Source organism: Amycolatopsis sp. NPDC004368 (assembly GCF_053602515.1).
Genome location: NZ_JBSGDT010000006.1, coordinates 166,762 through 223,218 on the forward strand (window position 1 = coordinate 166,762; position 56,457 = coordinate 223,218).

Consider the following 56,457-nt stretch of genomic DNA (forward strand, 5'->3'; position numbering starts at 1 on the left):
ACCGGCGCGATCTCGCGGGTGGGTTGAGCGGAGTGGGTTGAGCGGAGTGGAGTCGGCCACAGCGACCAGTTCTGCGGGTCTGCCCGCGCGGTGGCCGCGTACGTGGGAGCATCACCGCGCAAGCCGTGTCTAGGGGGTAAGCAGTGCGGATCCTGTCGGTGGACCTCGGGACGTCCAACACCGTGGCGGTGCTCTCCGCGCACGGCCGGCCGCCGCGGGTCGTCGAGGTGGACGGGTCGGCCAACATGCCGTCGGCGATCTTCGCGGGCGAGGACGGCACGATCATGGTGGGGCGCGACGCCGAACGCCGCGCGCGCCTCGACCCGACGCGGTTCGAGCCCAACCCCAAGCGCCGCATCGACGAGCAGACGCTGCTGCTGGGCACCGACATCGTCCCCGTCAACGACGCGCTGGCCGCGATCCTGCGCCGCGTGCTCGACGAGACCACCCGGCAGCTCGGCGGCGAGCAGCCCGACGAGGTCCGCCTCACCCACCCCGCCCAGTGGGGTCCGGTGCGGCGCAACGTGCTGCTGTCGGCGGCGCGGCTCGCGGGCATCGGCGCGAGCGTGGTCCTGGTGCCCGAGCCCGTCGCCGCGGCGGCGCACTTCGCGTCGTTCCCCGGCAAGGGACTGGCGCCCGGCCAGGCGCTCGCGGTGTACGACCTCGGCGCGGGCACCTTCGACGTCGCCGTGGTCGGCGCGACCCAGAACGGCTACGTCGTGCTCGCCGAGGACGGCCTGCCCGACCTCGGTGGCCTCGACGTGGACCAAGCGCTGATGGTGCACGTCGGCCGCGAGGTGTCGCACTCGGATCCCCAGCGCTGGCAACGCCTTCTGCGGCCCGAGTCCACGGCGGACCGGCGCACGCGGCGCGCGTTGCAGGAGGATGTGAAGGCGGCCAAGGAGGCCCTGTCGCGGCACCCGCAGACCGAGGTGCCGATGCCGGAGCCGTTCAAGGACGTGCTTGTCACGCGTGGCGAACTCGAAGGTCTGGTGCGGCCGGCGATGCTGCGCAGTGTCGAGCTGCTCGCGCGCACGCTGCGGACGGCGGGGCTCACACCGGACCGGCTCGCGGGCATCTACCTGGTCGGCGGGTCGAGCCGGCTGCCGCTGGTCGGGTCGATGATCGCCGAGAAGCTCGGCGTGGTGCCGGCGAGCCTCGACCAGCCGGAGACAGCCGTGGCGCTGGGCGCGCAGCACGTGGCGCGCGATGGGTTGTCGATGCGCACGCAGAACGTGGAAGGGCAGGTCGCGGCCGGTGCGCCCGCGTACGCGCCGCCCGGCGGATACCCGCCGCCCCCGCAGCAGCCCCCGGCCGGCTACGCGCAGCCGTCGTTCCCCGCGGGGCCGGCGCCGTCGAACTTCCCGACGTACTCGCCGGCTCCGGCCACCGCCGCGCCGAAGAAGAAGAGCCGGGCGAAGCTGTGGATCGGCGTCGCCGTGGCGGTGGTCGTGCTGGTCGCGGCGGGGTTGACGGTCTTCCTCACGTCGTCCTCGTCGGTGCGGACCTACACCGCGGACCAGTGCCGCACGCCCGGGCAGGCCGACGCCCAGGGCCTCACCGGGTGCCTGCGCCAGCTCGCGGGGCAGATCGCCGACACCGGCGGCTGCCGTCCGGGCATGGGCAACGGGCCGGCCGCGCCCGCGCAGAGCCTCGGGGCCACGTCGACGTGCGCGGCGCCGGGCCGGGCGGGCACGCAGGTGACGTACGTACAGGGCACGTCCGCGGCCGTGCTGAAGCAGTACACGGACGGGTTGCTCGCGTCCGCGGGTGGTGATCGCGTCGAGGCCGCGTGGAAGGGCAACGGGCTGGAAGGCCACTACTCGTCGGCGGCCGGGCAGAACGCGGCCGTGCTGGTGTTCACGGTGTCCGACCGGCCCCTCGTCGGGTTCATCTACCAGGTGAACTCCGCAGGTCAGGGCGCCGCGCCGACTCCGGGGACGCTGGCGGACTACTTCGAACAGAGCGTGCAGCCCGGACAGTGACGTATTTTCGTCCGCTGCCGCGGCGCGAACGGGCCGTTCGCGCCGCGGGGAAGACCGCGAGCTAGCATTCGACCGATGCGTATCACGGTTTTCCGGCGGCTCATGGCGGACGAGTTCGGCCCCGGGCGGGCCGCGGTGCTGGCCCAGGACCACGTGCTCAGCGGGCTCGGCGGCAAGACCGTCGACCAGGCTCTGGCGGCGGGAATCCCGGCGAAGCAGATCTGGCGTGAAGTGTGTGAAGCCTTCGACATCCCGGCGGAACGGCGCTGACCTGCGGATTCACGACAGAACCCTGGGGAGGGGGACCCGGAAGGGCGAAAAACTCTAGCGGACGGGCGTGTCGCCGCAATCCTCGAACACTTGTTCGTCTACAGTGTTGTGCACACCGGGGGCAGGCGATCCACAGATCGGTCGCCGTGCCGGGAATTGTCGGTCCCTCCCCGTAGCGTCGGACCGGACAGCGCTTGATCCGGACAGAGCTTGATCTGGACAACCGAACAAGCCACACAGGCCAACCAGCGAGGTGGACCGCAATGCCAGCAGCACCCGACAAGGACAAGGCGCTCGAGCTCGCCCTTGCGCAGATCGACAAGCAGTACGGCAAGGGGTCGGTGATGCGCCTCGGTGAAGAGGGTCGCGCGCCCATCGCCGTGATCCCCACCGGCGCGATCGCTCTTGACGTCGCGCTCGGGATCGGCGGGCTGCCGCGGGGTCGTGTCATCGAGGTCTACGGGCCGGAATCCTCCGGTAAGACCACGGTCGCCCTCCACGCGGTGGCCAACGCGCAGAAGGCCGGCGGCATCGCGGCGTTCATCGACGCGGAGCACGCGCTGGACCCGGAGTACGCCAAGAAGCTCGGCGTGGACACCGACGCGCTGCTGGTCTCCCAGCCCGACACCGGTGAGCAGGCGCTCGAGATCGCGGACATGCTGATCCGCTCCGGCGCGCTCGACATCCTGGTCATCGACTCCGTCGCCGCGCTCGTGCCACGCGCCGAGATCGAGGGCGAGATGGGTGACTCGCACGTGGGTCTCCAGGCCCGCCTGATGAGCCAGGCCCTGCGCAAGATGACCGGTGCCATGAACAACTCCGGCACCACCGCCATCTTCATCAACCAGCTGCGCGAGAAGATCGGTGTCATGTTCGGCTCGCCGGAGACCACGACCGGTGGCAAGGCGCTGAAGTTCTACGCCTCCATCCGGCTCGACGTGCGCCGCATCGAAACCCTCAAGGACGGCGGCGAACCGGTCGGCAACCGCACCCGGGTCAAGGTCGTGAAGAACAAGATGGCCCCGCCCTTCAAGCAGGCCGAGTTCGACATCCTCTACGGCGTCGGCGTCTCCCGCGAGGGCTCGCTCATCGACATGGGCGTCGACCAGGGCATCCTGCGCAAGTCGGGCGCCTGGTACACCTACGAGGGCGACCAGCTCGGCCAGGGCAAGGAAAACGCCCGCAAGTTCCTGCGCGACAACCCGGACATCGCCAACGAGATCGAGAAGCGCATCAAGGAAAAGCTCGGCATCGGCGCCCAGGTCGACGCCGAGGTCACCGAAGCTGCGGTTCCGGCACCGGTCGACTTCTGAGTCGATCGTTGGGGTGGAGTGTGCTCGCGGAGTGCGCTCGCCGGAGGATCGACTCAGGTGTCTTTTGGGGGTCGAACCCCCACACCCCGCCAGGGGGCAAGCCCCCTGGACCCCCGGCGGGGTTGGGTTGGTGAGTGACCTCGCCGGGTGAGGTGGCCGGGTTTGTGGCCGTGGCCCGGTCGGTGAGGGCCTTGCAGGGGCGAGGTGGCCGGGTTGGGCTGTCTCGTTGGCTGGCGGGTCGGTGAGTGGGCTCGACGGGTGAGGTGGTCGGCGTCGCGACGGTCGCTTCGTCTGGCGGGGTGGGCGAGTGGCTCGCCTGGTGAGGCGGGTCGGGCCGCGTAGGCGTTTGTTCGGCGCGAGTGTGAGTGGGCTCGCTGGGCGGCGGCCGGATTGTTCGGTCCGGGTTGCTCGGCGGGGTTGCTGAGGTGATCGCGTCGCGGGGAGAAGCGGCCGGGCTGCCTGCCGAGGGACACGTGGCGGCGGTCGCGGAGTGTGTGAGGGAGGAAGGGTGTAGTGGCGAGGGCGCCGAAGGTGGAGCCGGCGGAGATGGCGCCGGAGGAGCGGGCCAAGAAGGCCAAGGAGATCTGCTTCGATCTGCTGGCCGCGCGCCCGCGGACCGTCCAGGAGCTGCGGCAGACCCTGCAGCGCAAGGGCTTCGACGACGAGACCACCGAAACCCTGCTCGGCAAACTCGACCGCGCCGGCCTCGTCAACGACGCCGAGTTCGCCGAGATGTGGGTCAAAGCCCGCCACGCCGGCCAGGGCCTCTCGCGCACCGCGCTGGTCGCCGAGCTGCGCCGCAAGGGCGTCGACGACGAGATCGCCACGCAGGCCGCCGGCGAGGTCGACCGTGAGGCCGAAGAGCAGCGGGCCCGCGAGCTCGTGCGGAAACGCCTGGCCTCCCTGGGCAACGTCGACGAGCAGACCGCCATCCGCCGCCTGCTCGGCTTCCTCGCCCGCAAGGGCTACCCCCAGGGCCTGGCCTACACCGTGATCCGCGACGAACTCCGCGAGTACGGCGCCGAAGCCACCCTCCTCGACGACGCCACCCTCGACTGAGCCGCAGCCACCGCGACCGACCCGGCCAGGCGAGTGAGAATGCTTGCCGATCCACGGTTTCCGTCGACGGTCGGCGGTCTGCCCGTGGTCGGCCGACGACGAGGGCCGGCCTCACCACCTCGGTGGCCTCCCGGATCCCTGCCGGCGGTGACTCCGACGCACACCAGGTCATGCCCTGCCGCACAACGTCGTGCAGGCGAACAGCCCAAACGCGCCGGCCTGCGAAAAACGGCGTCGAAGCCGGTACCGAGGCCGGTCGACCGACCGGCAGCACGCCGCCACCAGACCTGGGGAACGGCCACACCGGCGGGGGCGGGGTATCCGCCGGTGTGGCCGCGGCTCACGCCACTACGCCGACGGCCGAGCCAGCTCCGACCTGGCAATCAGCTCCAAATGGACTTCCTCGGGCCCGTCGCCGATGTTGAGGGAGCGGGCGTGTGTCCACCATTCGGCGAGGGGGACGTCGTCGGTCATGCCGAGGGCGCCGTGGACCTGGATGGCGCGGTCGAGCGTGAGCATGGCGGCCCGCACGACCACGACTTTGATGGCCGACACCTGCGTCCGGGCAGCGCGGAGGCCGATCTCGTCGATCAGCTTCGCCGTGTGCAGCACGAGCAGGCGCGCCTGGTCCAGGGCCAGGCGGCACTCGGCGATCTGGGCGCGCAGCAAACCCTTGTCACCGATGGGGCCGCCGAAGGCGTGGCGCGTGCGGGCGCGCTCCTTCAGCAGGTCGAAGCCGCGTTCGGCGAGGCCCAGCAGGCGCATGCAGTGCTGGACGCGGGCCGAGCCGAGGCGCACCTGCCCGATGGCGAAGCCCTCGCCCTCCCGGCCCAGCAGTTCGCGCGCCGGCACCCGCACGCCGTCGAGGACGACCTCGGCGTTGATGCTGTCGCGGCCCATCACCTTCAGCGTGCGCACGATCTTCACCCCGGGCAGGCGAGTCGGCACCGCGATCACCGAGTGCCGCCGGTGGCGGTCGGCGGACGGGTCGGAACAGCCGACCACGAACAGCACCTCACACCGCGGATCGGCCGCTCCGGCGGCGAACCACTTGCGCCCGGTCACCACGTACTCCTCGCCTTGGCGTTCGATCCGGGTGGCGATGTTGCTTGCGTCACTGCTCGCGACGGCCGGCTCGGTCATGGCGAACGCGGACCGGATCTCGTCGTTCATCAACGGCCGCAGCCAGCGCTCGCGCTGCCCCTCGTCGGCGACGGCGTGGAGCATGAGCATGCTGACCGAGTCGGGCGGCGAGCCGTTGATGGCCTGCGGCGCGAGATCCGGGCTGCGGCCGCTGAGCTCGGCCACAAACGCGTAGTCCACAGTGGACAGATCCACCTCCCGGCCGGGCAGCCCCAGGTTCCACAGGTCCCGGCGCCGCGCTTCGGCCTTCAGCTCGGGCAGCACCGCCGCCACACCGAGCACGGCCGCATCCTGCTCGGCCGGGTGGACGCGCTCGGCCATGAATGCCCGCATCCGCGCGATCGCCTGCTCGCCCACCGCCGACGGGCTCAGATCCCAAGCGCCGGTCACCGCGATTGCTCCAGGACGACGAGGGCGTCGACCGCCACGAGTGAACCGTCGGGCCGGACGAGCACGGGGTTGATGTCGACTTCGCGCACGTCACCCCGTGCGGCCATCAACGCGGCGAGTGCGGACACGAGATCAGCCAGCGCCGCACCGTCCACCCGCCCGAACCGCGCCTGCACCCGCGCGACGGCGTCGGCCACCGCCTCGGGCCTGGCCGGCGCGAACAACGCGAACCGGAACGCTGCGGGATCCTCGACGTTCATGCCGCCCTCGCCGATCACCACCACCGGCCCGTACTGCGGATCCCGCACAGCGCCCACCACGAGCTCGACGCGGTGCGGCAGCATCGGCTGCACGATCAGGCGCACGTTGCCGTGTCCCGCGTCGGCCGCCTTGCGGGCGAGGGCCGCCACGGTGGTCCGCAGCTCGTCCGCCCCCACGCCGAGCCGGACCAACCCCGAAGCGGCTCGGTGCACGACGTCCGGCGAATCGACCTTCACGGCGAAAAAATCACCCAGCAGCGCGGGAAACAGCGCGGCGCCGGGTTCGATCACCATCGTCGGGGCGTACGCGCACCCGAGGCCCACCACGACATCACGGGCGTCGGCTTCGGTCAGCACGGCCTTTCCCTGGTGCCGGTCGAGCGCCCGAAGCGCGGCGGCGGGCACGGCCGTGTCAGGCGGCAAACCGAACGGATACCGTCGGATCGCAGCCGGAAAGCCCCGCACGAAGCTCTCCATCGTGTCGAACACGACCCCGGGCGGCACGGTGGCCCGGTGCTGCGGCGCCGCGGCTGCCCACACCAGCCACCCGGGCTTGGACAGCGCCGCGAGATCACCGGCGAGCTCCCGGTACCGGCGCGGATTCTGGTCGCCGAACGTGAACAGCGCGACAACACCGTCCACTTCGGAATCGTCCGCCAGCACGGAGAACAGTGCCGGCAGCTTTTCGTCGTCCCGCACGAACACGCCGCCGACGTCGACGGGGTTCGTGTCCGACGCGAGCGTCGACACGCCGAGCGCGGAGATCGCCGCGCGAGTTCCCTCGCCCAGCACGGGGACGGACGCGCCCGCGTCCGCGAGCCGGTCGGCGAGGATGGCGCCGCCGCCTCCGGTCATCGTCACGACCGCCAGCCGCGGAGCGCCCGGTACGAGCACGCGGCGTTGCGCGGTGTGGAGCAGGTCCGCGAACGCCTCGTCCGAGCGGGCGAGCACGATGCCCTCGTCGTCGCAGAGCCGCTCGAACAACAGCGCGTCACCCGTGACCGCCGCGGTGTGTGACAGCGCGGCCCGCCGCCCGGCCTCGCTCATGCCCGCCTTCAACGCGACCACGTGCTTGCCGAGCTCCTGCGCGCGGCGGGCCACCGCGCGCAGCCCGGGTACATCCCGGACGGACTCGACGTACAGGCCCAGCGTCGCCACGTCCTCCCGCTCGATCAGGTAACCCCCGATCTCGCCGAGTCCGAGGCACGCCTCGTTGCCCACGCTCGCGTAGTAGCCGACCGACACGCCGTGGCGTTCCAGCAGACTCGTCACGACCAGGCCCAGCGCGCCGCTCTGGCTCACCACCGCGATCGGCCCGGCCGGGGGCGGACTCGGCCGGTCGGCGTACCCGCTCACCGTCGCGACCGTGCCACCCGGCCGGCTCAGCAGCCCGACGCAGTTGGGTCCGACCACCGGCACCGTCGCGGCGGCCCGCACCAGCTCCTGCTCGAGCCGCGCGCCGACCGGACCGCTTTCGCGGAAGCCCGAGGAAAACACCAGCGCCGAACGCACCGCTGCGGTCTCCTCCGCCCGCGCGATCAACGCCGGCACCACGGCCGCGGGCAGCGCCACGAGCAGCAGATCCAGCGGCGCGTCGAGCTCGGCCAGATCGGCGACGGACGGCACCTCGACGGCACTGCGCGGCGCCACGGCGACGAGCTCCCCGCTGAAGCCGCCACGCCGCAGATTTCGCACCGTCATGCGCCCCCACGAATCCTTGCGGGGTGACAGGCCGGCGATGCCGATCCGCTTGGGGAAGAACAGGGGGTCGAGATCGGGGATCACTCTGCGGTCTCCTTGGAATCGCACGGTGTTTGCTCGACAGGCCGGGCCACAGCGGCCGGCCGCACGGTGTTCGTCGGCTGACTCGGCGAGCGACGGAACGCGGGTGAGCAGCGTTTGCTCGGCCGGGTCGGGAGCGATGGCGGTTGGCCACGCGGTTTGTCAGTGAGGCAGAACGAGGCTGCGGCTGTGCGGTGTCTGTCGGTGAGCCAGGTGGCGATGGCGGCTTGCCGAGTGCATTTGTCGGCAAAGTTCTTCCAGCGGCGGTTGACTGCAACAGCCGGAGGCGTCAGGCAGCCGCCGCCCGCGCATCGCGCCGCGGATCGATCGTCAACGCGGCCACCAGGCCACCCACGATCATCAACCCACCAGCCAAGACCCACGCCAGCGTGAAGCCCTGGTGCCGCGTCGGTGCGGAGTCGATCAGCACGCCGGTCAACGTCGGCGCCAGCAGCCCGGCACTCGTCGCGATGCCGACCGCCCAGCCGAGCACCGCCGCGCGCTGGCGGGGCGGCGAGATCTCCGCCGCGGCGACCTGGCCCAGCGGGAACGCGGCCCACGGCAGGCCGAGCCCGATCGTCAGCAGCGCCACCGTCACCCACGGCGTGCTCGCCACCGGGAACAGCGCCACGCACACCCCGGAAACGACCCCGACGCCGGCGAGCGGCACACCGCGGGCGATCCGGGGCGCGACCCCTCGGCGCACGAGCCGGTCGCTCAGCATCGTGACGCCCAGTTGCGACGCGACCCCGACGAGCGGTGGGATCACCAGCAGCGAACCCGCGGCCGTGACGGTGTAGCCGAGATCCTTTTCGAGGAACGCCGGCAGCCAGGCCGAGATGAGGGTGAGCGTCCAGTACGCGGTGAAGTTGAGCGTCGCGGTGCCCCACCACGTGCGTTTGACCATGATCCGCCACACCGGCACCCGCTCGGTCTCCACCGAAGCGCTTTCGGAACGCTTTGGCGCGACGGCCGCGTGCGGCCCCTCCCGCGAGGTCAGGCTCCACCCGATCGCCCACAGAACCCCGACGATCGCCAGCGCGAGGAACGCCGAGCGCCAGCCGAAGTGCACGATGAGGAACGTCAGCGTCGGCGCCGCAACCGCGAGGCCGAGGCCGCCGCCGATCTGCGTGAGGGCCGTCGGCATGCCGCGGCGCATCGGTGGGAACCAGTCGTGCACGGTGTGGACGACGAGTGACGACGTCGGGCCCTCGAACGCGCCGAGCGCGATCCGGCCCGCCGTCAGCCCCACCACGCCGAGGCCCAGCACGATCGGCAGCTGGCACACCGCCCACAGCACGGCGATCGCCGCGAGGATCCACCGAGCGCGGACGCGCAGCGCGAGGATCCCGACCACCACGGAAGAAAGGCTGAACAGGAAGAAGAAACTGCTGGAGATGAACCCGTACTGCGTCGCGCTCAGGCCGAACTCCTTCGAGATCGGCACCGCGGCCAGCCCGAGCACCGACTTGTCGGCCCAGTTGACCAGCATCAGGACCACGAGCATCACGGCGATGAACCAGGCGCGGCGGCTCGCTCTCCGCCCGGTTCCCGCCAGGGACGAGACGTCCACGGCCCGGCGATCGGTTGTCGTCATCGACACTCCCAGCGCTCCAGGTGCCGTCCTGGCCGGACGGTCACCTCATGGAATGTCGAAAGGTCCGCGGAGTCCAAGACCGAGCGTCGGTCGCACCGATCGGGTTCGCTTATCCGTCCAGGTCATGACCACCTTCCCGGTGATTCTCGTCCACAGTGGATCATTCGGTCGCCGCGGCCACGAACGCGCGCGCTGCCGGCGACAGGGAACCAGGCCGTGAGAGCAGCGCCGTCTCCCGCACGACAGCGGGCACCGTTGCGCACACCCGGCCGCCGAGCCGCCGCCAGCTCGACGCCATCGACCGCGGGAAAAACGTCGACCCGGCACCCGCCAGGACCATGTTGGCCATCGCCTCGACGTTGCCGCACTCGACCGCGACGGCGGGCCGTGCGCCGACCACCGCGAACGCTTCTTCGATCGCCGCGCGGTCCGGCAACCCTTGCGGCGGCAAGAGAAGCGGCTCCGTCAGCTCGGCCAGCGCCACCGCCCGGCCCCGATCCTCTCCGGGAGGTTCGAACAGCAGCAGCTCGCGCGACCCGATCGGCTCCACCCGCAGGTGCGCGGCGGCGACCGGCAGTCCGACGATACCCAGCTCGCACACCCCGCGCCGCACGGAGTCGACGAGGTCGGGGCCGTCGTCGGGCACACGCACGTTGATCACGATTCCCGGGTGCCGCTCGTGCAGCCGTCCCGCGATCCGCGTCAGCGGGTCGAGCGTGTGCGCCGCGTCCGCGACGATGTCCAGCCGACCGGTCCGCAGCTGGACGACCGCGCGCACGGCCTCGTCCGCGTCCGCCAGATCGCCGACGAGCCGGCGTGCCGGTTCGACGAGGGCCGCGCCCTCGGCGGTGAGGTCGAGGCCGCGCGTCGTGCGGTGGAACAGGGCGACGCCCAGCTGCGCTTCGAACGCGCGCAACGTCTGCGAAACGGCGGGCTGCGAAACGTAAAGCGCCTCCGCGGCCTTCGTCACGCCGCCGTGCTCAACCACCGCGAGGAACACCTTCAGCTGCCGGGCTTCCATCACTCACCACCAGGTTCGAGCACGAGGTCCACGAACGCGCGACCCGCCGGCGAAAGCCCGTCGCGCCGGTGCAGGAGCGCGTAGTCGCGCGTGATGGGCGGGTCCAGCTTGCGGACGGTGAGCCCGAGCTGCGCGGCGCGGCGGGCGCGGTGATCGGACACCACCGACGCGCCGAGGCCGGCCAGCACCATCGGCACGAGCGCTTCGCGGTGCCCGGTCACGGCCGCTTCACGCCACCTGGCACCGCTGGCGGCGAACGACTGCTCCACCCGCAGCCGCATCGTGCTGGCGGCGGGGACGGTGACCATGGGCATGCCGTCGAGCAGGCTCGAGGGCAGCGGATCCGGCAGGTCCTCGTGGTCGCCGGGCGGGAACACCACGTACATCCAGTGGCGGCCGAGCCCGTGCACCGTCACCGCCGTGGTGTCCACGGGCAGGTACGCCATGGCGATCTCATAGCGGCCGTCCGCGAGCAGCCCAGCCGGGTCCTCGAGGTCACCGAGCTGCGCGATCTCCACCGTGACCTGCGGAAACCGGCGCCGGTAGGTGGCGATGAACCCGGCCAGCGGATGGCTGGCCATGCCGGACCACGCGACGATCTCCAACCGTCCACCGGACAGCCCGGCGAGGTCCTCGACCACGGAACGGGCGGCCGCGCGGTCACGCAACGCGCGGCGGGCGGGACCCAGCAGGGCTTCACCGGCCGCAGTCGTGACGACGCCGCGGCCGAGCCGGTGCAGCAGTTCGCCGCCCAGCTCGTGCTCGAGCGCCCGCACGGCGTCGGAAACCGAGGGCTGCGGCAGCCCGAGCGCGCGCGCCGCGCGACCGAAGCCGCCGTGATCGATCACGGCGACGAAGTACTCCAGCTGCCGAAGCTCCATCGGCGGAGTCTGACACCGGCGGGCGCGGCGCGCATGCGCCCCCGGTCAGGCTCCCAGCGCGGCGGCCTCCGCGGCCAGCTTCTCCACCGTCGCGAAGTCCTTGGCCGCCAACAGCTTCGCGGGCGTCAGCCACGAACCGCCGATGCAGCCGACGTTCGGCAGTGCCAGGTACGTCGGCGCCGAGTCCACCGTGATCCCGCCAGTCGGGCAGAACCGCAGGTCGGGCAGCGGGCCGCCGAGCGACTTCAGGAAAGCCGCGCCGCCGCTGGCCTCCGCCGGGAAGAACTTCAGCGCCGTCAGACCGCGTTCGGCCAGCCGCATGGCTTCGGACACTGTCGCCGCGCCGGGCAGGAAGGGCAGGTTCGTGGCGAAGCAGGCGTCCAGGATCGCGTCGGTGCACCCCGGCGTGACCAGGAACTTCGCGCCCATGTCGGCGGCCTGCGCGGCCTGCGCCGGCGACGTGACGGTGCCCGCGCCCACGACGATGCCGGGCACCTGTTCGGCCACGCGCTCGATGGCGGCCAGTGCGACCGGCGTGCGCAGCGTCAGCTCGATCACCCCGATTCCGCCGGCGAGCAACGCGCGCGCGGTGGGCACGGCGTCGTCGACGTCGTCGATCACGACGACGGGCATGACGGGGGACAGGGCGAGCAGGTCCGAGCCCGTGGTCACTGACCGACCTCCAAGGTGTGCGAAGTGTTCACTGCGGCTTCGAGTGTGCCCCGCCCGGCGGACGTGGCGCGGAGCAGGTCCAGCTCGGCCGTGAAGACGCTCGCGCCCTGGTCCGCGGGACCGACCGCGCGCCGCAGCGCGCCGAACAGCTCCCGGCCGGTGCCCTCGGGCTCGCCCGTCGGCGCGTCGAGCAGCTCGCGGCGCGCGAACTCGTCGGCGTCGACCAGCACGTCGAGCGTGCCGGTGCGGGCGTCGAAGCGCACGACGTCACCGTCGTGGATCCGCGCGATCGGCCCGCCGACCGCGGCTTCCGGCGTGACCTGGATGGCCGCGGGGATCTTGCCCGACGCGCCCGACATGCGTCCGTCGGTGAGCAGCGCGACCTGGAACCCGCGGTCCATCAGCACCCCGAGCGCCGGCGTGAGGCCGTGCAGCTCCGGCATCCCGTTGGCCTGCGGGCCCTGCTGACGCAGCACCACCACGACGTCCCGGTCGAGCTCACCGGCCTCGAACGCGATCTTGAACGCTTCCTGCGACGTGAACACCCGCGCCGGCGCCTGCACCACGCGGTGCTCCGGCGCCACCGCCGACACCTTCGTCACGGCCCGGCCCAGGTTGCCGGCCACCATGCGCAGCCCGCCGTCCGGCGCGAACGGCCGCCAGACCGGCCGCAGCACGTCTTCGTCGAGGCTGCGCGTGGGCACGTCACGCCACACCAGCTCGCCGTCGGACAGGATCGGCTCCTGCGTGTAGCGGCGCAGCCCGAACCCGGCGACGGTGTGCACGTCCTCGTGCAGCAACCCGGCGTCGAGCAGCGTGCCGACGAGGAACTGGATGCCGCCGGCGGCGTGGAAGTGGTTGATGTCCGCGCTGCCGTTCGGGTACACGCGCGCCAGCAGCGGCACGACGGCCGAGAGGTCCGAGAAGTCGTCCCAGGTCAGCTGGATGCCCGCCGCCGCGGCGATCGCGACGAGGTGCATCGTGTGGTTGGTCGAACCGCCCGTGGCGAGCAGCGCGACGATGCCGTTCACGAACGCTTTTTCGTCCAGCACCCGGGAAATCGGCGTGTACTCGGCCCCACGCGACAGCTCGACGACGCGCCGGCCGGCCTCTTCGGTCAGCGCCTGGCGCAGCGGCGTGTTCGGCGGCACGAAGCTCGCACCCGGCAGGTGCAGGCCCATCACCTCCACGACCATCTGGTTCGAGTTGGCGGTGCCGTAGAACGTGCACGTGCCCGCCGAGTGGTACGACGCCGCCTCGGCGTCCAGCAGATCCTCGCGCGTGGCGCGGCCCTCGGCGTAGAGCTGGCGCACTCGGGCTTTTTCCTTGTTGGGCAAGCCGGAGTTCATCGGCCCGGCCGGCACCAGGATCGCCGGCAGGTGCCCGAACGACAGGGCGCCGATCAGCAGGCCGGGCACGATCTTGTCGCACACGCCCAGCAGCAGGGAGGCGTCGAACAGGTCGTGGGACAGCGCGATCGCCGTCGCCATCGCGATCACCTCGCGGCTGAACAGCGAGAGCTCCATGCCCGCCCGGCCCTGCGTGATGCCGTCGCACATCGCGGGCACGCCGCCCGCGAACTGCGCGACGCCGCCCGCCGCGCGCACGGACTTCTTGAGCCACGCCGGGTACTCCTGCATCGGCTGGTGCGCCGAGAGCAGATCGTTGTACGACGACACGATCGCGACCCCGGGCGCCCGCAGTTCGCGCAGCGCCGCCTTGTCCACGCCGTCCATGGCGGCGAACCCGTGTGCGAGGTTGCTGCACGCGAGGCCGCGGCGCACCGGGCCCTCTTCGTGCGCCGCGGCGCTGCGCGCGAGGTGCGCCGCCCGCGTCCGCGCACTGCGCGCCGCGACGCGGGCGGTGACCTCGGCGACGACCGGATGTGTGCTGCCCATGGCCGGCTCCCTGCTGTGGTGGGGGGTCCGCTGGACGGCAGCTCTGGCGTCTCGGGAACGTGACGGCCACCACGGTAGCCGGTGTGGGCCGGGTTATCAAAATCGATTCAGAAAAAGTTCACGTCGTCCAGGTGACGGGCAGCGAGTGGACTCCGTAGATGTTCATGTCCGTGCGCAGCGGCACCTCGCCGGCGGGGACGGCCAGCTCGAGCGTCGGGAACCGGCGGAACAGCGCCGCGAACCCGGCGCGCATCTCGATGCGGGCGAGCTGCTGGCCGAGGCACTGGTGCACCCCGTGGCCGAACCCCAGCTGCCCCCGCGCGCCGCGGCGGATGTCGAGGGCGTCGGCGTTCTCGAACTTCCGCGGGTCGCGGTTGGCGGCCAGCGTGGAGACCACGACGGTCGAGCCCGCCGGGATCGTCTCGCCGCCGAGCTCGAGGTCCTCGGTGGCGTAGCGGAAGTTGATGTCCACCACGGACAGGTACCGCATCAGCTCCTCGACGGCCCCGGGCAGCAGCTCCGGGTCGGCGCGCAGCTCGGCCAGCTGGTCCGGGTGCTCCAGCAGCGCGAACGTGCCGAGCGCCAGCATGTTCGCCGTCGTCTCGTGCCCGGCGAGCAGCAGCAGGAACGCGATGCCGGTGAGCTCCTCGATGCTGAGGTCGTCCTGGCGCGCGAGGTCCGAGAGGATGTCTTCGCCCGGCTCCGCGCGCTTGCCCGCGACCAGGCCGCCCAGGTACGTGGTGAGCGCACCGTAGGCCGCCATCTTCTCTTCCAGTTCCTGCTCCTTGACCAGGAACTTCGCCGAGTTGGCCTGGAACTCGGCCCGGTCCTCGTACGGCACGCCCAGCAGCTCGCAGATCACCAGCGAGGGCACCGGCAACGCGAACTCCTTGACGAGGTCCACGGTCGGTCCCTGCTGGGCCATCGCGTCCAGCTGCCGCTCCACCACCTCGGCGATGTGGTCCTCCAGCTGCTTCATCCGCCTCACCGTGAACGCCCCCGTCAGCTTCCGCCGCAGCCGCGTGTGATCCGGTGGATCCATCGCGATGAACAACCCGGGCACCTGCGGCGACGGCTCCGTGGCGACCGGCATCCCGGGCGTCTCGTAGGGCACGTGCATCACCCCGAGGTCCTGCCGCGAACTGAATCGCGTGTCGGCCAGCAGCTGCCGCACCTCGTCGTACCCGGTGACCAGCCACCCCTCGTGCCCGTCCGGGAAGAGCATCGGGCTCACCGGTCGCGCGTCGCGCAACCGCGAGATGTCCCGGGGTGGATCGAAGGGCCCCGCGTCGCGCTCCATGGGCAACCCCTGCGGGACGGACACCGTGTGGCTCATGGGATTTCCTTTCGTGGTGGCTCGTTGCGAACCACTGTGGCGGGGGTGCCTGACACGGGGCTGATACCGCTCTGACACCGATTTCCTCGGCCACGAAGACGGCTCGACGCCGGGTCTTCACGACGCTGGGTACCTGCTGAAGGACCCACGGGTTCGCCTCGCGCTTCCGACCCGTCGTCTTTCCCCTGACCAGGCCTCTCACCGCGCACCGGCGGCCCGCTCGTCACGACACCGCTTCCCAGGGCTCGACTCCCATGGTCAACAGGCCATACGCTGTGGAATGTGCTACTTGTCACATAGCACAACGCGAGGCAGAGTCATCCGTGACGAACTGATCGTCACCCCGGCTCCTGTCAGCCCCACCGAACAGGGAGGCTCCCGATGTCCACCACAGAGCTCGCCGAACTGCGGCGCACCATCGGCCAGTTGCGGCAGTGCGTGGGCGCCCTGCGCTCTCGGTACGGCGACGCGTCCGCCGTGCGCCGGCTGGCCAACGATGTCGAGCGCCTCGACATCGACACCGCGGAGCTGGACGGCCACCCGCAGGCCGTGCCGGCGCAGGCGAAACCCGTGGACCGCGTGCCCGTCCCGGACACCCCCTACGATCCGGCGCTCTGGCACGGCGCCGACGACGAGGGTGTTGGCGGCTACAAGCGCGACCAGCGGTGAGCGCCCCCGCTGACAACGACGTCAGCCGGGCCGCCACCGGCGTCCGCTCTCCGGGGCGGGCGCTGTTGGCCGACCGGACGTTGCGCACCGACCGGTGGTGGCTGCAACCCCTGCTCACGGTGCTGGGGCTGGCCACGTTCATCGTCTACGCGACCGTTCGGGCCTTCGTGCGCACTGCGTACTGGGTGCCCGACTACCACTACCTGACGCCGTTCTACTCGCCCTGCGTCTCCACGTCCTGCGTCGAAGGCTCGAGCCACTTCGGGCACTGGTTCGGCGACTTCCCGAGCTGGATCCCGCTCGGGGCGCTGGTGCTGCCGTTCCTGCTCGGCTTCCGCCTGACCTGCTACTACTACCGCAAGGCGTACTACCGCTCGGTCTGGTTCTCGCCCCCCGCCTGCGCGGTGGCCGAGCCGCACGCGAAGTACAGCGGCGAGACGAAACTGCCGCTGATCATCCAGAACGTGCACCGCTACTTCTTCTACGTCGCGGTGATCGTCTCGCTCGTCAACACCTACGACGCCGTGGTCGCGTTCCAGAGCCCCAGCGGGTTCGGGTTCGGGCTGGGCAACATCATCATCGTCGTGAACGTGGTGCTGCTCTGGGCGTACACGCTCTCCTGCCACTCGTGCCGGCACGTCACCGGCGGCAGGCTGAAGCACTTCTCGAAACACCCGGTGCGCTACTGGGTGTGGACGCAGGTCTCGAAGCTCAACACCCGGCACATGGCCCTCGCGTGGACCACGCTCGGCACGCTCGTGCTGACCGACCTCTACGTGATGCTCGTGGCGAGCGGTGCCATCGCGGATCTGCGTTTCGTCGGCTAGCGTCGGCACCCTCATCTCCGGCAGTACTTCAAGACAACGGCGTCCCAGCTGGCGAGGTGGCTCTTTTCATGACCGAGGTCGAACGGCACAGCTACGACGTGGTGGTGATCGGTGCCGGAGGCGCCGGTCTGCGCGCGGTGATCGAGGCCCGCGAACGCGGTTTCAGCGTCGCGGTGGTGTGCAAGTCCCTGTTCGGCAAGGCCCACACCGTGATGGCCGAAGGCGGCTGCGCGGCGTCGATGGGCAACGCGAACCCGAACGACAACTGGCAGGTGCACTTCCGCGACACCATGCGCGGCGGCAAGTTCCTCAACAACTGGCGCATGGCCGAACTGCACGCCAAGGAAGCCCCCGACCGCGTGTGGGAGCTGGAAACCTACGGCGCGCTGTTCGACCGCACGGCCGACGGCCGCATCAGCCAGCGCAACTTCGGCGGCCACACCTACCCGCGGCTCGCGCACGTCGGCGACCGCACGGGGCTCGAGCTGATCCGCACGATGCAGCAGAAGATCGTTTCGCTGCAACAGGAAGACTTCGCGGAGTACGGCGACTACGAGGCACGGATCAAGGTCTTCGCCGAGTGTACCGTCACGGAACTGCTGCTGTCGGAGGGAAAGATCGCCGGCGCGTTCGGCTACTGGCGCGAGAGCGGGCGGTTCATCCTGTTCGACGCGCCCGCCGTGGTGCTCGCGACGGGCGGCATCGGCAAGTCGTTCAAGGTCACGTCGAACTCGTGGGAGTACACGGGCGACGGCCACGCGCTGGCCCTGCGCGCGGGCGCGAAGCTGATCAACATGGAGTTCGTGCAGTTCCACCCGACGGGCATGGTGTGGCCGCCGAGTGTGAAGGGCATCCTCGTCACCGAGGGCGTTCGTGGTGACGGCGGTGTGCTCAAGAACTCCGAGGACAAGCGCTTCATGTTCGAGTACGTGCCCGACGTGTTCAAGGGCCAGTACGCGGACAGCGAGGACGAGGCCGACCGCTGGTACGCCGACGCGGACAACAACCGCCGCACGCCCGATCTGCTGCCGCGCGACGAGGTGGCGCGCGCCATCAACTCCGAGGTCAAGGACGGCCGCGGCTCGCCGCACGGCGGCGTGTACCTCGACATCGCGAGCCGCCTACCCGCCGAGGAGATCCGGCGCCGGCTGCCGTCGATGTACCACCAGTTCAAGGAACTGGCCGACGTCGACATCACCAAGGAGGCCATGGAGGTCGGCCCGACCTGCCACTACGTGATGGGCGGCATCGAGGTCGACCCCGACACGGGCGCGGCGAGCGTGCCCGGCCTGTTCGCGGCGGGGGAGTGCTCCGGCGGCATGCACGGCTCCAACCGGCTCGGCGGCAACTCGCTGTCCGATCTGCTGGTGTTCGGCCGCCGCGCGGGCCTGGGCGCCGCGTCCTATGTGGATGGGCTGGGCGACTCGCGGCCCGCCGTCGCCGAGTCCGATGTGGACGCCGCGGCGAAGATGGCGCTGGCGCCCTTCGACCCGCCGGCCCAGGGCGTGGCGGAGAACCCGTACACGCTGCACACGGAGCTGCAGCAGTCGATGAACGACCTCGTGGGCATCATCCGCAAGGCCGACGAGATCCGGCAGGCACTCGAGAAGCTCGGCGAGATCCGGCAGCGGATGGCGCAGGTGACCGTGGAGGGCCACCGGCAGTTCAACCCCGGCTGGCACCTCGCCGTGGACCTGCGCAACATGCTGCTGGTCAGTGAATGCGTCGCCCAGGCCGCGCTGCTGCGCACCGAAAGCCGCGGCGGCCACACGCGCGACGACTACCCCAGCATGGACGCCGACTGGCGGCACAAACTCCTGGTGTGCTCGGCCAAGGCGGGGGACAATCCCGTGGTACCGGATGTCGACGTCGTGGAGAAGGAGCAGATCCCGCTCCGGGAGGACCTGCTCGAGCTGTTCGAGCTCGACGAGCTCGGCAAGTACTTCACCGACTCCGAGCTGGAGCACCACTCCGGGAGGAACGCGTGAGCTACAAAGCCAGTTTCCGGGTGTGGCGCGGCGACGAGACCGGCGGCGAGCTGCAGGACTTCAAGGTCGAGGTCAACGAGGGTGAGGTCGTCCTCGACATCATCCACCGCCTGCAGGCCACGCAGGCCTCGGACCTCGCCGTGCGCTGGAACTGCAAAGCGGGCAAGTGCGGCTCCTGCTCGGCCGAGGTCAACGGCAAGCCGCGCCTGATGTGCATGACGCGCATGTCCACCTTCACCGAGGACGAGGTCATCACGGTCACGCCGATGCGCACGTTCCCCGTGATCCGCGACCTCGTCACCGACGTGTCCTTCAACTACACGAAGGCCCGCGAGATCCGGTCGTTCACCCCGCCCGCGGACCTGAAGCCGGGCGAGTACCGCATGAAGCAGGTCGACGTCGAGCGCTCGCAGGAGTTCCGCAAGTGCATCGAGTGCTTCCTGTGCCAGAACACCTGCCACGTGGTGCGCGACCACGAGGAGAACAAGGAGTCCTTCGCCGGTCCGCGGTACCTGATGCGGATCGCGGAGCTGGAAATGCACCCGCTGGACGTGGCCGATCGCCGGGATGCCGCGCAGGAGGAGCACGGGCTCGGGTACTGCAACATCACGAAGTGCTGCAGTGAGGTGTGCCCGGAAGGCATCCACATCACCGACAACGCGCTGATTCCGATGAAGGAACGGGTTGCCGATCGAAAGTACGATCCGATCGTGTGGCTGGGAAACAAACTTTTCCGTAGGTGACGAACTGCGCCTGCGCCTTCAATGCCGTGGCGGAGGCGCAGTGCGTTCGCCGGCGTGCCGGCCGCGGTGGAACTCGGCGCCTGAGCACCGAGTCCCGCCGCACGCCGGTCAGATCGAGTACGTGACGTTCGCGACCGGGCTGTTGCGGGCCTGCACGCGAACCTCCACGTTGGACGCCGTGTTGGCCGGCCACTTGATGGTGCCCGTGCCCATGGTGCCGCAGCTCACGGACTGCCACGGGTCGGGGTTGCGGGCCTTGCCCATGCGGGCCTGGACGCATGCCGTCTGGTTCGTGCTCGCCTGCACGTTCCAGGTGATGCGCAGCTTGCCGCTCCAGCCGCCGGCCGGGCTGGTGTAGGAGCATTCCTTCGAGACCGGGCCCCACTTCATCAGGAAGCCCGAGCTGCGGCTCTTGCACGACGCCAGCACGCTCGCCGAATCCGGAGCGGCGGAGGCCGGCGCCGTCGCGAAGGTGGCGGTGGCCAGGCTCGCCGCGGCGAAAGCGGCGACGACGGCCGTGATGCGGGCGCGTTTGGGCGCACGGATTTCACTCATGTACTTCACTCTTTCCCCAGTTCTTTTCAGTTCTCACCAGTTCTCCCCAGTCGCCGTTCATGATCAACGGCTTGGCTCGAGTATTGCAGCGAATCGTCGGAAATGCACGTCCTGCCTGAAAAAAGCGCGTGACCAGGCAAGATGTGGATCTTCCGAAAATGGTTCGGATTCTCTTGATGATTCGTTAAGGTCAGTGGCGTGCTCATCAAAAACGTCCGGGTTTTCCACCCCGATTCCGGTGCCACCGAAGCTGCGAACGTGCTCGTCGAGGATCGGCGAATCACTGCGGTGGGGTCTGATGTGGACGGTCCGGATCCGTTGGATGGCAACGGCGGACTGCTCCTTCCCGGCCTGATCGACTGCCACGTCCACGTCGCTTTCCCCGGCGGCGAAGGACTTTCTCGCAGCGCGAGGATCCTCGAAGCCGTCGCCACACTCAGCCGCTTGTCGGCGAGAGGCATCACGACCGTCCGCGACGCCTGGGGTGCCGACGCCGGGTTCAAACACGCCCTCGCCGAGGGCTGGATCACCGGCCCCGACCTGCTCGTCAGCCTGCGCCAGCTCTCGCCCACGGGTGGACTCGGCGACTGGTGGGACGCGGACACCGGCCGCTTCGATCGCCTCGCCGACCCCGCCCTGCCCGATGCCGTGTTCGACGGCCCGGGCCAGGCCCGCGCGGCCGTGCGGCCGTGCGGCGGATGGTGCGCGCGGGCGCCGACTGGGTCAAGCTCGGCGCGAGCGGTGCTCTCGCCCACCTCGGCGAGCGCCGGGACATCCGTCCGACCGACGACGAGCTCGGCGCCGTCACCGACGAGGCCCGCCGCGCCGGCCGCGATGTGATGGCCCACGCCCACACCGCCGAAGCCGCCGCAGCCGCCGCGCGCGCCGGCGTGCGCAGCATCGAACACGGCGTGTTCCTCGACGAACACTCGGTGTCCGCGATGGTGGCACGTGGCTGCTGGTATGTCCCCACGCTCGCACCCATCCCCGCGGAACACCGCGAGTCACATCGCCGCTCGCTGGCCCTGGCGCGCGAAGCCGGCGTCCCGATCGCCGCCGGCTCGGACCTCGCGCCGCGGCCCCATGTCGATTTACTGACCGAGCTACGCCTGGTCGCCACGGCGGGCCTCGGTGCCGCCGGCGCCCTGCGCGCCGCCACGAGCGAAGCCGCCCGCCTGCTGCGCCTCGACGACCGCGGCCGGATCGCGCCGGGGCTGCGGGCGGATCTGGTGCCGCTGCAGGGGTCCGAGGTCGACGTCACCGACCTGGAGGGCCGCATCCGTGCCGTCTGGCAGGCCGGACGTCGAGTCCGCCGCTGAAACCCCTCGCCGCCCGGCCGTCGCACGCGACACACTCGCCGCTGTGGACTTCCTGCCCGGCCTCGACCTCGCCCGCCGCTTCCACGACGAAGCCGTGCGCCCGATCCTCGAACGGCGCGGCGTCACCTACTCCGCCGCACTCCTCGGGCGGGGCTCCGATGTCCTCGGCTTCGACACCGAACGCTCCACCGACCACGACTGGGGTCCCCGCCTGCAAGTCTTCGTCACCGAGCCGGACGGGCTCGACGAACTGCTCTCCCACGAGTTGCCGCGCGAGTTCCTCGGCCACTCCGCGAACTTCGCCGACAACGAAGGCGATCCGACAACCCGCATGGTGCCCACGGACGGCCCCGTCCGGCACGCGGTCGAGATCGCCGACGTCGATCGCTTCTTCGGGGCGTACCTCGGCTTCGTGCCGCTGCCGCCGATCTCCCGCGCCGACTGGCTCGCGACCCCGACCCAGACCCTCGCGGAGCTGACCGGCGGCGCCGTTTTCCACGACGGACTCGGACGGCTGGAACCGGTGCGCGCCGGGCTGTCCTTGGGACAACGTCCATGGACATCACAACTAGGGACGGCGCGCGGTCAGCATCGGAGACGGCCCGCCGACCTCCAGACCGGCGTCCGAGAGAGCCGCTTCCCACGACGAAGAACTGCCCTCGAACCGCGAAAGAACGAGCAACCCGCCGCTGCGCAAGTTCGCCGCCAGACGGGAGACCAGCGGGTCGGGCGGACCCGTGACACCCAAGGCGATCACCACGTCGAAGTCACCGATCACCGGCAGCTTCAGCGGCTCGTGCACCTCGTAGGAGATGCCCAGCGGGTCGCGTTCCTCCTGACGCTGGGCCGACGCGATCAACGCGCGGTCCGCATCGACGCCGACCACGCGGGAAGCGCCGGCCGAGCGGACCAGCCGGGTGTGCACACCGGTGCCGCTGCCCACCACCAGGACCCAGCGGCCGGCCAGGGGACCGACGGCCGCGAGCACGGCGTCGGTCTCGGCCGGTTCGGAAGGTTCGGACACGAGCGGGCTCCTGCCGGGCGGCGGCTGCCCTTCGACGCTAATCCGCGGCCCGGCACTTCGACAGGTGCATCCGGAGCAGCGCACGAAAAAGGCCCCCGCCCAGCTGGGCGAGGGCCTTTCCGAAAGCGCCCGTCAGCGGACGAACGGCCCGGGCTGGCCCATGGCGTTGCCGAGCATGACCTGTTCCGCCTTGTTGTCGACGGGTTCGATGTGCTTCTTGCTCCGCCGGTTGCGCTTTTCGACCCACGTCGCGAGCAGTGTCAGCAGCAGGCACATCACGATGTAGATGCCGGCCGCCACGATGGTCGAGGGCACGATCGGCCGCCCGAACGCACCCTGCGAGCCGATGTAGCGCGCGTAGTACAGCAGTTCGGGGTACGTCACGAGGAACCCGAGCGCGGTGTCCTTCAGCAGCACCACGAGCTGGCTGATGATCGTCGGCAGCATCGCCCGGATCGCCTGCGGCAGCAGCACCGTGAACATGACCTGCGTCTTGCGCATGCCCAGCGCGTACGCCGCTTCGGACTGGCCCTTGGGCAGGGCGTTGATGCCGGCGCGGAAGATCTCCGCGAGCACGGAACCGTTGTACAGCGTCAGGCCCAGCACCACGGCGAACAGCGGCGAGGTGTCGATGCCGAGCGTCGGCAGGCCGTAGTAGAAGAGGAACATCAGGATCAGCAGCGGGATCGCGCGGAAGAACTCCACGATGAACGCCGAGATCCCGCGGACCCACGTGTGCTCGGACAGCCGCCCGGCGGCGAAGACGGCGCCGAAGATCAGTGCGAACACCGCACCGAGCGCGAAGGCCTCCAGCGTGGCGACCACGGCGTCGGCGAGGTCCGACTGCACCTGCGAGTACTCGAGCCAAGCCCACTTCTGCGGCGCGAACTGACCGCTCTGGGCGAAGCTGTACACGACGAACGCGATCAGCGCGACGATCACGAGGACGCCGATCACGGCGTAGACCCGGTGCCGCACCCGCGACTTGGGGCCGGGAAGGTCGAACAGGACGCTGCTCATCGGGCCACGCTCCAGCGCTTCTCCAGGCTGCGCTGCAGGAACGACAGCACGGCGACGAGGATGATGAACCCGAGCGCCACCCACAGGAGGGCGATCAGCTGGTCGTCGCCGCGCTCGGAGATGTACTGGCGGATCGCGCCGGCCTCGGCGACGGAGAACCCGCCGGCGATCGTGCTGTTCTTGAGCAGCGCGATGAGGGTGCTGATCAGGGGCGGGACCACGGACCGCAGCGCTTGCGGCAGCACGACCTGGCCGAGGATCTGGCCGAAGGTGAGGCCAAGCGCGCGACCGGCCTCGGCCTGGCCGACCGGCACGGTGTTGATGCCCGAGCGCACGACCTCGCAGATGAACGCCGAGGTGTAGACCGTCAGCGCCACGACCGCGGCCGTGAAGTAGTCGATCCGGACGATGTCGAGCAGCGGGTAGGCGAACACGAAGAACGCGAACACCAGCGTGAGCGGCGTGTTGCGCACGATGGTGACGTAGACCGTGCCGATCGCGCGGAACACCGGAACCGGGCTCACCCGCAGCATCGCCAGGATCGTGCCGAACACGAGGCTGCCGACGGCCGAGATGAGGAACAGTTCGATCGTGCGCAGGAAGAACGGACCGTAGAGGTCCAGATTGTCGAGCAGGACGTCCATGGAGCCTTCCCCGCGTCCGTGGGCCGGAAGATTTCGTGGAACGGCCGGTGGACGGGATTCCCGTCCACCGGCCGTGGAGTCACATCAGTAGCGCTGGATGGTCGGCTTCGTCGCGGTCGCGCCGGACTGGCCGAGGGTGGCGTCGTAGATCTTCTGCCAGGTGCCGTCGTCGAGGCTGGCCTGCAGGAGGTCGTCCATCTTCGTGCGCAGCACCTTGTCGTCCTTGTTCAGGCCGATGCCGTAGGGCTCCTGCGAGAACGGCTTGCCGACGACCTTCAGGTTGTCCTTGTCCTGCGAGGCGTAGCCCTTGAGGATCGCGTCGTCCGTGGTGACGGCGTCGACCTCCTTGGTCAGCAGCTTGTCCACGCACTGCGAGTACTTCTGGAACTCGACGATGTTGCCCGGCTCGGTCAGGCCCTGGTCGCGCACGCGCTGGATCGGGGTCGACCCGGTCACGGAGCAGACCTTCTTGCCCTTCAGCGTTTCCGGCCCGGTGATCGAGTTGTCGTCCGCGCGCACCAGCAGGTCCTGGCCGGCCTGGAAGTACGGCCCGGCGAAGGAGACCAGCTGCTTGCGCTTGTCGGTGATCGTGTAGGTGCCGACGTAGTAGTCGACCTGGCCGTTGGCGATGGCCTGCTCACGCGCGGCCGAGTCGACCGTGGTGAACTTGATCTTGTCCGGGGCGATGCCGAGACCGGCCGCCACCATCCGGGCGATCTCGATGTCGAAGCCCTCGAACTTGCCCGTCGTCGGGTCCTTCTGGCCGAGGCCCGGCTGGTCGTCCTTGACGCCGACGGTGACCGTCCCGGCCGACTTGATCTTCGTGAAGACCGGCGAGCCGGCCAGGTCGACGTTCTGCGCCACGGTGTAGGTCGGCAGGGCCGCCGTATTCGCGCCGCTGGCTTCGCCACCGGGGCTCGCGGGCGTGCCTTCCTTGCCGCAGGCCGTGAGCAGCAGGCCGCCGGCGAGCAGGCCCACCGCGAGGGTGCGGATCCTCATTGACTTCTCCTGTATCTGTCGTCGGATGGCTCGTCGGAAGCCACCGGGTACGGCAGGGGTGCCGAGGGAAACTGGGTCGTGCTCAGTGCGTCAGGATCTTGCCGAGGAAGTCCTTCGCCCGGTCGCTCTTCGGCTTGGTGAAGAACTCGTCCGGCGTCGTGTCCTCGACGATCTCGCCGTCGGACATGAAGATCACCCGATCGGCTGCCCGGCGGGCGAAGCCCATTTCGTGGGTGACGACGAGCATGGTCATGCCGTCCTTGGCGAGGCCGGTCATCACGTCGAGCACCTCCTGGACCATTTCCGGGTCCAGTGCCGAGGTCGGCTCGTCGAACAGCATCACCTTGGGGCGCATCGCGAGTGCCCGGGCGATGGCGACGCGTTGCTGCTGTCCGCCCGAGAGCTGGGCGGGGTACTTTTCCGCCTGGTTCGCGATGCCGACGCGGTCGAGCAGTTCCATCGCGGTCTTGCGCGCGTCGGCCGAGGAGGCCTTGCGGACCTTCACCGGCGCGAGCATCACGTTCTCGAGGATCGTTTTGTGCGCGAACAGGTTGAACGACTGGAAGACCATGCCGACGTCCGCGCGCAGTGCCGCGAGCGCCTTTCCCTCGGCGGGCAGCGGCACGCCGTCCACGGCGATCTCGCCCGAGTTGATCGGCTCCAGCCGGTTGATGGCGCGGCACAGCGTCGACTTGCCCGAACCCGACGGCCCGAGCACCACCACGACCTGGCCGCGGGGCACCTCGAGGGTGATCTCCTTCAGCACGTGCAGGTCGCCGAAGAACTTGTTCACGGCGGTCGCCTCGATCATCGGCGCCGCCACCTCCGCGGTCATCTGGCCTCCAGAGCTCCTTCACCACCGGGATCCGGGGGACCGGGTCCCCGTCGATGGCGGAAACCTACTCCGGTCGGACCCTTTGTAAAGGCGGCTTGAGCAATACTTAGGGTTTCAAAAACGTATCGGCTTTCGGGGCCTCCCGAGCAGCTCGGCGCCCTTCGCTGCTGCTCAGCCTAGCCGCGGACGGCCATCGGATTCACCTCACACTGCCCGATGGGGTCACCGACGGTGATTGAACGTGTCCTGTCGTGGTTGCGGATGGGTGCCCCTTGGAGTTCCCCGCTACCGTGGGCGGGATCACCGGGGGAGGCGAGCGGTGCGGGTGCTGCTGGTTGAGGACGACGACCGGGTCGCGGGCGCCCTCGTGCCCGCGCTGACGCGGCGTGGTCTGGAGATGCAACGGCTGCCGTCGGGCGCCGGCGTGCTGGATCGCGTGCACGACGTGGACGTGGTGCTGCTCGACCTCGGGCTGCCCGACATCGACGGCGTGGTGCTGTGCCGCCGGATCCGGGCCGTCAGCGACGTCGCCGTGATCGTGGTGTCGGCGCGGGGCGAGGTGGACGACCGCGTGCAGGGCCTGCGCGCCGGCGCCGACGACTACCTCGTGAAGCCCTACGACGTCGAGGAGCTGCTGGCGCGCGTCGAAGCCGTGCGGCGCCGCCGCGGCGAACGCACCGACGGGCACGTGCCGAAGATCGAGGTCGGCGACGTGACCATCGACCTCGCACGCCACGAGGTGCTCGTGGCCGGCGAGCCGATTGCCTTGTCCCGCAAGGAGTTCCAGGTGCTCGCGCTCGTCGCGGGTGCGCGTGGTTCGGTGTGCTCGCGCGAGCACGTGCTCACCGAGGTGTGGGGGCACCGCGGGGCGGCGGAGAGCCGGTCGCTCGACGTGCACGTGGCCACGCTGCGCACGAAGCTGGGGCGCCCCGCGCTGATCGAGACCGTCCGCGGCGTCGGGTACCGCCTCGGCGGCGGGCGGGGCTGAGCGGTGCGCGTCCGCCTCCAGGGGATCGTGGTCACGCTCGTCGCGCTGCTCGTGTTCGGGCTCGGCATCCCCCTGGCGCTGACGATGGCCAACAGCCTTCAGCAGAACCTCTTCCTCGACCGGTTGACGGACACCGCGCGGTTCGCCTCGCTCGCGCAGCGGCCGCTGATCGACAACCGCCCCCCGCTGCTGGAACCGGAGCTGCGCCGCTACACCGAGGTGTACGGCGTGAAGGTCGTGGTGGTGAACCAGGACGGCGTCGCGGTGCTCAGCTCGCTCGGCGGCACCGACGCGGCGCGCATCGACCGCACGGCCATCGCGGCACCGGTCAACGAGGCACTCGCCGGGCGCCACCCGGAACCGGGCCCGCTGCTCATGCCGTGGTCGACGGCGCCGTTGGTGCTGGCCGAGCCGATCCTCATCGACGGCGAGGTGCGCGGAGTCGTCATCACGGAGTCCTCGACCGACCACGTGCGCACGCGGCTGCTGTGGCAGTGGCTGGTGCTCGCCGCGGGCGCGGTGATCGCGTTCGGGCTGGCGCTGCTCGTCGCGATCCCGGTGGTGCGCTGGACGCTGCGGCCCGTGCGCCGGCTCGACGAGGCCACGGGCGCGCTGGTGGCGGCCGTGGTCAGCGGCCGCGAGGCCGAGCCGGTGGGGGAGAGCGGCGGGCCGCCGGAGCTGCGCAAGCTGGGGCGCTCGTTCGACCGCATGGCGGCGAGCGTGTCGGAGGCGCTGGCGGCGCAGCGTGCGTTCGTCGCCGACGCGTCGCACCAGCTGCGCAACCCGCTCACGGCGTTGAAGCTGCGGCTGGGCAACCTCGAAGGACACGTGGACGACGAGACCGCGGCCGCCGACCTCGACGCCGCGCGCGTGGACGCGAGCCGGCTCAACCAGATCCTCGACGAGCTGCTGTCGATGGCCCGCGCCGAGTCGGCGGGTGGCGAGCTCGTGGCCGAAGACCTCGGCGCGGTGGTGGCCGACCGCGTCACCGACTGGAGCGTGGTGGGCGCCGCGCGTGACGTCGCCCTGGAAACCGACACCGACGTCGACGGCGCCCGCGTGCTGCTGCCGCCGCGCGGGCTCGAGGTGATCCTCGACGCGCTGATCGACAACGCCCTGAAGTTCACCGGCGCGGGCACCTCCGTGCACGTCTCGGCCGCGCGCGACGGGGACGGCGTCGTCACCCTCGCCGTCCGCGACCACGGCCCCGGCCTGCGCGAGGACGAGCTGGAACGCGCTGTGGACCGCTTCTGGCGCAGCAGCGCGCACCAGAACGTGCCCGGTTCGGGCCTGGGCCTGGCGATCGTGCGCGAGATCGTCCGCCACTCCGGCGGCGACATGCGCCTTTCGCTGCCCGACGGTGGCGGGCTGCGGATCGAGCTGGACCTGCGGGTCGCTAGATCTTGAGGCTCCGGTAGTAGTTCAGTGCCCCGGCGTGCAGCGGCAGGGGCTCGGTCTCGATGCCCGGGTGGACGTCGATCGACAGCGCCGCGCGGTTGGCTCTCGCGAGGGCGGGGCGGGCGTCGTAGAGGCCACGGGTGAGGGCTTCGGCGACCTCGGGGCTCATCTTCGCGGGGACGACGAGGAAGTTGGGCACCACGAGGGTGGTGACCGGCCCGGCCTGGTTGTAGGTGCTGCCCGGGATGGTGGCCGTGCCGTAGACGGGGCTGTACTCCTGCATGCCGTCCATCAGGCTGGCCATGTCGAGCAGCCGCAGGCCGACCTTCTCCGTGTACTGCGTGATCAGCGGCGTCGGCAGGCCGCCGGACCAGAACAGGGCGTCGACCTGGTGGTTCTCGAGGGCTTTGAGGGAGTCTTCGAGGCCCAGCTGCCGCACGCTCACCTCGTTGCTCAACCCGGCGACGGTCAGCACCCGGTTGGCGATGTACTCCACGCCCGACTCCGGCGACCCGATCGCGATGCGGCCGCCCTTCAGCATCGACACCGACGTGTAGGGCGAGTCGGCGCGCACGACGATGTGCAGGTAGTCGTCGTGGATGCGCGCCAGCGCCGAGAGCTGCCCGGGGTGCTGCGCGCCGGCCTCAGCCGCGAGGTCGGCGGCGACGAACGCGACGTCGGCGCCCCCGGCGAGCACGCGGTTGAGGTTGTCGCGCGACCCCTGCGTCGCCATGACCTCCGGCTTGTCGATCTCCAGGTCGCCCGCCCACGCGGTGGCCAGCGGCTGCGCGAGGTTGTTGTAGACCCCACCGACGGCGCCCGCCGCGATCCGCAGGTGCAGGCCTTCGAAGCTCGGTCCGCACGCGGCGGCCAGCCCCGCCACGAGCACCGCGGCGAACACCGCCGCCTTCCGCCGCCACTTCATGGGGCCAGATCGTGCCAGAGTCACGTGCACTGCATCGTGAACCGGGCCGCTTCGAACCTCCCCGCCGCCAGATCGTCGGATCGGATGGCCCAGTAGATCGTGCCGACGTCGCCCCACATCATGTCCACGTCGTCGTCGCTGTCGAACTGGGCGAGCAGCACCCAGCGCGCCCCTTCCTCGGCCAGCGCGGGGTCGCGGTACCGGCCTTCGAGCGTCTCCACGGCGATCTCGGTCTCCGGTGCGTCCTGGATCGCGGCGCCGTAACCGCCGATCTGGTGCCGGACGGTCTGCTCGGTCTCGGCCCAGGCCAGCTCGCCGAACAGCCCTGGCCGGGCCGCTTTGATCAACGACAGGCCGTCGGGCGTGGTCGTGCTGTCCAGCAGCACGTGCCCGACGTCCGACGCCGACCCGACCAGGCGGGCGTACAGGTCGCGACGTGGGTACGCGAGGTGCTCGACGGGCGCCTTCCGCTCGGTGACCGGCGTGCCGGCCAGGACGAAGATCACCTGGTTGCTTTGGGGTTCGTCGTCGAATGCGGGCACGTCGTCGGCCTCGTCATACCGGCCGTCGACGTAGAAGAACAGCAGCGTGCCTTCTCCGGGCAGCGTGTCGAGCTCGCGGGGCAACCGCGCCAGGTCGACGGACGCGATGAACGTGAGCGGCCCCGTTCGTCCGACGTCGGCCACGGCACGTCCTCCGGCAGCGCCGGGTCACCACCCAGCTGCCCCACCGGCGTCCCGTCGCCTTCCCGGACGAGGTGCACGGCGGGGCGCACCAGCCCCAGCCACGGGTCGAGGGCCTCGGCGGGCAGGTGCTCCCGCGCGATGGCCGTCAGTCGTTCTCTCCATGCGCTTTCTCTCCACGCGGTCACGAGAGCATCATCGCAGCGCGCACCGACAAAAACCGCGTCCCGGACGAGGGGCGCGAGATCCGGCCGGGCCCGCGAACAACCAGGTGGGCGGCGGCTTCACCCAGGTCGCCCGGGGTTACCCTGATGAACAATGACCGAGAATCGCAAGACCTTCCAGATCCGCACCTTCGGCTGCCAGATGAACGTGCACGACTCGGAACGGCTCGCCGGTCAGCTCGAGGAGGCCGGGTACGTCCCCGCGAGCGCGGAGGCGAAGCCGGACCTGGTCGTGTTCAACACCTGTGCCGTGAGGGAGAACGCGGACAACAAGCTGTACGGCACCCTCGGCCACCTGCGCCCCGACAAGGTGGCCAACCCGGACATGCAGATCGCCGTCGGCGGGTGCCTCGCGCAGAAGGACCGCGGGGAGATCGTGAAGCGCGCGCCGTGGGTCGACGTGGTGTTCGGGACGCACAACATCGGCTCGCTGCCGACGCTGCTGGAGCGCGCGCGGCACAACGCCGAGGCCGAGGTCGAGATCCTCGAGTCGCTCGAGACGTTTCCCTCGACGCTGCCCGCGCGACGCGAGTCGTCGTACGCGAGCTGGGTGTCGGTTTCGGTGGGGTGCAACAACACCTGCACGTTCTGCATCGTGCCGTCGTTGCGGGGCAAGGAACGCGACCGCCGCCCGGGCGAGATCCTCGCGGAGGTCGAGGCGCTCGTGGCCGAGGGCGTGCTGGAAGTGACGCTGCTGGGGCAGAACGTGAACTCCTACGGTGTCGAGTTCGGCGACAAGCTGGCGTTCGGCAAGCTGCTGCGCGCGACCGGCGGCATCAGCGGCCTGGAGCGCGTGCGGTTCACCTCGCCGCACCCCGCGGCGTTCACGTCCGACGTGATCGAGGCGATGGCCGAGACGCCGAACGTCTGCCACCAGCTGCACATGCCGCTGCAGTCCGGTTCGGACCGCGTGCTGCGCGAGATGCGGCGCTCGTACCGCTCCGCGCGGTACCTGAAGATCCTCGACGAGGTGCGCGCGGCGATGCCCGACGCGGCGATCACCACCGACATCATCGTCGGCTTCCCGGGCGAGACCGAGGAAGACTTCCAGGCCACGCTCGACGTGGTGCGCGAGGCGCGGTTCTCCAGCGCCTTCACGTTCCAGTACTCGAAGCGCCCCGGCACACCGGCCGCGACCATGGCCGACCAGCTGCCGAAGGAGGTCGTGCAGGAGCGCTACGACCGGCTCGTCGAGCTGCAGAACGAGATTTCCTGGGTGGAGAACAAGAACCTGGTCGGGACCAAGGTCGAGTTGCTGGTGGCCGCGGGCGAGGGCCGCAAGGACGCCGAGACGCACCGCATGAGCGGCCGCGCCCGCGACGGGCGGCTCGTGCACTTCACGCCGTCGGGGTCCGTTGTGGACCGCGCGGTGCGCCCGGGCGACGTCGTCGAGACGGTGATCACCTACGGCGCCCCCCACCACCTGGTCGCCGACGGCGACCTCCTGACGCACCGCCGCACCACGGCGGGCGACAACGCCGAAGCCGGTCTTCGGCCCAAGACGAGCGGGGTCACGCTCGGCCTGCCGGGCTTCGGAGCCCCGGCCGTCCAGCCGGCCCCGGTGAGTGGGTGTGCGCTGTGAGCGAGCCAGGATCGCCGGCCGAGGTCGACGAGAAGTTGACCGAACAGATCGACCAGGCGGGTTCCCACGCGGCCCGCACGGTGGAACTCGGCCGCCGCGGGTTTTACCTCGCCGTGTTCATCGTCGTGCTGCTCGTCGCGCAGTTCCTGCCCTGGGTGGGCGACCACGCGGGCTACCAGGTCCTGCAGGGCCAGGGCGGCGGCATCCCCCAGCTCTTCGCCGCCACCTCCACCGGCGTCGGCGTGCTGGCCGGCGCACTGGCCCTCGCGACGCGCCGCTGGTGGCTCGCCTGGTGCTGCGCCGCCGGCGGCTGGTTCGCCTCGGTCGACGGCCTGCTGTCCGTGTGGTCGCAGCAGTCGTCCCACGCCAACGGCGCCGTCGGCGGCGGGCCGGGGATCGGGATGATCGTGGCGTGGATCTGCACGATCATCCTGGCGACGATGTGGATGAGGACGGCTTTCTCGCGGGCTTGAGCACGGCGTCCCGGGCGCCGTCGGCTCTCGTCGGCTCGGCCTGCGGGCTGGTTCGTGGCGGCGCGATCTCGTTCCGCCGTGCGCGACCGCTGACCGACTCGGTGCCGAACGGGAAGAAGTGAATCCAGGGGTCCCCCCGGGCGGGTGTGAAGGGACCGTTCATTCCTTCAGCGCACACCGGCCGATCGCCGCACTGCCTGACCGCGCCGGCCGTGTGCTCGACCGGGTTGATCACCCATCGCGACCACCCACCACCCGACCGATCGAAAAGGGCCGCTCCCCGGGCGAAAACCCGAACAGCGGCCCTCTCCGAAACGACAACCGGTCAGCGATCCGCCACCGCGGCCTCCGCCGCCTCCATCCACTCGCGCCACTGCGCCGCCTGCTCGTCGGCCTTCTTCGCGCGGCGTTCGTCGCCCGCGGCGCGGGCCTTGGCGGCCTGGGACTCGAACTGCTCCACCCGCTCGCGGAACTGGGCGGCGCGGGCCTGGGCCTCCGGGTCGGTGCGGCGCCAGCGGCTGTCCTCGGCGGACTTCACCGCGTCCTGGACGGCCTTGAGCCGGCCGTCGAGCTCGCGGATGCGTTCGCGGGGGACCTTGCCGATCTCGTCCCACTGCTCCTGAATGCGGCGCAGGGCCGACTTGGCGGCGTCGAGGTTCGCCGCGACGTCGATCTTCTCCGCCTCGACCAGCAGTTCTTCCTTGCGGGACGCGTTGCCGGCGAACTCGGTGTCGCGCTCGGTGAAGACGGCGGAGCGGCGCGCGAAGAACGCGTCCTGGGCCGCGCGGAAACGCTGCCACAGGGCTTCGTCGCTGTCCTTGGGCGCACGGCCCGCCGCGCGCCACTCGGCCATGAGCTCCTTGTAGCGGCCGGCGGTGGCGCCCCAGTCGTCGGACTCGGCCAGGGACTCGGCCTCGGCGATGAGCTCTTCCTTGCGGTGCTTGGCGCTCGCGCGCTGCTTGTCCAGCTCCGCGAAGTGCGAGCCGCGGCGGCGGTTGAACGCCTCGCGGGCCTTCGAGAACCGCTTCCACAGCTCGTCGTCGGTCTTGCGGTCGACGCCCTTGACCGTCTTCCACTCGTCGAGGATCGTGCGCAGCCGGTCGCCCGCGACCTTCCACTGCGTCGACTCGGCGGCGATCTTCTCCGCCTCCTCGGCCAGCGCCTGCTTGCGCGTGACGGCGGCCGCGCGGGCCTCCTCGCGCTCCTGCTTGACGTTGGCCAGCGCCTTCTCGGCGGCGGCGATCACGTATTCGACGCGCGCGGCCAGCGCCGCGAGGTCGCCGACCACCGCCGCCTCGGCCAGGCCATCGCGGATCTGCGTGGCGTTCGACAGCGCGTGCTTCGGGTCGCCGACGCCCGAGCTCAGCCGGGTCTCCAGCAGCTCGACCTCGGTGCGCACGTCGTCGAAGCGGCGGGCGTAGTGCACCAGCCCCTCGTCGGGGGAACCGGCCTGCCAGACCCCGACCGCGCGTTCGCCGTCGGCGGTGAAGACGAAGACGGTGCCCTCGGCGTCGACCCGGCCCCAGGTGGACGGGCTGGGCTCGGCGTGCGGCACCGGCGGCGCGGCCTGCGCGCTGCCGGGAGCGTGCGGCACGGGGTGGGGTGCCGGGGTGCCGCTGGACGTGTTCTCCTGGGCCATCGCAGGCTCCTTATCGCCTGTACGCCCGCTGGTGCGGGCGCCCCGCGTGCTGCGGGGCCGGGTTACGCGGTGGTGCTTCCGGGGGCATGGGGCCCCAGCGGCATTCAAGCAGCTCAGCGCCTGCCGTGGTACTGGATGAGCCACCTGAAGCCAGTGATCCTACTTCTCCTTGACGCTCCGTGTCGGCGGTCCTCCCCGTCCAGGTACCCTCAGCCAGCGTGATCAGCCCTGCTCAGCCGCCTCGTCCGGTCGCCGTCGTCGGTCCCACGGCCACCGGGAAGACGGCGCTGGCCGTGGAACTCGCCCTCGCCCTCGGCGGCGAGGTCGTGAACGCCGATGCCCTGCAGCTCTACCGCGGCATGGACCTGGGCACGGCCAAGGCCACCGAAGCCGAGCGGCGCGGTGTGCCCCACCACCTGCTCGACGTCCTCGACGTCACCGAGACCGCGTCCGTCGCCGCCTACCAGCGCGACGCCCGCCGCGTGGTCGAAGACCTCCTCGCGGCCGGCCGCGTGCCGGTGCTCACCGGCGGTTCGGGCCTCTACGTGCAGGCCGTGCTCGACGACCTGAAGTTCCCCGGCACCGATCCCGCCGCCCGGGCCCGGCTCGAAGCCGAGGCCACCGAACGCGGCACCGCCGTCCTCTACGCGCGCCTCGGCGAGCAGGACCCCGCCGCGGCCGCCGCGATCCTGCCCACGAACACCCGCCGCATCGTGCGCGCGCTGGAGGTCATCGAGCTCACCGGCGAGCCGTTCTCCGCGAACCTGCCCAAGCCCGGCCCGGCGCGGTACGGCACGGTGCTCATCGGCGTCGACCGCGCAGCCGCCGAGCTCGACGAGCGCGTCGACCTGCGCGTGGAGCGGATGTTCGCGGCCGGGCTCGTCGACGAGGTCCGCGCCCTCGAAGCACGCGGCCTGCGTGAGGGAAAAACGGCGTCGCGGGCGCTGGGCTACCAGCAGGTGCTGGCCGAGATCGACGGCGAAGGCGACTTCGCGGCCGCCGCCGCGGCGACCGCGCAGGCCACCCGCCGCTTCGTCCGCAGGCAACGCTCCTGGTTCCGCCGCGACAAGCGGATCCAGTGGTTCGACGGCGCTTCCCCGGACCTGGCCGCGCGCGTGCTCACCGCCGTGGCCCAGTAATCTTGTCCCATGGGCGGCATCGAATTCCTGAAGGGCCACGGCACGCAGAACGACTTCGTGCTGCTGCCCGACGCGTCCGGCCGCCTCGACCTCACGGCGGAGCGCGTGGCGGCCCTGTGCGACCGCCGCCGCGGCCTGGGCGCCGACGGTGTGCTGCGCGTGGTCCGCGCCGGTGAGATCGGCGAAGCGTCCGGCGGCGAGTGGTTCATGGACTACCGCAACGCCGACGGCTCGATCGCCGAGATGTGCGGCAACGGCGTGCGCGTGTTCGCCCGCTACCTCGTCGACGCCGGCCTGGCGCGCGACGGCCGCTTCACCGTCGGCACCCGCGCCGGTGATCGGCCGGTGGTGGTGCACCCGGACCGCAGCGTCACGGTGGACATGGGACCGGCCACGATCACCGGCACCTCGGTCACGGTGGTGGCCGGCAGCCCCTTCTCCGGCGTCGCCGTGGACGTCGGCAACCCGCACCTCGTGTCGGTGCTGGAGGACGACGTGGCCGGCCTCGACCTGCGCGACCAGCCCGACTTCGACCACGACGTGTTCCCGACCGGCGTGAACCTCGAGTTCGTGAACCTGCTCGGTGCGGGCGCGCTGCGCATGCGCGTCCACGAGCGGGGCGTGGGGGAGACGCGCTCGTGCGGCACCGGCACGGTGGCCGCGGTCGCCGCCGCGCTGCACCTGGCCGGCACCGACACGGGTGAGTCCACAGTGGACATCCCGGGCGGGCGCGTGGTCGTGACCGTCGGACGCGGCGGCGCCACGCTCACGGGCCCGGCGGAGATCGTCGCGCGCGGTGAGCTCGACGAAGCCTGGTGGGCCGCCGCCGGGGCGTGAACCCCGGCAGCGGAAGACCTCAGCCCACCGTCACTTCCACGGCCAGCTCACCGTCACCCGGACGAGTGGTCACGGCGGAGATCACCCCCGCGGCTCGCACGTCGTCCGACACCGCGGCGAACCCGGTGAGCACGTCGTCGGACGCGCTCACCGTGAGCGTCTCCACGGTCGAGCGCATCGACACCTTCGCGTCCGTCTTGGCCCGACGCACGGCCGCGATCACCGAGCCGGCCAGCGGCAGCAGTGCGGCGTCGCCGTCGACGGAAGGCGCCGTGGGCCACGGCGCGCGGTGCACCGAACCCTCTTGCCACCACGACCAGACCTCCTCGGCCGTGTAAGGCAGCACCGGCGCGAACAGCCGCACCAGCACCGAGAGCGCGGTCGTCAGCGCGGCGCGCGCCGAGTCGGCTGCCGCCTCGCCGCGGTCGCCGTACGCGCGGGCCTTGACCAGCTCGACGTAGTCGTCGCAGAAGGTCCAGAAGAACGTCTCCGTCACCTGCAGCGCCCGCGCCTGGTCCGAGCTGTCGAACGCGGCCGTCGCCTCGGCGACCACGCGCCCGAGCGCGGCGAGCACCGACCGGTCCAGCGGCTCCGTCACGGCCGCGTCCGCCGACGGCAGACCGAGGCCGAGCACGAACCGGCTCACGTTGAGCAGCTTGGTCGCCAGCCGCCGGCCCACCTTCATCTGGCCCTGGTCCTCGGCCGTGTCGACGCCGGGGCGCGCGCTCGCGGCCCAGTAGCGCACGGCGTCGGGCCCGAACTGGTCCAGCAGCGCCGCCGGCGTGACGACGTTGTCCTTGGACTTCGACATCTTCTTGCGGTCCGGGTCGAGCACCCAGCCGGAGATCACGGCGTCGCGCCACGGCAGCACGTGCTCTTCCAGCTGCGAGCGCACGGCCGTGGAGAACAGCCAGGTGCGGATGATCTCGTGCGCCTGCGGCCGCAGCGAATACGGGTACACGCGGCGGAACAGGTCGTCGTCGAGACTCCAGCGCCCGGCGATCTGCGGCGTGAGCGACGACGTGGCCCACGTGTCCATCACGTCCACCTCACCGGTGAACCCGCCGGGCTTCCCGCGCTGGTCCTCGGTGTAGCCGGGCGGCACGTCGGTGGTCGGATCCACGGGCAGGGCCGCGTCCGAAGGCACCAGCACGGCTTCGTGGTCGGGCTCGCCGTGCTCGTCGAGCGGGTACCAGACGGGGATCGGCACGCCGAAGAACCGCTGGCGGCTCACCAGCCAGTCGCTGGTGAGACCCTCGGCCCAGGCGCGGTAGCGCACCTCCATGTGCGGTGGCACCCAGTTGAGCTCGCTGCCACGCTCGATCAGCTTCGCGCGCAGGTCTTCGTCACGGCCGCCGTTCGTCAGGTACCACTGGCGGCTCGTGACGATCTCGAGCGGCCGGTCGCCCTTCTCGTAGAACTTCACCGCGTGCGTGATCGAGCGCGGCTCGCCGCGCAGCGAGCCCTCGGCTCGCAGCGCCTCGACGAGCAGCTGGCGTCCCGTGTGGACGGTCTTGCCGGCCAGTGGCGCGTACGCCTCGGCGGGCACCCCGCGCGGCGGCTCGGGCAGGAACCGCCCGTCGCGCCCGAGCACGGGCCGGGTCTCCAGCCGCAGCGCGCGCCACCACGTGACGTCGGTGGTGTCGCCGAAGGTGCACACCATGGCGATGCCGGTGCCCTTCTCCGGATCGGCCAGGTGGTGCGCGTGCACGGGCACCTCGACGCCGAACACGGGCGTGCGCACCGTTTTCCCGACGAGGTCGCGGTAGCGCTCGTCGTCCGGGTGCGCCACGAGCGCGACGCACGCGGGCAGCAGCTCGGGCCGGGTGGTCGAGATGAGCACCTCGTCCTCGCCCGCGTGGAACACGAGGTCGTGGTACGCGCCGGGCCGCTCGCGGTCCTCCAGCTCGGCCTGCGCGACGGCGGTGCGGAACGTGGTGTCCCACAACGTCGGCGCCTCGGCTTGGTACGCCTCACCGCGCGAGAGGTTGCGCAGGAAGGCCCGCTGCGAGATCTCGGTGGTCGCGGGGTCGATGGTCTGGTACGCCAGGGTCCAGTCCACCGACAGGCCCACGCGCCGCCAGACGTCCTCGAAGACCTTCTCGTCCTCTTCGGACAGCGTGCGGCACAGCTCCACGAAGTTGCGCCGCGACACCGGCACCACGTCCTTGCCCGGCTTGGCCGGAGGCGTGAACGACGGGTCGTAGGGCAGCGCGGGTTCGCAGCGCACGCCGTAGTGGTTCTGCACGCGGCGCTCGGTGGGCAGGCCGTTGTCGTCCCAGCCGACCGGGTAGAACACCTCACGCCCGCGCATGCGCTGGTAGCGCGCGAGCACGTCGGTGTGGGTGTAGGAGAACACGTGGCCGATGTGCAGCGAACCGCTCGCGGTGAGCGGCGGCGTGTCGATCGAGTAGACGGCTTCGCGCGGCTTCGTGCGGTCGAAGCGGTGGACGCCGTCGCGCTCCCATACCGCTACCCACTTGTCCTCCAGACCGTCGACACCGACCTTGTCCGGGACACGAGGGCTGGGCTGCGGGGTGGCGTTCATGAACCAACTCTAGGCGGGCGCCGCCGCGCCTTTCTCGCCCACCGGCAGGTCGCGCATGTGCCGCAGCGGCGAGCAGACCACCCACAGCGCGCCGGCGAGCTGGCCGATCGCCGCCGTCCACAGCGCACCGGTCAGCCCGAGGCCCTCGCCGAGCGCGCCGCCCAGCAGGCCGCCGAGCGGCATCGTGCCCCACACGATGAACCGCACGCTCGCGTTCATCCGGCCCAGCAGCCGGTCGGGGGTGATCGCCTGGCGGTAGGAGACCTGCGCGACGTTGTAGAGGATCACGCCGAACCCGGCCAGCGCGAGGCCGAAGCCGGCGAGTGGCACGCGCCAGCCGGGTCCGGCCAGCGGGACGAGCAGGTTGCCGGGCCACACGAGCATCGGCAGCAGCCAGATCGACCGCGCCTGCCCGACGCGGCGGATGATCGTACCCGAGAACAGCGCGCCGAGGATCCCGCCGATGCCGCCGACGGCCAGCAGCCCGCCGACCGCCGCCGGCGGGAGACCGGCCGTACGCGTCAGGAACAGCACCTGCACGGCCTGCGCGGCGGCGCCGAAGAGGTTCGCCGTGGCGGTGCACGCGACGATGGCGCGCAGCGGCTTGTCGGTGAACACGAACTTCAGGCCTTCGACCATCTGCGGCAGCAGGCGTTCGTGTCCGGTCCTCTCGGGCAGCTGCTCGACCGTGCGGATCCGCCACAGGCACAACGCGGACGCGAGGTACCCGAGGCCGGTGACCAGCACCGTGCTGGCCGCGCCGACGAACTGCACCAGCACGCCCGCCGCGCTCGGCCCCGCGATCTGCGCCGAGGACTGCACGCCCTGCAGCTTCGCGTTGCCTTCGAGCAGCCGGTCGCGGCCCACGAGCGCGGGCAGGTAGGCCTGGTAGGAGACGTCGAAGAACACCGTGCCGATGCCCACGAACAACACGACGCCGATCAGCTGGGGCATCGTGAGCACCCCGGTCCACCACGCGACCGGGATGCTCAGGATCAGCAGCGCGCGGGACAGGTCGGCCGCGAGCATCACGGGCCGCTTGCGCATCCGGTCCACCCACACACCCGCCGGCAGGCCGATGAGCAGGAAGCCCAGCGTCTCGGCCGTGGTCAGCAGGCCCATCTCGAACGGCGTCGCCGCCAGCGTGACCGCCGCCAGCAGCGGGATCGCCGTGATGCCGACGAACGTGCCGAGCTGGCTCGCCGTGTCGCCCGCGAAGAGCCGGCGGAAGTCGGCGTGGAAGAAGAGGGAGTCCCTATTCACCCGATCGAGTGTCGACGAGTGATTGGAAAGTGTCAATCACTTGCTTGTGCCTAGGCTGTGCGGGTGCCGACCCCACGACGTCCTTCGACGGAAGCCGAGGCCGCCGCGCTCGCGTCCGGAATACGCCTGCGCATCATCCGGTTGACCTCCTTCGAGGCCATGACGAACAAGGAGCTGGCCGAGCGGCTCGGGCGCGACCCGGCGACCACTTTGCACCACGTGCGACGCCTGGTGGAAACGGGTTTTCTCGCCCCGCAGCCCGAGCGGCGCGGGGCCCGCGGCGCCAAGGAGATCCCGTACCTGTCCACCGGCCTGTCCTGGCAGCTCGACAACGGCGAGGCGGACGCGTCCGTCGGCCAGGCCATGCTCGAGGCCTACCTCGCCGAGATCGGTGAGGCCGACCCCGCCGAGGTCGACTCAAGCCGGCTCGTCTTCCAGGTCGCGCCGGCCGAGGTCGCCGAGTTCAAGAACCGGCTCGCGCAGCTGCTCGAGGAGTTCCGCGAACGGCCCGCGGAACCCGGCGCCCAGCGCACGGCCGTCTATCTATCCGTCTACCCCAGCAGGTAATCACTCGGCTCCCGCGCCGAATCGTGGGAGCATGGAGGCACGATGACAGAATTGACCCACGAAGACCTGTACGACGACGACCCGTCGACCGGTGAGATGGAGCTCGAGGATCGCGCCTCGCTCCGCCGCGTCGCGGGGTTGTCGACCGAACTCACGGACGTCACCGAGGTCGAATACCGCCAGCTGCGGCTGGAGCGCGTCGTGCTGGTCGGCGTGTGGACCGAAGGCACCGCGGAGCAGTCGGAAGCCTCCCTCGCCGAGCTGGCGCGGCTGGCCGAGACGGCCGGTTCCGAGGTGCTCGAGGGCCTCGTCCAGCGGCGGGTGAAGCCGGATCCGGCCACGTACATCGGCTCCGGCAAGGTGCGGGAGCTGCGTGACGTGGTCGTGGCGACCGGCGCCGACACGGTGATCTGCGACGGCGAGCTCTCGCCCGGCCAGCTGCGCCAGCTGGAGGAGAAGGTGAAGGTCAAGGTGATCGACCGGACCGCCTTGATCCTCGACATCTTCGCCCAGCACGCCCGCTCCAAGGAGGGCAAGGCGCAGGTCGAGCTGGCCCAGCTGCAGTACCTCATCCCGCGCCTGCGTGGTTGGGGTGCGTCGCTGTCCCGGCAGGCCGGTGGCCGCGCCGGTGGCGCCAACGGCGGTGTGGGCCTGCGTGGTCCCGGTGAAACGAAGCTCGAAACCGACCGGCGGCGGATCAACAAGCGCGTGGCGAAGCTGCGCCGCGAGATCGCGGCCATGGACACGATCCGCGAGACCAAGCGCGGCCGGCGCGTGGCCAACGAGGTGCCCAGCATCGCGATCGTCGGCTACACCAACGCCGGCAAGTCGAGCCTGCTCAACGCGCTGACCGGCGCCGGGGTGCTGGTGGAGGACGCGCTGTTCGCCACCCTGGACCCGACCACGCGCCGGGCCCAGACGGCCGACGGGCGCACGTTCACCCTCACCGACACCGTCGGGTTCGTGCGGCACCTGCCCCACCAGCTGGTGGACGCGTTCCGCTCGACGCTGGAGGAAGCGGCCGACGCCGACCTGCTGCTGCACGTCGTCGACGGCGCCGACCCGGCACCGGAGGAGCAGGTGAACGCCGTGCGCGAGGTGCTCGGCGACATCACCCGCACGCGCAAGGAACCGCTGCCGCCCGAGCTGCTCGTGATCAACAAGGCCGACGCGGCCGACCAGGTCACGCTCGCGCGGTTGCGCCACCAGCTGGCGGGTTCCGTGCAGGTGTCCGCCCGCACCGGGGCCGGCATCGCGGAGCTGGCGGAGGTCCTCGCCGACCGCCTGCCGCGGCCGCAGGTCGTGGTCGAAGCGCTGGTCCCGTACGCGCGGGGCGAGCTCGTGGCCCGCGCCCACGCGGACGGTGAGGTGCTGGAGGAGGAGCACGTCGCCGACGGCACCCGCCTGCTCGTGCGGGTCCACCCGGATCTGGCGGCGGCTTTGCGCCGGTACGAAACCAACTCCTCGGCGCTCTGAACGTCTTCCGTAGTGTGCGGCCGAACCGGGTCGCACACTACGGAGGTGAGCTGGTGCGGGTCGTCCTCGCGGTGACGGCGGGTTTGCTGGTGATGGGCGCCGGCTCGATCGGTGCCGGGTCTGCTCACGCGGCCGAGTCACCGCCCGCGCCCACGGCGTTGTGCAAGGTCACCGACTCGCGGCTGAGCGAGCTGTCCGGCCTGGTCTCCGACGGCGACCGCTGGTACGCGATCGACGACGGCGGCACGAAGGTGCAGGTGTTCGTGCTCAACCACTCGTGCAAGGTGCAGAGCGTGCTCACCGCGAGCACCGATCCGTACGACGTCGAGGACCTCGCGCGCGCCGCCGACGGCACCCTGTGGCTCTCCGACACCGGCGACAACAGCCACAAGCGCACGACCGTGGCGCTGATGGAGATGAAGCCCGCGGGCGGCAGCGTCACGCTGCACCGCCTGACCTACCCCGACGGTTCGCACGACACCGAAGCGCTCATCCTCGACCGCTCGGGCACGCCGTACCTGATCACCAAGGAAGTGCTGGGCGACGCCGCCGTCTACCGGCCGACCGGCCCCCTGGCGACGCCGGGGCCGACCCCGCTGGAGAAGGTCGGCTCGCTGAACATCCACGACACCGACACCCCGGGCGGCCCGGTGGGCGCGTTCGGGTCCGTGCTGGTCACGGGCGGCGCCACCAGCGCCGACGGCAGCGTCGTGGCCCTGCGCACCTACACCGACGCGTACCTGTACCCGGCTCCGGACGGCGACGTGCTCGCGGCCCTCAAACGCAACCCCGTGCGGATTCCGCTGCCGAACGAGAAGCAGGGTGAGGCCATCGCCTTCGAACCCGACGGCACGCTGCTGTCGGGCAGCGAGGGCGTCGGGCAGCCCATCCGCTCGGTGAAAAACGCGACAGCTCTCGTGGCGGGCGCCCAGGCACCACAACGTGAGGCGGCCAAGCCCGCTTCGTCCGGCGCTTCGGGCGGCTCGGAGGACTCTTCGGGGGTGCCGCTGTTGCCGGCCGCGGGGATCGCGGTGGTGGTTGTGGTGGGTGTCTGGTTCCTGGTCAGCCGGCTGCGCCGGCGTACGCGTCGGTGAGTGCTGCCGGGTGAATGCTGTTGTCGTGCGCTGCGTCAGTGGTTTCGGGTGAGTGAACTCGCGTCGAGGCACTCGTCCCGGTGAAAAACCCGACCGCCGAGGTCCGTCCCGGGGAGGCAATCGGGGCGTGACCGTGCGGCGGAGGAGCGGGCGCGGGCACCGTCCGCACCGGACGCCGGAGAGGCTCCCGCCCGCGGCGCGGGGGCGATCGAGGCCGGGTTTCCTCGTCGCCGCCCCGCGGCCGCGTGGGTGAGCCGCCGGGGTCAGAGGCGGCGCAGGACCGCGACGACCTTGCCGAGGATGGTGGCGTCGTCGCCGGGGATCGGCTCGTACGCCTCGTTGTGCGGCATCAGCCAGACGTGGCCGTCCTTGCGCTTGAACGTCTTCACCGTGGCCTCACCGTCGATCATGGCGGCCACGATGTCGCCGTTCTCGGCGGCGGGCTGCTGGCGGACCACGACCCAGTCGCCGTCGGTGATCGCGGCGTCGACCATCGAGTCGCCGGTGACGCTGAGCAGGAAGAGCTCACCCTCGCCGACGATCTCGCGCGGCAGCGGGAACACGTCCTCGATCGCCTGCTCGGCCAGCACCGGGCCACCGGCCGCGATCCGGCCGACCAGCGGCACGTACGCCGCCTTCGGCATGGACGGCTGCTGGTCGATGTCGATGCCCATCGGGTTGTCGTCCGTGGTCGAGAGCACGCCCACGGCCCGCGGCCGGTTCGCGTCGCGGCGCAGGTACCCCTTGCGCTGCAGCGCGCGCAGCTGGTGGGACACCGACGAGGTCGACGTGAGCCCCACGGCCTCGCCGATCTCGCGGACGCTCGGCGGGTAGCCGAACCGGCTGACCCAGGTGCGGATCACGTCCAGCACCTGCTGTTGCCGCACGGTCAGCGTCTCGTCCACGTCGTAGACCTCGGGCAGGGCCGTCACCTTGCCCGAGCCACCGGGCGTGGTGCCCGCCTTGCTCTCCTTCGCCACTGTGTGTCCTTTCTGCACTGGGCGTCGCCTCCCAGCCGTTCGCGGCCGCCTCGCCCGCGGTCCGCGCGGTCCCGCGTGCGCCGGCCGGCTCCCGCGGACGCGGGTGCCCTCGCCGGCGACATCTGCCCGGCAGATGTCCTGGTCACCGACGTTAGCCCACCGAGCGTGACGATTTCAAACATCTGTTCGATCGACACGCCGTGTCCTCTCGATTTTGTCGGTGCGGGGTGGTAGACCTTCGCACGGACGTTCGATAGAACGCCTGTTCGACCTGAACCACATCGTTGCCGGTGAGAGCACCGGCCGGGGCTCGGATCGAACCGATCAGCAGGTCAGAAGGAGGTTCGCCATGTCGACTCTGGCAGACCGCGGGATCGTCCGCCCGCTCCGGCCCGTCCGCCGCGCCGCCGCGCCGGCCCGGATCCCGGGCCGGCCCGCCGACTCCGTCCCCGTCACCGCTCCCGGCACCCGCGAGCGCCGCGGTGAGCCGCTGCGGCCGCCGACCCGCGCCCGGGTGACCACCGGTCGCCTGGTCGCCGGTCGCCTGGTCACCGGTCGCCTGGTCACCGGTCGCCGCAGTGCCGGCACCGCGTGCGCCGAGCCGCACCGCCCCGCTGTGCGGTGGCCGTGGCTCGTCGCGATCGCGGTCGCCGCCTGCGTGGTGGTCACCGTTCTGGGTGTTTTCGGGTCCGGCGCGCCGGGTGGCGCGGTGCCCGGGCGCACCACGTCGGTGTCCGTGCAGCAGGGCGACACGCTGAGCGCGCTCGCCGCCCGGTTCGCCCCCGATTCGGACCAGGCCGCCGTGGTGGAGCGCATCAAACAGCTCAACCACCTCGACGACGCCGCGCTCGTGCCGGGTCTGCCGCTCACCGTGCCGGTTTCACCGGAGGTGGTCGGGTTCGGTTCGTGACCCTCGGGATGCGGTCGATCGCACCCCGAACCGGTGCCTTCTTCACCCGCTTGTGTCGCTTGCGTGGGCCGTCCGGGCGATCTATGGTCAACCCCTACATCTGGTAGTTACACCGCTGTAGTTGGTCCACAGGTAGGGGTAGACTGGACACCAGTTGTCCACAGCTGGTCGGTGTCCATCCACCGGTTTTCCACAAGTCGATCACCAGGCACGGGTCCGTGCGGGGTGATCGTGGTCCAGGCCGTAGCGTGGCGGCAGGGGCTGGTCGCGGACGGAATCGGCCGGCGTTGAGGGGAGGTGATCGGCGGATGAGGTGCCCGTTCTGCCGGCATGCGGACTCTCGGGTCGTCGACTCCCGAGAGGTGGATGAGGGACAGGCGATCCGGCGGCGGCGCTCGTGCGCCCAGTGCGGCCGGCGCTTCACCACGTCGGAGACGATGGTGCTCGCCGTCGTCAAGCGGTCCGGCGTCACCGAGCAGTTCAGCCGGGACAAGGTCGTCAACGGCGTGCGGCGGGCCTGTCAGGGCCGGCCGGTCGACGACGACGCGCTGCAGAAGCTCGCGCAGCGCGTGGAGGAGTCGATCCGTTCGGCCGGTCTGGCGGAGATCCCGAGCCACGAGGTCGGCCTGGCCATCCTCGGCCCCCTGCGGGAGCTCGACGGGGTCGCCTACCTCCGGTTCGCCAGCGTCTACCGCTCGTTCTCCTCGGTCGAGGACTTCGAGAAGGAGATCGCGGACCTGCGGGAAGCCATGGCGGGAACTGCCGCGGAAGAAGGAAGCGAGCGTGCCGGAGGCGATTGAGTCGCCTGCGCCGCGTGGGAGCGAGGGACGAGACCCGATGACCGAGACCGTGGGAACCGGCGCGGCGGCCGCCGGCCGCAGCAAGAAGAAGGCCAGCGGCGGGCTGGCCGTGCAGCGGGTCTTCACGACCGAAGGCGTGCACCCGTACGACGAGGTCGTGTGGGAGAAGCGCGACGTCGTGATGACCAACTGGCGCGACGGCAGCGTGAACTTCGAGCAGCGGGGCGTCGAGTTCCCCGAGTTCTGGTCGGTGAACGCCACCAACATCGTCACCAGCAAGTACTTCCGCGGCGCCGTCGGCTCCCCGCAGCGCGAGAGCAGCCTCAAGCAGCTCATCGACCGCGTGGTGAAGACGTACGTGAAGGCCGCCGCGGACCACGGCTACTTCTCCGGCGCGGGTGACCTCGAGATCTTCGAGCACGAGCTCACCTGGATGCTGCTGCACCAGGTCTTCAGCTTCAACTCGCCGGTGTGGTTCAACGTCGGCACGTCGTCGAAGCAGCAGGTCTCGGCGTGCTTCATCCTCGCCGTCGACGACACGATGGAGTCGATCCTCAACTGGTACCGCGAAGAGGGCCTGATCTTCAAGGGCGGCTCCGGCGCGGGCCTCAACCTCTCCCGCATCCGGTCCTCGAAGGAGCTGCTGACTTCCGGCGGCACCGCGTCCGGCCCGGTCTCGTTCATGCGCGGCGCCGACGCGTCCGCGGGCACCATCAAGTCCGGTGGCGCCACGCGGCGCGCGGCGAAGATGGTCGTGCTCGACGTCGACCACCCCGACATCGAGGAGTTCATCCAGACCAAGGCGCGCGAGGAAGAGAAGATCAAGGTCCTGCGCGACGCCGGGTTCGACATGGACCTCTCGGGCGCGGACATCGCCTCGGTGCAGTACCAGAACGCGAACAACTCGGTGCGCGTGTCCGACGAGTTCATGCAAGCCGTGGAGAACGGCTCCGAGTTCGGGCTGCGCGCCCGCCTCACCGGCGAGGTCATCGAGCGCACCGACGCGAAGAAGCTCTTCCGCACCATGGCGCAGGCCGCGTGGGAGTGCGCCGACCCGGGCATGCAGTACGACGGCACGATCAACGACTGGCACACCTGCCCGGAGTCCGGCCGCATCAGCGCGTCGAACCCGTGCAGCGAGTACATGCACCTCGACAACTCCAGCTGCAACCTCGCGTCGCTGAACCTGCTGAAGTTCGTGGCCGAGGACGGCACGTTCGACGCGCCGCTGTTCGCGAAGGCCGTGGAGTTCGTCATCACGGCGATGGACATCTCGATCTGCTTCGCCGACTTCCCGACCGAGCCGATCGCCGACACCACGCGCAAGTTCCGCCAGCTGGGCATCGGCTACGCCAACCTCGGCGCGCTGCTGATGGCGCTGGGACACGCGTACGACTCCGAAGGCGGCCGCGCGCTCGCCGCGTCGATCACGTCGCTGATGACCGGGGTGTCCTACCGGCGTTCGGCGGAGATGGCCAAGGTCGTCGGCGCGTACGACGGATACGCGCGCAACGCCAAGGCGCACCAGCGCGTGATGCGCAAGCACGCCGCGGCCAACGAACTGGTCCGCACCTACCACGCCAACGACGCGGCCGTCCGCGCGCTGGCCACCCAGGAGTGGCAGCGCGGGATCGAGCTGGGTGCGAAGAACGGCTGGCGCAACGCGCAGGCCTCGGTGCTCGCGCCCACCGGCACCATCGGTTTCATGATGGACTGCGACACCACGGGCATCGAGCCGGACTTCTCGCTGGTGAAGTTCAAGAAGCTCGTCGGCGGCGGGTCGATGCAGATCGTGAACCAGACCGTGCCGCGCGCGCTGAAGGCGCTGGGCTACCAGGACGAACAGGTGGAGGCGATCGTCGAGTACGTGGCGCAGCACGGCCACGTCGTCGACGCGCCGGGCCTGCGTCCGGAGCACTACGAGGTGTTCGACTGCGCGGTGGGCGAGCGGTCCATCGCCCCGATGGGTCACGTGCGCATGATGGCCGCGGTGCAGCCGTTCCTCTCGGGCGCGATCTCGAAGACGGTGAACATGCCGGAGTCGGCGACCGTCGAAGAGGTCGAGGAGATCTACTTCCAGGGCTGGAAGCTGGGCCTCAAGGCCCTCGCGATCTACCGCGACAACTGCAAGGTCGGCCAGCCGCTGTCCACGGTGAAGAAGAAGGAAGCCGAGCCCGAGCCGGAGAAGGTCGTGGAGTACCGCCCGGTGCGCCGCCGCCTCCCGAAGAAGCGCCCGAGCCAGACCGTCTCCTTCACCGTCGGCGGCGCCGAGGGTTACCTCCACGCCGGCTCGTACCCCGACGACGGCCTCGGCGAGATCTTCGTCAAGCTGGGCAAGCAGGGCTCGACCCTGGCGGGCGTGATGGACGCCTTCTCGATGTCGATCTCCGTGGGTCTGCAGCACGGCATCCCGCTGGAGTTCTACGTCTCGAAGTTCTCCAACCTGCGCTTCGAGCCCGCCGGCATGACGGACGACCCGGACATCCGCATCGCCACCAGCGTGATGGACTACCTCTTCCGCCGCTTGGCGCTGGACTACCTGCCCTACGAAAAGCGCTCCCAGCTCGGCATCTTCACCGCCGACGAACGCTCCGCCGAAGTCGAGTCCAACTACGGCGGCATGGACCTGGAGGCTCTGCGCACCAGCGTGGACTCCTCCCCGGCCTCGGCCCCCACGCCGGCCGCCGCGACCGAACCGTCCACACAGGACGCCCACAGCACGGCCGAACTGATGGAACTGCACCTCGGCAAAGCGGCCGACGCACCCCTGTGCATGACTTGTGGGACGAAGATGCGTCCGGCTGGGTCTTGTTACGCGTGCGAAGGCTGTGGCGCGACGTCGGGTTGCAGCTGATCGTTGGTGGTTGAAGCGGGGAGCCGGGTTTCCGGCTCCCCGCTTTGCTGTCCGATGCCGAGTATCCGTTTGCCGTGCACGCGTGGCCGTCGGTTCCGAACAGGATCTCCACAAGTTCTCCGGCCCCGCACCACAAGCGTGGGCCAGCATCGGGCGCGTGGAGTGGTCGGAAGAGTTCAGCGCGGAAGCTCGCAGGCGGCAAATGCGTCCCGAACCCGAGTGGGGGAGAGGCGCGCGACTGCAGCCCGCCGTGATCAGGAGTCTGCAGCGGTTTCAGGTGGGGGAGTCCGGCGACGGCGCCAATCTCATCGCCAAGGCGGAGCCGCGGTGGCGAAGCGCGGTGGAGTTGTTCGTGAAGGAGGAGCAGAACCACGCGCGGCTGCTGGCCGAGCTGCTGACGGCCGCGGGCGCGACGACGATCCGCAAACACTGGTCCGACACGGTGTTCGTGACGCTGAGGCGGGCGTTGGGGATCAGGCTGGAGCTGATGGTCCTCCTGATCGCGGAAGTGGTGGCGCTCGGCTACTACAAAGCTCTCGTCGACGGCGCCACCGACCCGCTCACGCGGGAGGTCGCGGCGCGGATCCTGGCGGATGAGGAACGGCACGTGCCGTTCCAGTGCGACCAGCTCAGGGGGAAGCTCGGCAAAGCAGCGGCGATCCCGTGGCGGATCCTGTTCGTGGGTGCGCTGGCGGCGGTGGTTCTCGATCACGGCCGGGTGCTCGCCGACGTCGGCGTCACGCGGATCGAGTTCGCTGCCGGGGTGCTGAGCCGGTTCGAGCAGGTGCTCCGGGACGTCGACAAAGGACCGAAGCCGGCGCTGAGGCCGCGAGCCCGGCCGCGCGGGTTGGTTTAGCCGTGCGGGTTGGTTTGGCCGTGCGGGTTGGTTTGGTGGAGTGAAGCCAGGTGCGCCCGGAGCACCTCGCGGCAGGCGGACGTCGGCGTGATCTCCGGACCGAGGGCCGCCCGAAACGTCAGGCCGTCGAGCAGGGCGGCCAGGCGGTGGGCCTCGACCTCGGACGGGTGACCCAGGGCCGCGGTGACGCGGCGGGCCAACGCGAGAGTGCCGCGCAGCGCTTCGGCCGACAGGTCGGCCAGGCCGGGGTCCGTGCGGGCCGCGACGAGGAACTCGACGAGCACTGAGGCCTCGGCGAGGCGGGGGGCGTCGAGGGGGAGGAGTTCGGCCAGGAAGTCCGTGAGCTGGGCGAGCCCTTCGTCGTGGGAGAGGTCGGTCAGGGGGCGCAACGCCTCACGGCGACGCTCCAACCGCGCCGTCACGCGGTCGATGGTCGAGCGCATGGCGAAGCGCATGAGGTCTCGCTGACCGTCGAAGTAGTGGCGGACGGAGCCGATGTTCAAGCCCGACTCCGCGGCCACCGAGCGCAGCGACACCGCCGGCAGCCCGTCGCGCGCGGCGAGCCGGAGCACGGCGTCCGCGATGTCCGCGCGGCGCTGGTCACCATCCACCTGTTTCGGCACTGGACCTTTTTATCACACCTGTGATACCAATGTTTATGTCACAGTCGTGATAGAAAACGAGGTGGGAGAGATGGAGACGTACCTGACCTTCATGCTGGTCCGGTTCGGCCTGATCGCCGGGGGACTGGTGGTGCTGGGTCTGATCGCGTTCGCGGTCGCCGTCGCGTTGAAGCGCAGGGGGCACGGTGACCGGGTGCGAGAGGCGGCGAGGTTCGCGGGACGGGCGCTCGCCGAGCGACGAAGCACCGGGGCCCGACGCAGCACCGGGCTCGGCAACGCGATCGCAAGGGAAGCGTTGCGGCGCGTGGACCGCCGATGAGCGACGAGCTCGTCCACCACCTGCTGGTGGACCTGCTGAGCAAGGGGCTGATCGTGATCACCGCGGTGGTGGTGCTGGTGGTCGGCGCCGTGGTGATCTGGCGAAAGGCGGGGAGGTGACCGCGGGGGCACGACGAAACCGCGCCCCCGCGGCAGACCTCAGGAAAGCCGGGTCCAGAGGAACTCGAACACCAGCGCCCACTTGAACGCCAGCTGCGCGTTGTCCGCCGCGCCGCCGTGGCCGCCCTCGATGTTCTCGTAGTAGCGCACGTCGTGGCCCTGCTCGGACATCCGGGCCATCATCTTGCGGGCGTGGCCGGGGTGCACGCGGTCGTCGCGGGTGGACGTGGCGAACAGCGTCGGCGGGTACGTCCGTCCCTTGTGGACGTTGTGGTACGGCGAGTACTTCGAGATGTACTCCCATTCCTCGGCCACGTCCGGGTCGCCCCACTCGGCCATCCACGACGCGCCCGCCAGCAGCAGGTGGTAGCGCTTCATGTCGAGCAGCGGCACCTGGCTCACGACGGCGCCGAACAGCTCCGGGTACCGCGTGAGCATCACGCCCATGAGCAGCCCGCCGTTGCTGCCGCCCAGGATGCCGAGCCGCGCGGCCGTGGTGATGCCGCGCGTGACGAGGTCGCGGGCGACCGCGGAGAAGTCCTCGTACACCTTGTGCCGGTTTTCCTTCACGGCCTGCGAATGCCACTGCGGCCCGTACTCGCCGCCGCCGCGGATGTTGGCGACCACGTACGTGCCGCCGCGCGCGACCCAGCCGCGGCCGATCACGCCGCTGTACGCGGGCGTGAGCGACACCTCGAAGCCGCCGTAGCCGTTGAGCAGCGTCGGGCCGTCCTGCGCGCCCGGCGGGCGGACGACGAAGTACGGGATCTTCGTGCCGTCCTCCGAGGTTGCGAAGTACTGCGCGACCTCGACCCCGGCCGCGTCGAAGAACGACGGCGCCTGCTTGAGCACCTCGACGGCGCCGCCGACCTCGCCCCGGCTCAACGTCGAGGGCTGCAGGTAGCTCGACGAGTCGAGGAGGTACTCGTCGCTCTCGTCCGGGTCGGTGCCCACGATGTCGGCGCTGCCGAACTGCGGCGCGCCGCCCAGGGGCGCCTCGGTCCAGCCGTCCGGACCGTGGGTCACGGCCACGAGCTCGGTTTTCACGTCCCGCAGCTTCGCGAGCAGCACGTGGTTGCGGGTGAACGTGTAGTACTCGAGCGAGGTGTGCGCGTCCGGTGTGAACAGCGCGGTGAAGTCCCGCGAGCCCGCCTGGAAGGCGTCGAAGCCGATCACGAGCAGCGCGCCGGCCGGGTGCTCCACCCCGTCGACGGTCCACGGCGAGCGCGGCTGGACGTACAGCCACTCGCGCTCCACCGAGATTTCCACGTCGTCGGGCAGGTCGAGCTTCTCCATCCCGGACGCGGTCCGCAGGTAGACCTCCGTGCGGTAGAAGTCGAGGGAGCGGTGCACGAAGTCGCGCTCGAAGCCCTCGGTCGGGTCGTGGAAGGCCGACACGGCGACGTCCTCGGGCTTGCCCTCGAACACCAGCTCCGCCGATTCGAGCGGCGTGCCGCGGCGCCATTCCTTCGTCAGCCGGGGGTAGCCGGACGTGGTGAGCGTGTCCGGGCCGAAGTCGGTGCCCACGTACACGCGGTCGGCGTCGATCCAGCCGATGCGGTTCTTCGCCTCGGGCAGGAAATAGCCGCCTTCGACGAACTCGTGCGCGTCGAGGTCGAACTCGCGCACCACGGTCGCGTCGGCGCCGCCGCGCGAGAGCTGCACGAGCCCCAGGCGGTGGCCCGGCCGCAGCACGGCCGCGCCCTTCCACACCCAGTTCTCGCCCTCGGCCTCGGCCAGCGCGTCGACGTCGAGCAGCAGCTCCCACTCCGGCTCGGCCTTGCGGTACTCCTCCAGCGTGGTGCGCCGCCACAACCCGCGCGGGTGCTCGGCATCCTGCCAGAAGTTGTAGAGGCGGGCGCCGCGGCGCGTCACGTAGGGGATGCGCCCCCCGGCGTCGAGGACTTCTCGGATCTCGTCCCGCAGCGCGGCGAAGCGTTCACCGGACGTGAGCACGTCCAGCGTCTCGGCGTTGCGGGTGCGGACCCAGTCCAGTGCTTCGTCGCCGGTTACGTCTTCCAGCCACAGGTACGGATCTTCGTCACTCATGGCCCCAGTCTCGCCGCCGCACCCGGGTTCCGGCCACCCGCCCGGTGTTCCCGTTTCGTGATCCCGCCCGGCCGGGTGCTCCGTATGCTGGAGCGCGCGGTTGACAGGGGGAGCGCACTTGAGTGAAAACGCGGGCGGGGTGCCGCCGAGCGAACCGGCCGGGCCGCCGCCACCGCCGCCGATGGTGGCCCGGCCACCCGCCGTGAACCCGTGGGCCCCGGTTTCGTACGGTCCGCCGCGCCGCCGCGGCCGCGGGGTCGCCGGCGCCGTGATCGCGCTCGCGATCCTGGTCGTCACGGTCGGGATCGTGGCCGTGGTTCCGCACGAGCTGTCCGGGCACGCGATCGCCGTGCCGACGTCGGTGCACCGCTCCGACGCTTCGCCGGGCGAAGGAGCCCGCGACGATCCCCGCGCGGTGCCGGAACTGGAGACCAACCCGCTGCTCGCCGAGGGCGTCGCGCTCGGCTCGGTGTCGTGCGACCTGCCCCAGCTCGGGAGCACCGGGCCGGCGCTGTCGGCGTTCTACGACGCGCTCACCGGCTGCCTCGAACAGGCGTGGCGGCCGGCGCTGGAGCACGCGGACGAGCCGAGCGTGAAGGTCACCGTGTCGGTGACGCTGCCGAAGGTGAGCGCGTGCGGTGCGGCGCCGTCGAAGGACGAGGCCGTGGCCTACTACTGCGGCGGCGACACCACGATCTACGCGCCGACGGACTGGATGCTGTCCGACGCCGGGCAGAACCGCTCGCGCCACCTCGCGACCATCGCCCACGAGTACGGCCACCACGTGCAGAGCGAGAGCGGCATCCTCACCGCCGCGGCCGACCGCATGTCGTCGCCCGATCAGGACAGCCCCGCCGACCAGGAGATGGTGCGGCGCATCGAGCTTCAGGCCAACTGCTTCGGCGCGCTGTTCATCGCCGCCGCGGAAGGGCGCGGCTCGATCAGCCGCGCCACGGCCAACGCGGCCGTCGCCGACTACGGCCGCGCCGACAACAGCGAGGACCACGGCTCCCGCGCCCACCAGCTGTCCTGGGCGAAGGCCGGCTACTCCGGCGGCACCACGGCCTCCTGCAACACGTGGTCGGCGCCGGCCGACGAGGTCAGCTGAGCGAGCACCCGGGGTCGCGGCCGAGCAGCCCGATCAGCCGATCGAGCTCGTCGGCGCTGTCAGGCACCTCGATGAGGGGGCCGAACACCCCGCTCACGGCCCGCTCGGCCGGGTCGGTGGGCACCACGGCCGCGAATTCGAGCGCGGCGTGGACCGCTTCCGGCACGGGCTCGTAGGGCACGCCGATCGTCTTCGCGAGGTCCCAGCCGTGCACGACGGTGTCGACGAGGTGCATCGCCGCGGCGATCTCGGCGGGGAACGGGCCGTTCTCGTGGATCTTCACGGGCCGCCGCAGCGCGCCGTCTTCGCCGAACGCGGCGAGGAAGTCGTCGACCGAAGCGGCGTAGGACGCGTACGCGTCTTCGCCGAGCCGGCCCGCGTCCCAGTCGTTTGCTTCGCCCCGGCGCACGGCTTCGGCGAAGGCGTGGTTCTCGCTCACCTGGTGGCGCAGCAGGTCGGCCAGCGTCCAGCCCGCGCAGGGTGTCGGGCGGGAAAGGTCCTGGTCGGTGGTGGCGGCGACGAGCTTGTCGAGGACGAGCAGGGACTGGCGGTCGAGTTCGAACGTGGTCATGTCCCGGACGCTAGCCCGCCGCAGCGGACCAGGAGAAGGTCCAAAACCAGCCGAACTCCGGTGGACCAATCTAGGCTGACGACGTGGACCTGCACATCGACCTGACCGGTCGTCGCGGCCACCGCGACGAGATCTACCGCCAGATCCGCGAGGCGGTGCTCGACGGCCGGCTGCGCGACGGCGACCCGCTGCCGCCCACCCGCGAGCTGGCCCAGCGCCTCACCGTTTCGCGCACCACGGTCAGCGCGGCCTACGAACGCCTCGCCGCCGAGGGGTTCCTCGGCGCGCGGGCCGGCGCGGGCACCTTCGTGCGCTCGGGGGCCGGGCCGCGGCCCGCCGCGCCGGTGGCCGAACAGCCCGGCGACGGCGTTCGCCCGCGTCCAGAGTGGACGGCGGTGCCACCCGCGCCGCGCTCGTTCGGACCGGTGGCGGAGTACGACTTCCGTGCCGGCGTGCCTGACGTGCGGCTGTTCCCGTTCGACACCTGGCGCCGCCTGATGTCGCAGCGGCTGCGGGGGTCGCACGCCGAGCTGCTCGTGTACGGCGAGTCGCAGGGCGATCCGCGGCTGCGCGCGGGGCTCGCGCGGCACCTCGGGGTGTCGCGCAACGTCCGCGTGCGACCGGAGGACATCGTTGTCACGACGGGGGTCCAGCAGACCGTGGACCTCGTCGCGCGGGTCCTGCTGCGGCCCGGCGACCTGGTCGCGGTGGAGGATCCCGGGTACCCGCCGCCACGGCTGCTGCTCGGCACGCTCGACCTGCGCGTCGAGGGCGTGCCGGTGGACGACGAGGGGATCGTGGTCGAGCAGATCCCGGAGGGCACGCGCTTGGTGTACGTGACGCCTTCGCACCAGTGCCCCCTGGGCGTCGCGATGTCGTTGTCACGGCGGCGCGAACTGCTCGACTGGGCCGAACACACGGGCGCGGTGATCGTGGAGGACGACTACGACAGCGAGTTCCGCTACACCGGCCGGCCGCTGGAACCGTTGCACAGCCTGGATTCTCGGGGCCGTGTGGTGTACGTGGGCTCGATCTCGAAGGTGCTCTCGCCGGCTCTGCGCGTGGGGTTCCTCGCCGCGCCGCCTTCGCTCGTCGAGGCGCTGGCCAAGGCGAAGTACCTCGCCGACTGGCACACGCCCGCTCTCGAACAGGCCGTGCTGGCCGACTTCATCGACGAAGGCGGCTTCGCACGCCACATCCGGCGCATGCGCAAGATCTACCGCGAACGCCATGACGTGCTCGTCGACGGTCTGCGCCGCCGGTTCGGCGACGTGCTGAACCCCGTGCCCGCGGCCGCCGGGCTGCACCTGGGCGCCACGGCGGACCGTGATCTGCACGCGGTGGCCCGTTCCGCGCGGGCGGCCGGCGTGCGGCTGATGTCCCTCGGTGACTTCTCCGTGACCCGGCCCTGCCACGGTCTGCTGTTCGGCTACGGTGCCATCGCGGCCGAGCGGATCGAGCCGGGCCTGCGGCGGTTGCGGCGGGTGTTCGACGAGGGAGACCGATGACCGACGACGTGATGGTGGCGATCGACGCGGGCCTGCGCAAGCACATCGCGGGCGACCGCGCGGGTGCGCGCGAGACGTTCCTCGCGCTGTGGCAGGAGATCGGCGAGGACGGCGATCCGCTGCACCGCTGCGCGCTGGCCCACCACCTGGCCGACGTCTGCGACGAGCCGGCCGACGAGCTCGCCTGGGACCTACGGGCGCTGGCCGCCGCCGACTCGCTGACCGACGAACGCGCGCAGCAGTACCACTCGACGCTCGCCGTGCGCGGGTTCTACCCGTCGCTGCACCTCAACCTGGCCGAGGACCACCGCAAACTGGGGGATGTCGAAGCCGCCCGGCACCACCTCGCAGCGGCACGGGAAAAGCTCGACGCACTCGGCGACGACGACTACGCCGCAGGCATCCGCGCCGCGCTGGCGGGCCTGGCAGAACGGCTGGCGTGAGCGCTCCATACCACGGGTGAACGCGGCTCGCCGGACTTTCGCACTCGGCACCCTGCCCCTAACCTGGTGTGACCCAACTCGACGAGGAGAGGGGAACACCATGCGGATCGCGGATCTGCTCCGGACCAAAGGCGCCGCTGTCGCCACGGTGGCTCCGGGGACCACGGTGACCGAACTGCTCGCCGGGCTCGCTCGCCACAACGTCGGTGCCATGGTGGTGGTGACACCAGAAGGCGGCATCGCGGGGATCG

General features: G+C 70.9%; 53 protein-coding genes (1 of these 53 only partly in view). 28 read left to right on the forward strand and 25 right to left on the reverse strand.

The window, feature by feature from the left end; translation table 11 throughout:
- Positions 1 to 143 precede the first annotated feature (143 nt).
- From ACWEOE_RS12445 to ACWEOE_RS12460, 4 genes are all read left to right on the forward strand, one after another.
- Positions 144 to 1,985, forward strand: coding sequence for an Hsp70 family protein (locus ACWEOE_RS12445; RefSeq protein WP_452007544.1), 1,842 nt, complete (start codon positions 144 to 146; stop codon positions 1,983 to 1,985).
- 75 nt (positions 1,986 to 2,060) lie between these two features.
- Positions 2,061 to 2,255 (forward strand): DUF3046 domain-containing protein, encoded by a 195-nt coding sequence (locus ACWEOE_RS12450; protein WP_452007546.1) that lies wholly within the window; start codon positions 2,061 to 2,063, stop codon positions 2,253 to 2,255.
- Positions 2,256 to 2,518: 263 nt separating this feature from the next.
- A complete protein-coding gene (gene recA, locus ACWEOE_RS12455) occupies positions 2,519 to 3,568 on the forward strand; it encodes a recombinase RecA (protein WP_452007548.1) in 1,050 nt (349 codons plus the stop codon).
- Between the two features lie 531 nt (positions 3,569 to 4,099).
- Positions 4,100 to 4,627 (forward strand): regulatory protein RecX, encoded by a 528-nt coding sequence (locus ACWEOE_RS12460; protein ID WP_452007694.1) that lies wholly within the window; start codon positions 4,100 to 4,102, stop codon positions 4,625 to 4,627.
- Between the two features lie 348 nt (positions 4,628 to 4,975).
- Here ACWEOE_RS12460 and ACWEOE_RS12465 read toward each other — a convergent pair whose 3' ends face one another.
- The 8 genes from ACWEOE_RS12465 to ACWEOE_RS12500 all read right to left on the reverse strand — a co-directional run bounded on the left by ACWEOE_RS12465 (position 4,976) and on the right by ACWEOE_RS12500 (position 15,607).
- Complete coding sequence (locus ACWEOE_RS12465) at positions 4,976 to 6,160, reverse strand: acyl-CoA dehydrogenase family protein (protein WP_452007550.1); 1,185 nt, start codon at positions 6,158 to 6,160, stop codon at positions 4,976 to 4,978.
- Positions 6,157 to 8,205, reverse strand: coding sequence for an acetate--CoA ligase family protein (locus ACWEOE_RS12470; RefSeq protein WP_452007552.1), 2,049 nt, complete (start codon positions 8,203 to 8,205; stop codon positions 6,157 to 6,159). Before ACWEOE_RS12470 ends, ACWEOE_RS12465 begins: the two co-directional genes overlap by 4 nt.
- A 286-nt stretch (positions 8,206 to 8,491) precedes the next feature.
- Positions 8,492 to 9,799, reverse strand: a complete 1,308-nt coding sequence (locus ACWEOE_RS12475; protein ID WP_452007554.1) for an MFS transporter — start codon at positions 9,797 to 9,799, stop codon at positions 8,492 to 8,494.
- A 160-nt stretch (positions 9,800 to 9,959) separates the two neighbouring features.
- Positions 9,960 to 10,820, reverse strand: coding sequence for a LysR family transcriptional regulator (locus ACWEOE_RS12480; protein ID WP_452007556.1), 861 nt, complete (start codon positions 10,818 to 10,820; stop codon positions 9,960 to 9,962).
- Positions 10,820 to 11,701, reverse strand: coding sequence for a LysR family transcriptional regulator (locus ACWEOE_RS12485; RefSeq protein WP_452007558.1), 882 nt, complete (start codon positions 11,699 to 11,701; stop codon positions 10,820 to 10,822). Before ACWEOE_RS12485 ends, ACWEOE_RS12480 begins: the two co-directional genes overlap by 1 nt.
- A gap of 45 nt (positions 11,702 to 11,746) precedes the next feature.
- A complete protein-coding gene (eda, locus tag ACWEOE_RS12490) occupies positions 11,747 to 12,373 on the reverse strand; it encodes a bifunctional 4-hydroxy-2-oxoglutarate aldolase/2-dehydro-3-deoxy-phosphogluconate aldolase (RefSeq protein WP_452007560.1) in 627 nt (208 codons plus the stop codon).
- Entirely contained in the window at positions 12,370 to 14,271 is a 1,902-nt protein-coding gene (gene edd, locus ACWEOE_RS12495; protein WP_452007562.1) for a phosphogluconate dehydratase, read from the reverse strand. The genes eda and edd overlap by 4 nt, the downstream gene beginning before the upstream one ends.
- A gap of 118 nt (positions 14,272 to 14,389) precedes the next feature.
- On the reverse strand, positions 14,390 to 15,607 hold the full coding sequence (locus tag ACWEOE_RS12500) for a cytochrome P450 (protein ID WP_452007564.1): 1,218 nt from the start codon (positions 15,605 to 15,607) through the stop codon (positions 14,390 to 14,392).
- Between the two features lie 381 nt (positions 15,608 to 15,988).
- Here ACWEOE_RS12500 and ACWEOE_RS12505 point away from each other — a divergent pair, with 381 nt between their 5' ends.
- From ACWEOE_RS12505 to ACWEOE_RS12520, 4 genes are all read left to right on the forward strand, one after another.
- The gene (locus ACWEOE_RS12505) at positions 15,989 to 16,276 is read left to right on the forward strand and encodes a hypothetical protein (protein ID WP_364057189.1); all 288 of its coding nucleotides are present in this window, start codon (positions 15,989 to 15,991) and stop codon (positions 16,274 to 16,276) included.
- Complete coding sequence (locus ACWEOE_RS12510) at positions 16,273 to 17,103, forward strand: hypothetical protein (RefSeq protein WP_452007566.1); 831 nt, start codon at positions 16,273 to 16,275, stop codon at positions 17,101 to 17,103. Before ACWEOE_RS12505 ends, ACWEOE_RS12510 begins: the two co-directional genes overlap by 4 nt.
- 68 nt (positions 17,104 to 17,171) lie before the next feature.
- The gene (locus ACWEOE_RS12515; RefSeq protein ID WP_452007568.1) at positions 17,172 to 19,091 is read left to right on the forward strand and encodes a fumarate reductase/succinate dehydrogenase flavoprotein subunit; all 1,920 of its coding nucleotides are present in this window, start codon (positions 17,172 to 17,174) and stop codon (positions 19,089 to 19,091) included.
- On the forward strand, positions 19,088 to 19,834 hold the full coding sequence (locus ACWEOE_RS12520) for a succinate dehydrogenase/fumarate reductase iron-sulfur subunit (protein ID WP_452007570.1): 747 nt from the start codon (positions 19,088 to 19,090) through the stop codon (positions 19,832 to 19,834). The genes ACWEOE_RS12515 and ACWEOE_RS12520 overlap by 4 nt, the downstream gene beginning before the upstream one ends.
- A gap of 108 nt (positions 19,835 to 19,942) precedes the next feature.
- Here the strand turns inward: ACWEOE_RS12520 and ACWEOE_RS12525 are convergent, their stop codons facing one another.
- Both ACWEOE_RS12525 and ACWEOE_RS12530 read right to left on the reverse strand, forming a co-directional pair.
- Positions 19,943 to 20,389 (reverse strand): hypothetical protein, encoded by a 447-nt coding sequence (locus ACWEOE_RS12525; protein WP_452007572.1) that lies wholly within the window; start codon positions 20,387 to 20,389, stop codon positions 19,943 to 19,945.
- A 63-nt stretch (positions 20,390 to 20,452) separates the two neighbouring features.
- On the reverse strand, positions 20,453 to 20,761 hold the full coding sequence (locus tag ACWEOE_RS12530) for a hypothetical protein (protein ID WP_452007574.1): 309 nt from the start codon (positions 20,759 to 20,761) through the stop codon (positions 20,453 to 20,455).
- Positions 20,762 to 21,087: 326 nt separating this feature from the next.
- On the opposite strand from ACWEOE_RS12530, the gene ACWEOE_RS12535 reads away from it, so the two are divergent.
- Positions 21,088 to 21,708, forward strand: coding sequence for an amidohydrolase family protein (locus tag ACWEOE_RS12535; protein ID WP_452007696.1), 621 nt, complete (start codon positions 21,088 to 21,090; stop codon positions 21,706 to 21,708).
- Here ACWEOE_RS12535 and ACWEOE_RS12540 read toward each other — a convergent pair.
- From ACWEOE_RS12540 to ACWEOE_RS12565, 6 genes are all read right to left on the reverse strand, one after another.
- A complete protein-coding gene (locus tag ACWEOE_RS12540) occupies positions 21,647 to 22,207 on the reverse strand; it encodes a hypothetical protein (RefSeq protein ID WP_452007576.1) in 561 nt (186 codons plus the stop codon). The genes ACWEOE_RS12535 and ACWEOE_RS12540 overlap by 62 nt on opposite strands.
- Positions 22,208 to 22,276: 69 nt before the next feature.
- Complete coding sequence (locus ACWEOE_RS12545) at positions 22,277 to 22,732, reverse strand: class I SAM-dependent DNA methyltransferase (RefSeq protein ID WP_452007578.1); 456 nt, start codon at positions 22,730 to 22,732, stop codon at positions 22,277 to 22,279.
- A 132-nt stretch (positions 22,733 to 22,864) separates the two neighbouring features.
- A complete protein-coding gene (locus ACWEOE_RS12550; RefSeq protein WP_452007580.1) occupies positions 22,865 to 23,752 on the reverse strand; it encodes an amino acid ABC transporter permease in 888 nt (295 codons plus the stop codon).
- Positions 23,749 to 24,396: an amino acid ABC transporter permease gene (locus ACWEOE_RS12555; RefSeq protein ID WP_452007582.1), complete on the reverse strand. Its 648-nt coding sequence runs from the start codon at positions 24,394 to 24,396 to the stop codon at positions 23,749 to 23,751. The genes ACWEOE_RS12550 and ACWEOE_RS12555 overlap by 4 nt, the downstream gene beginning before the upstream one ends.
- A gap of 84 nt (positions 24,397 to 24,480) precedes the next feature.
- The gene (locus ACWEOE_RS12560) at positions 24,481 to 25,395 is read right to left on the reverse strand and encodes a glutamate ABC transporter substrate-binding protein (protein ID WP_452007584.1); all 915 of its coding nucleotides are present in this window, start codon (positions 25,393 to 25,395) and stop codon (positions 24,481 to 24,483) included.
- Positions 25,396 to 25,477: 82 nt separating this feature from the next.
- Complete coding sequence (locus ACWEOE_RS12565) at positions 25,478 to 26,206, reverse strand: amino acid ABC transporter ATP-binding protein (RefSeq protein ID WP_452007698.1); 729 nt, start codon at positions 26,204 to 26,206, stop codon at positions 25,478 to 25,480.
- A 343-nt stretch (positions 26,207 to 26,549) separates the two neighbouring features.
- On the opposite strand from ACWEOE_RS12565, the gene ACWEOE_RS12570 reads away from it, so the two are divergent.
- Entirely contained in the window at positions 26,550 to 27,218 is a 669-nt protein-coding gene (locus ACWEOE_RS12570) for a response regulator transcription factor (protein WP_452007586.1), read from the forward strand.
- A 3-nt stretch (positions 27,219 to 27,221) separates the two neighbouring features.
- Entirely contained in the window at positions 27,222 to 28,625 is a 1,404-nt protein-coding gene (locus ACWEOE_RS12575) for a sensor histidine kinase (protein WP_452007588.1), read from the forward strand.
- Here the strand turns inward: ACWEOE_RS12575 and ACWEOE_RS12580 are convergent.
- Positions 28,615 to 29,541, reverse strand: a complete 927-nt coding sequence (locus ACWEOE_RS12580) for a TAXI family TRAP transporter solute-binding subunit (protein WP_452007590.1) — start codon at positions 29,539 to 29,541, stop codon at positions 28,615 to 28,617. The two genes, ACWEOE_RS12575 and ACWEOE_RS12580, sit on opposite strands and share 11 nt — an antisense overlap.
- Positions 29,542 to 29,561: 20 nt before the next feature.
- Positions 29,562 to 30,227 (reverse strand): DUF1963 domain-containing protein, encoded by a 666-nt coding sequence (locus ACWEOE_RS12585; RefSeq protein ID WP_452007592.1) that lies wholly within the window; start codon positions 30,225 to 30,227, stop codon positions 29,562 to 29,564.
- Between the two features lie 315 nt (positions 30,228 to 30,542).
- On the opposite strand from ACWEOE_RS12585, the gene miaB reads away from it, so the two are divergent.
- Positions 30,543 to 32,030, forward strand: coding sequence for a tRNA (N6-isopentenyl adenosine(37)-C2)-methylthiotransferase MiaB (gene miaB, locus ACWEOE_RS12590; protein ID WP_452007594.1), 1,488 nt, complete (start codon positions 30,543 to 30,545; stop codon positions 32,028 to 32,030).
- Positions 32,027 to 32,503, forward strand: coding sequence for an Rv2732c family membrane protein (locus tag ACWEOE_RS12595; protein WP_452007596.1), 477 nt, complete (start codon positions 32,027 to 32,029; stop codon positions 32,501 to 32,503). Before miaB ends, ACWEOE_RS12595 begins: the two co-directional genes overlap by 4 nt.
- 325 nt (positions 32,504 to 32,828) lie before the next feature.
- Here ACWEOE_RS12595 and ACWEOE_RS12600 read toward each other — a convergent pair whose 3' ends face one another.
- Positions 32,829 to 34,142, reverse strand: a complete 1,314-nt coding sequence (locus tag ACWEOE_RS12600) for a DUF349 domain-containing protein (RefSeq protein WP_452007598.1) — start codon at positions 34,140 to 34,142, stop codon at positions 32,829 to 32,831.
- A 218-nt stretch (positions 34,143 to 34,360) separates the two neighbouring features.
- On the opposite strand from ACWEOE_RS12600, the gene miaA reads away from it, so the two are divergent.
- Together miaA and dapF are read left to right on the forward strand one after the other, a co-directional pair.
- A complete protein-coding gene (gene miaA, locus ACWEOE_RS12605; protein ID WP_452007600.1) occupies positions 34,361 to 35,281 on the forward strand; it encodes a tRNA (adenosine(37)-N6)-dimethylallyltransferase MiaA in 921 nt (306 codons plus the stop codon).
- Between the two features lie 9 nt (positions 35,282 to 35,290).
- Positions 35,291 to 36,118, forward strand: a complete 828-nt coding sequence (dapF, locus tag ACWEOE_RS12610) for a diaminopimelate epimerase (protein ID WP_452007602.1) — start codon at positions 35,291 to 35,293, stop codon at positions 36,116 to 36,118.
- A gap of 19 nt (positions 36,119 to 36,137) precedes the next feature.
- On the opposite strand, the gene valS is transcribed toward dapF, so the two are convergent.
- Positions 36,138 to 38,666, reverse strand: a complete 2,529-nt coding sequence (gene valS / locus ACWEOE_RS12615; protein WP_452007604.1) for a valine--tRNA ligase — start codon at positions 38,664 to 38,666, stop codon at positions 36,138 to 36,140.
- Between the two features lie 9 nt (positions 38,667 to 38,675).
- Positions 38,676 to 39,929, reverse strand: a complete 1,254-nt coding sequence (locus ACWEOE_RS12620; RefSeq protein WP_452007606.1) for an MFS transporter — start codon at positions 39,927 to 39,929, stop codon at positions 38,676 to 38,678.
- A 63-nt stretch (positions 39,930 to 39,992) separates the two neighbouring features.
- Between ACWEOE_RS12620 and ACWEOE_RS12625 the strand changes: the two genes are divergently transcribed.
- From ACWEOE_RS12625 to ACWEOE_RS12635, 3 genes are all read left to right on the forward strand, one after another.
- Complete coding sequence (locus ACWEOE_RS12625; protein ID WP_452007608.1) at positions 39,993 to 40,496, forward strand: ArsR/SmtB family transcription factor; 504 nt, start codon at positions 39,993 to 39,995, stop codon at positions 40,494 to 40,496.
- Positions 40,497 to 40,538: 42 nt separating this feature from the next.
- On the forward strand, positions 40,539 to 41,972 hold the full coding sequence (gene hflX, locus ACWEOE_RS12630; RefSeq protein ID WP_452007610.1) for a GTPase HflX: 1,434 nt from the start codon (positions 40,539 to 40,541) through the stop codon (positions 41,970 to 41,972).
- Between the two features lie 92 nt (positions 41,973 to 42,064).
- Positions 42,065 to 43,066 carry a hypothetical protein gene (locus tag ACWEOE_RS12635; RefSeq protein WP_452007700.1) on the forward strand — a complete coding sequence of 334 codons (1,002 nt, stop codon included), beginning with the start codon at positions 42,065 to 42,067 and terminating at the stop codon, positions 43,064 to 43,066.
- 263 nt (positions 43,067 to 43,329) lie between these two features.
- Here ACWEOE_RS12635 and lexA read toward each other — a convergent pair whose 3' ends face one another.
- Positions 43,330 to 44,046 carry a transcriptional repressor LexA gene (gene lexA / locus ACWEOE_RS12640; protein WP_452007612.1) on the reverse strand — a complete coding sequence of 239 codons (717 nt, stop codon included), beginning with the start codon at positions 44,044 to 44,046 and terminating at the stop codon, positions 43,330 to 43,332.
- Positions 44,047 to 44,395: 349 nt separating this feature from the next.
- Here lexA and ACWEOE_RS12645 point away from each other — a divergent pair, with 349 nt between their 5' ends.
- From ACWEOE_RS12645 to ACWEOE_RS12660, 4 genes are all read left to right on the forward strand, one after another.
- A complete protein-coding gene (locus tag ACWEOE_RS12645; protein ID WP_452007614.1) occupies positions 44,396 to 44,956 on the forward strand; it encodes a LysM peptidoglycan-binding domain-containing protein in 561 nt (186 codons plus the stop codon).
- Between the two features lie 308 nt (positions 44,957 to 45,264).
- A complete protein-coding gene (nrdR, locus tag ACWEOE_RS12650) occupies positions 45,265 to 45,756 on the forward strand; it encodes a transcriptional regulator NrdR (RefSeq protein WP_452007616.1) in 492 nt (163 codons plus the stop codon).
- A gap of 37 nt (positions 45,757 to 45,793) precedes the next feature.
- Positions 45,794 to 48,610 (forward strand): vitamin B12-dependent ribonucleotide reductase, encoded by a 2,817-nt coding sequence (locus ACWEOE_RS12655; protein ID WP_452007618.1) that lies wholly within the window; start codon positions 45,794 to 45,796, stop codon positions 48,608 to 48,610.
- Between the two features lie 250 nt (positions 48,611 to 48,860).
- Complete coding sequence (locus tag ACWEOE_RS12660) at positions 48,861 to 49,466, forward strand: ferritin-like domain-containing protein (protein WP_452007620.1); 606 nt, start codon at positions 48,861 to 48,863, stop codon at positions 49,464 to 49,466.
- On the opposite strand, the gene ACWEOE_RS12665 is transcribed toward ACWEOE_RS12660, so the two are convergent.
- Complete coding sequence (locus ACWEOE_RS12665) at positions 49,463 to 50,089, reverse strand: TetR/AcrR family transcriptional regulator (protein ID WP_452007622.1); 627 nt, start codon at positions 50,087 to 50,089, stop codon at positions 49,463 to 49,465. The two genes, ACWEOE_RS12660 and ACWEOE_RS12665, sit on opposite strands and share 4 nt — an antisense overlap.
- Before the next feature lie 70 nt (positions 50,090 to 50,159).
- On the opposite strand from ACWEOE_RS12665, the gene ACWEOE_RS12670 reads away from it, so the two are divergent.
- Together ACWEOE_RS12670 and ACWEOE_RS12675 are read left to right on the forward strand one after the other, a co-directional pair.
- Positions 50,160 to 50,408 carry a hypothetical protein gene (locus ACWEOE_RS12670; RefSeq protein WP_452007623.1) on the forward strand — a complete coding sequence of 83 codons (249 nt, stop codon included), beginning with the start codon at positions 50,160 to 50,162 and terminating at the stop codon, positions 50,406 to 50,408.
- Positions 50,405 to 50,527, forward strand: a complete 123-nt coding sequence (locus ACWEOE_RS12675; protein ID WP_452007625.1) for a hypothetical protein — start codon at positions 50,405 to 50,407, stop codon at positions 50,525 to 50,527. The genes ACWEOE_RS12670 and ACWEOE_RS12675 overlap by 4 nt, the downstream gene beginning before the upstream one ends.
- A 39-nt stretch (positions 50,528 to 50,566) precedes the next feature.
- On the opposite strand, the gene ACWEOE_RS12680 is transcribed toward ACWEOE_RS12675, so the two are convergent.
- The gene (locus tag ACWEOE_RS12680) at positions 50,567 to 52,576 is read right to left on the reverse strand and encodes a prolyl oligopeptidase family serine peptidase (RefSeq protein ID WP_452007627.1); all 2,010 of its coding nucleotides are present in this window, start codon (positions 52,574 to 52,576) and stop codon (positions 50,567 to 50,569) included.
- Between the two features lie 118 nt (positions 52,577 to 52,694).
- Here ACWEOE_RS12680 and ACWEOE_RS12685 point away from each other — a divergent pair, with 118 nt between their 5' ends.
- Positions 52,695 to 53,684 carry a neutral zinc metallopeptidase gene (locus tag ACWEOE_RS12685; protein ID WP_452007629.1) on the forward strand — a complete coding sequence of 330 codons (990 nt, stop codon included), beginning with the start codon at positions 52,695 to 52,697 and terminating at the stop codon, positions 53,682 to 53,684.
- Here the strand turns inward: ACWEOE_RS12685 and ACWEOE_RS12690 are convergent.
- On the reverse strand, positions 53,677 to 54,255 hold the full coding sequence (locus ACWEOE_RS12690) for a TIGR03086 family metal-binding protein (protein WP_452007631.1): 579 nt from the start codon (positions 54,253 to 54,255) through the stop codon (positions 53,677 to 53,679). The genes ACWEOE_RS12685 and ACWEOE_RS12690 overlap by 8 nt on opposite strands.
- Before the next feature lie 83 nt (positions 54,256 to 54,338).
- Between ACWEOE_RS12690 and pdxR the strand changes: the two genes are divergently transcribed.
- The 3 genes from pdxR to ACWEOE_RS12705 form a co-directional block, all read left to right on the forward strand.
- Entirely contained in the window at positions 54,339 to 55,763 is a 1,425-nt protein-coding gene (gene pdxR / locus ACWEOE_RS12695) for a MocR-like pyridoxine biosynthesis transcription factor PdxR (protein ID WP_452007633.1), read from the forward strand.
- Positions 55,760 to 56,206 carry a hypothetical protein gene (locus ACWEOE_RS12700; RefSeq protein ID WP_452007635.1) on the forward strand — a complete coding sequence of 149 codons (447 nt, stop codon included), beginning with the start codon at positions 55,760 to 55,762 and terminating at the stop codon, positions 56,204 to 56,206. Before pdxR ends, ACWEOE_RS12700 begins: the two co-directional genes overlap by 4 nt.
- 100 nt (positions 56,207 to 56,306) lie before the next feature.
- On the forward strand, positions 56,307 to 56,457 hold the 5' portion of the coding sequence (locus ACWEOE_RS12705; protein WP_452007637.1) for a CBS domain-containing protein. 281 nt of this gene lie beyond the right edge of the window; 151 of the gene's 432 nt are visible here — the first part of the coding sequence; it begins with the start codon at positions 56,307 to 56,309; the stop codon falls past the right edge of the window.

What these genes read in the sequence shown, in the direction of transcription:
- valS (WP_452007604.1), bottom strand. Translation starts at nt 38,666, where the DNA reads ATGAACGCCACCCCGCAGCCCAGCCCTCGTGTCCCGGACAAGGTCGGT.
- ACWEOE_RS12505 (WP_364057189.1), top strand. Translation starts at nt 15,989, where the DNA reads ATGTCCACCACAGAGCTCGCCGAACTGCGGCGCACCATCGGCCAGTTG.
- ACWEOE_RS12555 (WP_452007582.1), bottom strand. Translation starts at nt 24,396, where the DNA reads ATGGACGTCCTGCTCGACAATCTGGACCTCTACGGTCCGTTCTTCCTG.
- nrdR (WP_452007616.1), top strand. Translation starts at nt 45,265, where the DNA reads ATGAGGTGCCCGTTCTGCCGGCATGCGGACTCTCGGGTCGTCGACTCC.
- ACWEOE_RS12700 (WP_452007635.1), top strand. Translation starts at nt 55,760, where the DNA reads ATGACCGACGACGTGATGGTGGCGATCGACGCGGGCCTGCGCAAGCAC.
- ACWEOE_RS12690 (WP_452007631.1), bottom strand. Translation starts at nt 54,255, where the DNA reads ATGACCACGTTCGAACTCGACCGCCAGTCCCTGCTCGTCCTCGACAAG.
- ACWEOE_RS12560 (WP_452007584.1), bottom strand. Translation starts at nt 25,395, where the DNA reads ATGAGGATCCGCACCCTCGCGGTGGGCCTGCTCGCCGGCGGCCTGCTG.
- hflX (WP_452007610.1), top strand. Translation starts at nt 40,539, where the DNA reads ATGACAGAATTGACCCACGAAGACCTGTACGACGACGACCCGTCGACC.
- ACWEOE_RS12515 (WP_452007568.1), top strand. Translation starts at nt 17,172, where the DNA reads ATGACCGAGGTCGAACGGCACAGCTACGACGTGGTGGTGATCGGTGCC.
- ACWEOE_RS12680 (WP_452007627.1), bottom strand. Translation starts at nt 52,576, where the DNA reads ATGAGTGACGAAGATCCGTACCTGTGGCTGGAAGACGTAACCGGCGAC.
- ACWEOE_RS12480 (WP_452007556.1), bottom strand. Translation starts at nt 10,820, where the DNA reads ATGGAAGCCCGGCAGCTGAAGGTGTTCCTCGCGGTGGTTGAGCACGGC.
- ACWEOE_RS12500 (WP_452007564.1), bottom strand. Translation starts at nt 15,607, where the DNA reads ATGAGCCACACGGTGTCCGTCCCGCAGGGGTTGCCCATGGAGCGCGAC.
- ACWEOE_RS12655 (WP_452007618.1), top strand. Translation starts at nt 45,794, where the DNA reads ATGACCGAGACCGTGGGAACCGGCGCGGCGGCCGCCGGCCGCAGCAAG.
- miaB (WP_452007594.1), top strand. Translation starts at nt 30,543, where the DNA reads ATGACCGAGAATCGCAAGACCTTCCAGATCCGCACCTTCGGCTGCCAG.
- ACWEOE_RS12675 (WP_452007625.1), top strand. Translation starts at nt 50,405, where the DNA reads ATGAGCGACGAGCTCGTCCACCACCTGCTGGTGGACCTGCTGAGCAAG.
- ACWEOE_RS12535 (WP_452007696.1), top strand. Translation starts at nt 21,088, where the DNA reads ATGGTGCGCGCGGGCGCCGACTGGGTCAAGCTCGGCGCGAGCGGTGCT.
- dapF (WP_452007602.1), top strand. Translation starts at nt 35,291, where the DNA reads ATGGGCGGCATCGAATTCCTGAAGGGCCACGGCACGCAGAACGACTTC.
- ACWEOE_RS12580 (WP_452007590.1), bottom strand. Translation starts at nt 29,541, where the DNA reads ATGAAGTGGCGGCGGAAGGCGGCGGTGTTCGCCGCGGTGCTCGTGGCG.
- ACWEOE_RS12565 (WP_452007698.1), bottom strand. Translation starts at nt 26,206, where the DNA reads ATGATCGAGGCGACCGCCGTGAACAAGTTCTTCGGCGACCTGCACGTG.
- ACWEOE_RS12475 (WP_452007554.1), bottom strand. Translation starts at nt 9,799, where the DNA reads ATGACGACAACCGATCGCCGGGCCGTGGACGTCTCGTCCCTGGCGGGA.
- ACWEOE_RS12525 (WP_452007572.1), bottom strand. Translation starts at nt 20,389, where the DNA reads ATGAGTGAAATCCGTGCGCCCAAACGCGCCCGCATCACGGCCGTCGTC.
- ACWEOE_RS12670 (WP_452007623.1), top strand. Translation starts at nt 50,160, where the DNA reads ATGGAGACGTACCTGACCTTCATGCTGGTCCGGTTCGGCCTGATCGCC.
- ACWEOE_RS12600 (WP_452007598.1), bottom strand. Translation starts at nt 34,142, where the DNA reads ATGGCCCAGGAGAACACGTCCAGCGGCACCCCGGCACCCCACCCCGTG.
- ACWEOE_RS12635 (WP_452007700.1), top strand. Translation starts at nt 42,065, where the DNA reads ATGGGCGCCGGCTCGATCGGTGCCGGGTCTGCTCACGCGGCCGAGTCA.
- recA (WP_452007548.1), top strand. Translation starts at nt 2,519, where the DNA reads ATGCCAGCAGCACCCGACAAGGACAAGGCGCTCGAGCTCGCCCTTGCG.
- ACWEOE_RS12485 (WP_452007558.1), bottom strand. Translation starts at nt 11,701, where the DNA reads ATGGAGCTTCGGCAGCTGGAGTACTTCGTCGCCGTGATCGATCACGGC.
- ACWEOE_RS12450 (WP_452007546.1), top strand. Translation starts at nt 2,061, where the DNA reads ATGCGTATCACGGTTTTCCGGCGGCTCATGGCGGACGAGTTCGGCCCC.
- ACWEOE_RS12645 (WP_452007614.1), top strand. Translation starts at nt 44,396, where the DNA reads ATGTCGACTCTGGCAGACCGCGGGATCGTCCGCCCGCTCCGGCCCGTC.
- edd (WP_452007562.1), bottom strand. Translation starts at nt 14,271, where the DNA reads ATGGGCAGCACACATCCGGTCGTCGCCGAGGTCACCGCCCGCGTCGCG.
- ACWEOE_RS12550 (WP_452007580.1), bottom strand. Translation starts at nt 23,752, where the DNA reads ATGAGCAGCGTCCTGTTCGACCTTCCCGGCCCCAAGTCGCGGGTGCGG.